The 57,671-nt window shown below is 59.7% G+C and carries 45 protein-coding genes and 3 pseudogenes (1 of these 48 only partly in view); 17 read left to right on the top strand and 31 right to left on the bottom strand.

All coding sequences use genetic code 11. The features are described 5' to 3' along the window. The 7 genes from BMY45_RS08065 to BMY45_RS08035 all read right to left on the bottom strand — a co-directional run. Positions 1–1,033, bottom strand: partial view of a bifunctional 3-(3-hydroxy-phenyl)propionate/3-hydroxycinnamic acid hydroxylase gene (locus BMY45_RS08065; RefSeq protein WP_092396407.1) — the 5' portion only. It extends 575 nt beyond the left edge of the window; only the first 1,033 of its 1,608 coding nucleotides appear in the window; it begins with the start codon at positions 1,031–1,033; its stop codon lies off the left edge, out of view. An 86-nt stretch (positions 1,034–1,119) separates the two neighbouring features. Beyond that, positions 1,120–1,722: an amino acid synthesis family protein gene (locus tag BMY45_RS08060; RefSeq protein ID WP_092396405.1), complete on the bottom strand. Its 603-nt coding sequence runs from the start codon at positions 1,720–1,722 to the stop codon at positions 1,120–1,122. 16 nt (positions 1,723–1,738) lie between these two features. Next, entirely contained in the window at positions 1,739–2,188 is a 450-nt protein-coding gene (locus BMY45_RS08055; protein ID WP_092396403.1) for a VOC family protein, read from the bottom strand. An 11-nt stretch (positions 2,189–2,199) separates the two neighbouring features. Next, positions 2,200–3,240 carry a VPS10 domain-containing protein gene (locus tag BMY45_RS08050; RefSeq protein ID WP_092396401.1) on the bottom strand — a complete coding sequence of 347 codons (1,041 nt, stop codon included), beginning with the start codon at positions 3,238–3,240 and terminating at the stop codon, positions 2,200–2,202. A 12-nt stretch (positions 3,241–3,252) separates the two neighbouring features. Further along, positions 3,253–4,047 (bottom strand): SDR family NAD(P)-dependent oxidoreductase, encoded by a 795-nt coding sequence (locus BMY45_RS08045; protein ID WP_092396399.1) that lies wholly within the window; start codon positions 4,045–4,047, stop codon positions 3,253–3,255. Positions 4,048–4,073: 26 nt separating this feature from the next. Then, entirely contained in the window at positions 4,074–5,564 is a 1,491-nt protein-coding gene (locus tag BMY45_RS08040) for an aldehyde dehydrogenase family protein (RefSeq protein WP_092396397.1), read from the bottom strand. 10 nt (positions 5,565–5,574) lie between these two features. Continuing rightward, positions 5,575–7,116, bottom strand: a complete 1,542-nt coding sequence (locus BMY45_RS08035; protein ID WP_092396395.1) for an acetolactate synthase large subunit — start codon at positions 7,114–7,116, stop codon at positions 5,575–5,577. A gap of 273 nt (positions 7,117–7,389) precedes the next feature. Here BMY45_RS08035 and BMY45_RS08030 point away from each other — a divergent pair, with 273 nt between their 5' ends. After that, positions 7,390–8,148 (top strand): IclR family transcriptional regulator, encoded by a 759-nt coding sequence (locus tag BMY45_RS08030; protein WP_092396393.1) that lies wholly within the window; start codon positions 7,390–7,392, stop codon positions 8,146–8,148. Between the two features lie 30 nt (positions 8,149–8,178). On the opposite strand, the gene BMY45_RS08025 is transcribed toward BMY45_RS08030, so the two are convergent. From BMY45_RS08025 to BMY45_RS08015, 3 genes are all read right to left on the bottom strand, one after another. Further along, positions 8,179–9,501 (bottom strand): alginate export family protein, encoded by a 1,323-nt coding sequence (locus BMY45_RS08025; RefSeq protein ID WP_092396391.1) that lies wholly within the window; start codon positions 9,499–9,501, stop codon positions 8,179–8,181. Positions 9,502–9,596: 95 nt separating this feature from the next. Next, a complete protein-coding gene (locus BMY45_RS08020; RefSeq protein WP_092396389.1) occupies positions 9,597–11,018 on the bottom strand; it encodes an aldehyde dehydrogenase family protein in 1,422 nt (473 codons plus the stop codon). 89 nt (positions 11,019–11,107) lie between these two features. Then, the gene (locus tag BMY45_RS08015) at positions 11,108–12,556 is read right to left on the bottom strand and encodes an APC family permease (protein WP_092396387.1); all 1,449 of its coding nucleotides are present in this window, start codon (positions 12,554–12,556) and stop codon (positions 11,108–11,110) included. A 324-nt stretch (positions 12,557–12,880) separates the two neighbouring features. Here BMY45_RS08015 and BMY45_RS28620 point away from each other — a divergent pair. Together BMY45_RS28620 and BMY45_RS28615 are read left to right on the top strand one after the other, a co-directional pair. After that, positions 12,881–14,092 (top strand): annotated as a pseudogene (locus tag BMY45_RS28620) (HAMP domain-containing protein); the annotation flags it as partial. Between the two features lie 102 nt (positions 14,093–14,194). Further along, on the top strand, positions 14,195–14,950 hold the full coding sequence (locus BMY45_RS28615) for a methyl-accepting chemotaxis protein (protein WP_371913920.1): 756 nt from the start codon (positions 14,195–14,197) through the stop codon (positions 14,948–14,950). Positions 14,951–15,076: 126 nt separating this feature from the next. Here the strand turns inward: BMY45_RS28615 and catA are convergent, their stop codons facing one another. Genes catA through BMY45_RS07995 form a run of 3 tightly spaced genes read right to left on the bottom strand, consistent with a single transcriptional unit; the run spans position 15,077 to position 17,510 of the window. After that, positions 15,077–16,006 (bottom strand): catechol 1,2-dioxygenase, encoded by a 930-nt coding sequence (gene catA / locus BMY45_RS08005; protein WP_092396383.1) that lies wholly within the window; start codon positions 16,004–16,006, stop codon positions 15,077–15,079. A 54-nt stretch (positions 16,007–16,060) separates the two neighbouring features. After that, entirely contained in the window at positions 16,061–16,351 is a 291-nt protein-coding gene (gene catC / locus BMY45_RS08000) for a muconolactone Delta-isomerase (protein WP_092396381.1), read from the bottom strand. Between the two features lie 10 nt (positions 16,352–16,361). Beyond that, entirely contained in the window at positions 16,362–17,510 is a 1,149-nt protein-coding gene (locus BMY45_RS07995) for a muconate cycloisomerase family protein (protein ID WP_092396379.1), read from the bottom strand. A 125-nt stretch (positions 17,511–17,635) separates the two neighbouring features. On the opposite strand from BMY45_RS07995, the gene BMY45_RS07990 reads away from it, so the two are divergent. Next, positions 17,636–18,541, top strand: a complete 906-nt coding sequence (locus BMY45_RS07990) for a LysR family transcriptional regulator (RefSeq protein ID WP_092396377.1) — start codon at positions 17,636–17,638, stop codon at positions 18,539–18,541. 54 nt (positions 18,542–18,595) lie between these two features. Here BMY45_RS07990 and BMY45_RS07985 read toward each other — a convergent pair whose 3' ends face one another. Next, complete coding sequence (locus BMY45_RS07985) at positions 18,596–20,044, bottom strand: APC family permease (RefSeq protein ID WP_092396375.1); 1,449 nt, start codon at positions 20,042–20,044, stop codon at positions 18,596–18,598. 294 nt (positions 20,045–20,338) lie between these two features. After that, complete coding sequence (locus tag BMY45_RS07980; RefSeq protein ID WP_092396373.1) at positions 20,339–21,301, bottom strand: helix-turn-helix domain-containing protein; 963 nt, start codon at positions 21,299–21,301, stop codon at positions 20,339–20,341. A gap of 214 nt (positions 21,302–21,515) precedes the next feature. Between BMY45_RS07980 and BMY45_RS07975 the strand changes: the two genes are divergently transcribed. The 3 genes from BMY45_RS07975 to BMY45_RS07965 all read left to right on the top strand — a co-directional run bounded on the left by BMY45_RS07975 (position 21,516) and on the right by BMY45_RS07965 (position 25,050). Next, complete coding sequence (locus tag BMY45_RS07975; RefSeq protein ID WP_092396371.1) at positions 21,516–22,892, top strand: aspartate aminotransferase family protein; 1,377 nt, start codon at positions 21,516–21,518, stop codon at positions 22,890–22,892. A 40-nt stretch (positions 22,893–22,932) separates the two neighbouring features. After that, the gene (locus tag BMY45_RS07970) at positions 22,933–24,387 is read left to right on the top strand and encodes an aldehyde dehydrogenase family protein (RefSeq protein WP_092396369.1); all 1,455 of its coding nucleotides are present in this window, start codon (positions 22,933–22,935) and stop codon (positions 24,385–24,387) included. Positions 24,388–24,486: 99 nt separating this feature from the next. After that, entirely contained in the window at positions 24,487–25,050 is a 564-nt protein-coding gene (locus BMY45_RS07965) for a cytochrome b (RefSeq protein ID WP_092396367.1), read from the top strand. Between the two features lie 264 nt (positions 25,051–25,314). On the opposite strand, the gene BMY45_RS07960 is transcribed toward BMY45_RS07965, so the two are convergent. The 4 genes from BMY45_RS07960 to BMY45_RS07945 all read right to left on the bottom strand — a co-directional run bounded on the left by BMY45_RS07960 (position 25,315) and on the right by BMY45_RS07945 (position 30,363). After that, positions 25,315–26,571 carry an MFS transporter gene (locus tag BMY45_RS07960; protein ID WP_092396365.1) on the bottom strand — a complete coding sequence of 419 codons (1,257 nt, stop codon included), beginning with the start codon at positions 26,569–26,571 and terminating at the stop codon, positions 25,315–25,317. 30 nt (positions 26,572–26,601) lie between these two features. Continuing rightward, positions 26,602–27,654 (bottom strand): M28 family peptidase, encoded by a 1,053-nt coding sequence (locus BMY45_RS07955; RefSeq protein ID WP_177193330.1) that lies wholly within the window; start codon positions 27,652–27,654, stop codon positions 26,602–26,604. 252 nt (positions 27,655–27,906) lie between these two features. Continuing rightward, the gene (locus BMY45_RS07950; protein WP_092396361.1) at positions 27,907–29,289 is read right to left on the bottom strand and encodes an MFS transporter; all 1,383 of its coding nucleotides are present in this window, start codon (positions 29,287–29,289) and stop codon (positions 27,907–27,909) included. 114 nt (positions 29,290–29,403) lie between these two features. Continuing rightward, positions 29,404–30,363 (bottom strand): LysR family transcriptional regulator, encoded by a 960-nt coding sequence (locus BMY45_RS07945; protein ID WP_092396359.1) that lies wholly within the window; start codon positions 30,361–30,363, stop codon positions 29,404–29,406. 118 nt (positions 30,364–30,481) lie between these two features. Between BMY45_RS07945 and BMY45_RS07940 the strand changes: the two genes are divergently transcribed. Both BMY45_RS07940 and BMY45_RS07935 read left to right on the top strand, forming a co-directional pair. Next, complete coding sequence (locus BMY45_RS07940) at positions 30,482–31,663, top strand: fumarylacetoacetate hydrolase family protein (RefSeq protein ID WP_092396357.1); 1,182 nt, start codon at positions 30,482–30,484, stop codon at positions 31,661–31,663. A 47-nt stretch (positions 31,664–31,710) separates the two neighbouring features. Next, the gene (locus BMY45_RS07935; RefSeq protein ID WP_092396355.1) at positions 31,711–33,495 is read left to right on the top strand and encodes an IlvD/Edd family dehydratase; all 1,785 of its coding nucleotides are present in this window, start codon (positions 31,711–31,713) and stop codon (positions 33,493–33,495) included. Positions 33,496–33,539: 44 nt separating this feature from the next. Here BMY45_RS07935 and BMY45_RS07930 read toward each other — a convergent pair whose 3' ends face one another. The 5 genes from BMY45_RS07930 to BMY45_RS07910 all read right to left on the bottom strand — a co-directional run bounded on the left by BMY45_RS07930 (position 33,540) and on the right by BMY45_RS07910 (position 39,649). Next, positions 33,540–34,886, bottom strand: a complete 1,347-nt coding sequence (locus BMY45_RS07930; protein WP_092396353.1) for an MmgE/PrpD family protein — start codon at positions 34,884–34,886, stop codon at positions 33,540–33,542. A gap of 17 nt (positions 34,887–34,903) precedes the next feature. Beyond that, on the bottom strand, positions 34,904–36,097 hold the full coding sequence (locus BMY45_RS07925; RefSeq protein ID WP_092396351.1) for a CaiB/BaiF CoA transferase family protein: 1,194 nt from the start codon (positions 36,095–36,097) through the stop codon (positions 34,904–34,906). A 51-nt stretch (positions 36,098–36,148) separates the two neighbouring features. Then, positions 36,149–37,147 (bottom strand): tripartite tricarboxylate transporter substrate binding protein, encoded by a 999-nt coding sequence (locus tag BMY45_RS07920; protein WP_092396349.1) that lies wholly within the window; start codon positions 37,145–37,147, stop codon positions 36,149–36,151. Positions 37,148–37,357: 210 nt separating this feature from the next. Next, positions 37,358–38,245, bottom strand: a complete 888-nt coding sequence (locus tag BMY45_RS07915; protein WP_092396347.1) for a LysR substrate-binding domain-containing protein — start codon at positions 38,243–38,245, stop codon at positions 37,358–37,360. Between the two features lie 153 nt (positions 38,246–38,398). Beyond that, positions 38,399–39,649 carry an OprD family porin gene (locus tag BMY45_RS07910; protein WP_092396345.1) on the bottom strand — a complete coding sequence of 417 codons (1,251 nt, stop codon included), beginning with the start codon at positions 39,647–39,649 and terminating at the stop codon, positions 38,399–38,401. Between the two features lie 757 nt (positions 39,650–40,406). Here BMY45_RS07910 and BMY45_RS07905 point away from each other — a divergent pair. Next, complete coding sequence (locus BMY45_RS07905) at positions 40,407–41,249, top strand: IclR family transcriptional regulator (protein ID WP_367616229.1); 843 nt, start codon at positions 40,407–40,409, stop codon at positions 41,247–41,249. 43 nt (positions 41,250–41,292) lie between these two features. On the opposite strand, the gene BMY45_RS07900 is transcribed toward BMY45_RS07905, so the two are convergent. The 3 genes from BMY45_RS07900 to BMY45_RS07890 form a co-directional block, all read right to left on the bottom strand. Then, complete coding sequence (locus BMY45_RS07900) at positions 41,293–42,459, bottom strand: AbrB family transcriptional regulator (protein ID WP_371913917.1); 1,167 nt, start codon at positions 42,457–42,459, stop codon at positions 41,293–41,295. Positions 42,460–42,627: 168 nt separating this feature from the next. After that, positions 42,628–44,121, bottom strand: a complete 1,494-nt coding sequence (locus BMY45_RS07895; RefSeq protein WP_092396343.1) for a tripartite tricarboxylate transporter permease — start codon at positions 44,119–44,121, stop codon at positions 42,628–42,630. Positions 44,122–44,130: 9 nt separating this feature from the next. Beyond that, positions 44,131–44,661: a tripartite tricarboxylate transporter TctB family protein gene (locus BMY45_RS07890; protein WP_177193318.1), complete on the bottom strand. Its 531-nt coding sequence runs from the start codon at positions 44,659–44,661 to the stop codon at positions 44,131–44,133. A gap of 557 nt (positions 44,662–45,218) precedes the next feature. Here BMY45_RS07890 and BMY45_RS07885 point away from each other — a divergent pair. From BMY45_RS07885 to BMY45_RS07875, 3 genes are read left to right on the top strand one after another with little or no spacing between them, the layout of a single operon-like run. After that, on the top strand, positions 45,219–46,016 hold the full coding sequence (locus tag BMY45_RS07885; RefSeq protein WP_092396339.1) for an enoyl-CoA hydratase/isomerase family protein: 798 nt from the start codon (positions 45,219–45,221) through the stop codon (positions 46,014–46,016). Then, a complete protein-coding gene (locus BMY45_RS07880; RefSeq protein WP_092396337.1) occupies positions 46,013–48,142 on the top strand; it encodes an acetate--CoA ligase family protein in 2,130 nt (709 codons plus the stop codon). Before BMY45_RS07885 ends, BMY45_RS07880 begins: the two co-directional genes overlap by 4 nt. Further along, a complete protein-coding gene (locus BMY45_RS07875; RefSeq protein ID WP_092396335.1) occupies positions 48,135–50,216 on the top strand; it encodes a 3-hydroxyacyl-CoA dehydrogenase NAD-binding domain-containing protein in 2,082 nt (693 codons plus the stop codon). Before BMY45_RS07880 ends, BMY45_RS07875 begins: the two co-directional genes overlap by 8 nt. Positions 50,217–50,522: 306 nt before the next feature. Here BMY45_RS07875 and BMY45_RS07865 read toward each other — a convergent pair whose 3' ends face one another. The 3 genes from BMY45_RS07865 to BMY45_RS07855 form a co-directional block, all read right to left on the bottom strand. Further along, complete coding sequence (locus BMY45_RS07865) at positions 50,523–50,930, bottom strand: VOC family protein (protein ID WP_092396333.1); 408 nt, start codon at positions 50,928–50,930, stop codon at positions 50,523–50,525. A 23-nt stretch (positions 50,931–50,953) separates the two neighbouring features. After that, positions 50,954–51,379, bottom strand: coding sequence for a YciI family protein (locus tag BMY45_RS07860; RefSeq protein WP_092396331.1), 426 nt, complete (start codon positions 51,377–51,379; stop codon positions 50,954–50,956). A 167-nt stretch (positions 51,380–51,546) separates the two neighbouring features. Beyond that, positions 51,547–52,491, bottom strand: a complete 945-nt coding sequence (locus BMY45_RS07855; protein ID WP_092396329.1) for a helix-turn-helix domain-containing protein — start codon at positions 52,489–52,491, stop codon at positions 51,547–51,549. A gap of 266 nt (positions 52,492–52,757) precedes the next feature. Between BMY45_RS07855 and BMY45_RS07850 the strand changes: the two genes are divergently transcribed. Both BMY45_RS07850 and BMY45_RS07845 read left to right on the top strand, forming a co-directional pair. Continuing rightward, positions 52,758–53,522: an SDR family NAD(P)-dependent oxidoreductase gene (locus BMY45_RS07850; protein ID WP_092396327.1), complete on the top strand. Its 765-nt coding sequence runs from the start codon at positions 52,758–52,760 to the stop codon at positions 53,520–53,522. A gap of 326 nt (positions 53,523–53,848) precedes the next feature. Next, positions 53,849–54,106 (top strand): Atu4866 domain-containing protein, encoded by a 258-nt coding sequence (locus tag BMY45_RS07845; protein ID WP_218189641.1) that lies wholly within the window; start codon positions 53,849–53,851, stop codon positions 54,104–54,106. Between the two features lie 117 nt (positions 54,107–54,223). Here BMY45_RS07845 and BMY45_RS07840 read toward each other — a convergent pair. After that, positions 54,224–55,267 (bottom strand): annotated as a pseudogene (locus tag BMY45_RS07840) (sigma 54-interacting transcriptional regulator); the annotation flags it as partial. Between the two features lie 309 nt (positions 55,268–55,576). Between BMY45_RS07840 and BMY45_RS28610 the strand changes: the two are divergent. Further along, a pseudogene (locus tag BMY45_RS28610) lies at positions 55,577–56,731 on the top strand (FIST signal transduction protein); the annotation flags it as partial. Between the two features lie 195 nt (positions 56,732–56,926). Next, positions 56,927–57,604 carry a methyl-accepting chemotaxis protein gene (locus tag BMY45_RS28605; RefSeq protein ID WP_371913919.1) on the top strand — a complete coding sequence of 226 codons (678 nt, stop codon included), beginning with the start codon at positions 56,927–56,929 and terminating at the stop codon, positions 57,602–57,604. Positions 57,605–57,671: the final 67 nt, after the last annotated feature.

The raw sequence follows: 57,671 nt of genomic DNA, 5'->3' as shown, positions 1-57,671 counted from the left end.
CGGCCAGGGCCACCAGTTCGGTGGCGTGACCGCGCCGCTCCTGGTCGTAGCTTTCAAGAATCGAGGCTGACGCACGGTCCTGAATGATCGCTGCCAGCTTCCAGGCCACGTTGGCCACGTCGCGCAAGCCGGAGTTGAGACCCTGCCCGGCCCAGGGCGGGGAAATATGCGCCGCATCGCCCACCAACACCACGCGCCCTTCGACGAAACGCGCCGCGACCCGGGAATGATGGGTGTAGGCGCGGATACGGATGATGTTCAACTGATCGACCGCATCGCCGATGTGCCCACGGATCAGCTTGCGAATAGTGCCCTCCTCGCACATCTTCGCCTCATCCTCTCCCTCCAGGAGCATAAACTCCCAGCGGCGCTGCTGGTAAGGCAGATAGATACACACGAAAGGCCGTTGCGGATCGGCATGCAGTGCGGTGTAGGGTGCGTCCAGGGTGTCATTGGCCGTATCGACCACCACCCATTTGCGCGGATGGGTCAGCCCCAGCAACTCGATGCCGAGTTTTTTGCGCACGGTCGAGCGCCCGCCATCGGCGCCGATCACATACTCGGCCTGCAACTGGTAGAGGGTGCCCTGGGCATCGCGCACCTGCAACGTCACCCCTTGGGCGTCCTGCTCCAGCTCGAGCATTTCATGGCCTTGACGCAGTTGTACGCTGGGGTGCTGCCCCAGTTGCTCGCGCAACGTGCCTTCGAGCAGTTGCTGCATGAAGATATTGCGCATCGGCCAGCCGTAATGCGCAGTGCTCGGCTTGACCTCGGCGAAGCACACGCCACGCGAGTTGTAGTAGCGCAGCGGCACGTCGCAAATCATGTCCCTGGCCGCCAGCTCGGCGATGCCAATGCCCTGCAACACTCGCAGCGCCTCGTCATCCATGCCCACCGCGCGCGGGTAAGGCAGTATGCAGTCGGCAAGCTCGAGGACCACACAGTCGATACCGTACATGCCCATATAGTGCGCGGCGGTGATCCCGTTGGGGCCGCCGCCGACGATGACAACCTGGGTCTTCTCCTGCTTCATCACTGTTCACCGCTTTCTTGTTTTGGTTTAGCGTGGGCTGAGTCAGTCATGCCCTGTGGGCTTTGCCTGCAGCCTAACCCTTGGAGTCAATGCAAGCCATCGACGCCCTTGACGTCCGCCGCCTGCAGGCCACCCAGTCGTGCATGCAGGCGACCACGCGTGGCGAAGGCCCAGATCACCACGACTTCATCGGGTGACGGGCCGTCCCCCAGCGTCAGGGAAATACTGTCGTAGTGAGAACGCACATAGAGCGCATCCTTGTGTGCCAGCGGCACGTCTATGGTCGTGCCAGGACCGCCGCGCTTACCGGTGGAAGGCACCCAGGACTTGCCGCCGCCCAGCGCCACGCGAACCGGATCGGCAGCCGGGTTGGTCAGAAACGCATTGCCGTGCTCGTACTCACCCAGGCTGCCCACCAGGCATGCCTTGCCGTAACTGACAATCTCCCGCGAGCCGGCCAGTGCCTGGATACGCCGACCGAACTCCTCGCCCAGCAGCGGTGATGGCTCGATCAGTTCCGACAGCGTCTCGCTATAGCGGCTTGCATAAGGGTTGGCGATCACGGCCGCGATCGCATACTTGAACAACGGCTCGCCATCGGCCAATTGGCCGCTTTCGTTGGCCAGTGTCTCTTCGATGAAGCTGTACCATTTACGGATGTGATAAGTAGCGAAATTCGCGGTTTTCATCAGACTTGCCTCATGTTCAAAGTGGGTCCAGATCGAAATTCCTGCTCGGGGCGCCAGCGGCCCTGAACCGTGCCTTGCCCCGGGCATCGTCATGTTCGGTCTCGAGGAAGAACTCCATGCGATTGCCATCGGGATCGTGGAAATAAACGCCGTTGCCGATTTCGTGGTCGGTGATCTTCACCACCTCCACGCCCTTGCGCAGCAACATGCCGTAGAGCTGGCGCAGGGTGGTCATGTCACCGGCGATCTCCAGCCCGTAATGCTGCAAGCCCAGCCCGCCCTGATGGGCACCCGGCTCTGCACGGATCAATGCGATGTCGTGATGCTTGGCACCAAACGCCATCATGATCCAACTGTCGCCTCGTGCACTTTCATGCATGCCGAGGATGTCGGCGTACCAGCGTGCCGACACTTCGGGGTCACTGACCCATAGCGATAAATGAGTACGAAGGACTTCGACTTTCATCGCGCCATACCTCAGTTCTTCTTGACGATGGATTGGTGTCCGGCCTTGATCTGCGCCACTGCGGGGGTCCAGAGCACATCCGCGATCTCGCTGAACTCGCGCCACTGTTTTTGCCACCCGTCCCCGCCGTTTTCCGAGGTGAACAGATGGCCGTACTTGGTGCCGGCGACGATTTGCCGAGGATTGGCCGGGTTGAAGGCGATGGCCCAGATACAGGAGTTGGGCTGTTGCGCAAGAGGCAACACTTCCCAACTGAGCGCGGCATCATGGGAAACGAGGACCTTGCTGGTGGTACCGGGCGTGCCGTCGGAAATGCTCAAGTACAGGCTGCTTTGCGTATCCAGCGGCGCGTTCATGGCTCTCACGTAGTAAAGGCCGAACGCTTCGCGGGCAATGATGCCGGTCCATGTCAGCCCTTCATCCAGGCTGCGGTAGACGGCGTTGACGCAGACCACCACGATGACCTTCTGGCCATGGTTGGGCAGCACCAGGATGTTGTGGATGTCGGAGTTGTAATCCCACAGCAGCCGGTCATCGACCCGTGTCCAACTGTCGCCGCCGTCGCGCGAATGAAACAACCCGCCCTCCTCCAGGCCAAACCATAACTGGTTGCGGTCCGTTGGATCGTAGGCGAAGGCCAGTAGACGGGGACGGCTGACGCCGTCACAGAATTCCGGGATCTCCACCGGCGCACGGTCCCAGTGCTGGCCACCGTCCAGGGTCCGCCACAACACAGCGCGCGAAGGTGCCCCGGTGCCGACAAAAATACGCTGGGCGTCCTGCGGGTCGACCGCGACTTTCCACACGGTCTGGCCATTGAACGGAGAATCGACCCGCTCCCAACGACCGCCGGTGTCGTGGCTGACGCACAAGCCCACGTCGGTACCGGCATAAATCACTTCGGGGGTGCCCGGGTGGACACTCAAAGACCGCGTGATCGCATCGAACTCCAGGTCCTGGCCCAAGCCAAGGCGATGCCAGGTCCGGCCATCGTCGGCGCTGCGGATGACGGCCTGACCCACCGTGGCGACCAAAAGGGTTCCGTTACTCATCACTGATGCTCCTCAAATGAAGATGCCACGGGTCAAACCACCGTCGATGCCGATGGATTCACCTGTCACGGCTCCGGCCTTGGGTGACGCCAGGAAGCCGATCAACCAGCCCATCTCGATGGGTGCCAAGGTGCGGCGGATCGGCGTGACATCGATGTAGCCTTGCTCGACCTGTTCCGGGGTCTTGCCCTGCTTGATCCCTTCACGCTCGTACAACTCCTGGATATGGGGGGTGTCCACCACGCCGGGGTGGATCAGGTTGACGGTGATGCCGGCAGGGCCCAACTGGTCGGAAAGGGTCTTGGTCATGTGGGCGATGGCCAGGTTGCGCATCCCCGACAGAACCTTGCTGCCGCGGCCGGTGAGACCTCCGATGTTGATGATGCGACCAAAGCCGCCAGCCTTCATGTGCGGGGTCACGGCCTTGGCGCAACGGAAATAGCCAATGACCTTGGTGTTGAGGTCCGACAGCAGTTCATCGTCGCCGGCATGCTCGATGTCGTTGCGCACGACGCCCGATGGCGCCGCCGCACCGTTGACCAGGATGTCGATGCGACCGAAGTGCTTGTGTGCCGCTTCCACCATGTCCGATACGGCCGACATCTGGTTGGTGTCGCAAAACAAGGGCAGCACTTCGTTGCCGGTCTGGGCCGTGATCTCCTCGGCGGCCTGCTGGAGATACTCCATGCGGCGCGCGCAGATCACCACCTTGCAACCCTCTTCGGAGAGAAAGCGTGCGACCTCCTTACCGATACCCATGCCGCCGCCGGTGACGATGGCCACACGACCTTTCAATTCCAGATCCATAGCGATTCCTCTTGTAATGATTCGGTTCAGGCGAGATCGACGAAGACACTCTTGGTCTCGGTGTAGGCATCGATCACGTTCTTACCCATTTCCCGGCCCCAGCCGGATTGCTTGTAGCCACCGAACGGCGAAGCCGGATCGACGACATTCCAACAGTTGATCCAGACCGAGCCGGCCTTGAGTTGCGCCGCCACCCGGTGGGCCGAGCTGAGGTCGCGGGTCCACAGGCCCGCCGCGAGGCCATAGGGCGAATCGTTGGCGCGCAGCACCAGGTCGTCGATCTCGGTCCAGCTCATGACGGTCAGCACTGGACCGAAAATTTCTTCGCGGGCGACGCAGGCCCCTTCGAAGCGGTCGAGGAATACGCTGGGCTCAATGAAGTGACCGCGCTCCAGGTGCTCGGGTCGCCCTCCGCCGCAGACCAGTTCGGCGCCCTCTTGCTGCCCGCGTTGCAGGTAGCCTTTGACCGTGCTCAGTTGGCGCGCGGAGACCAGCGGGCCCATGCTGCTGGCCGGATCCAACCCGGGCCCGAGGACATGGGCGGCGGCGTGACGCTGGAGCTCTTCGAGCACCTGGTCGAGTACGCTGGCATGCACGTATAACCTCGATGCGGCGGTGCAGACCTGCCCCTGGTTGTAGAAAATGCCATCGGCGGCCCCTTTGGCAGCCCGCACGATGTCAGCGTCCGGCAAGATGATGTTCGGTGACTTGCCGCCCAATTCCAGCGACACCTTCTTCATGTTGCTGGTGGCGGCCTGGGCGATCAGTCGACCGACCTGAGTCGAGCCGGTAAAGGCGATCTTGTCCACGCCAGGGTGCTTCGCCAGCGGTGCACCGGTCTCGGCACCGAGCCCGGTGATCAGGTTGACCACCCCCGGCTCGAAGCCCGCCGCTTCGATCAACTGCACCAGCCGGATCGCCACCAACGGCGTCTGCTCGGCCGGTTTGAGCACCGCCACACAACCGGTTGCCAGCGCCGGACCGAGCTTCCAGACGCACATGTTGAGCGGAAAATTCCACGGCACGATCAACGCACAGACCCCCACCGGCTCGCGCAGGGTGTAGTTGAGCATCGGCGCCCCGCTGGCGGGCGAAACCGGCAGCGTGCTGCCTTCGATCTTGGTCGGCCAACCGGCGAAGTAGCGCACGATATTCGCGGCGCTGGCCGCTTCACCGCGGGCGGCGGCGATGGGCTTGCCGTTCTCCAGGGTGATCAGTTGAGCCAGTTCCTCGCGGTGTTGGTCCAACAGGTCAGCCAGGCGGAACAGCAGCAGGCCTCGCTGGGCCGGTGACTGCCGCGCCCAGGCCCCGCTGAACGCGGCACGGGCGGCAGCGACCGCCGCATCGACGTCACGCTCATCGGCTTGGGCGACTTCTGTCAGCGTTTCTTCGGTGGCTGGATTCTCCACGGCAAACCGGCGACCTCCAGCAGCGTCCTGCCATGAGCCGCCAATGAACAGGCGACCGGGTTGGGACAGGAACGCCTGGACGGCGGGCAATACTTCGAACGGGTTCATATCGACTCCTTCACAGCGCCATTTCGATCAGGCAAGGACCACTGTCGGCACTGGCATTGGTCAGGGCCCGTTGTAGTTCGCCATTGGTGTGCACCGTGCAGGCGGGTACGCCGTAACCTTTGGCCAGGGCCTTCCAGTCGATCCGCGGGCGGTCCAGCACGGTCAGGTTCAGGGCTTGCGGCCCGAGTTCGGTCATGCCAAAACGGCGCAGCTCGTTTTGCAGGATTGCGTAGCGATGGTTGGCGGCGATCAGAATCACCACCGGTAATTGCTCACGCGCAATGCTCCACAGGGTCTGGATGGTGTACTGGGCGCTGCCGTCTGACTGCAGGCAGAACACCCGGTTGCCACGCTCCGCCAGGGCGGCGCCAAAACCCACTGGAATGCCCTGGCCAATTGCACCGCCGGTATTGGTCAGCACGCGGTGCCGCGCGGCATGGGCGGAGGCGGTGAAAAACGGATAGCCGCAAGTCCCGCCTTCCACGGAGACAATGCAGTCGTCCGGCAGCGCGGCGGCCAGCAGTTGGCCGATGGATTGAGGCGTCAGCTCCGCCTGGGCGGGCGGCAACTCGATGCCCTGCGGCGTGGGCCGGTAGGCGGGCGCATCGAGGGCATCGGCCAGCGCCGTCAAAGCACCGGCCACGTCGTCGCCGACTTCGGCCAACAGCAGCAGGCGGTCACGCTCGGCCAGCCGCGAAGGTATGCCTTCATAGCCGAAGTAACTGATGGGTTCCGGGACACCGGCGCAGACGACCTTGTCAAACTGGTCGAGAATCTCGATCGCCACTTCCGGGAAGTACGGCAAGCGATCCAGGTCCGGCAAACCACCGCCGCGGTAGCTCAACCGCGGAAAGGTCTCGGCGAACATCCGCACGCCGGGAAGTTGCGCCAGGCGCCCCGCCGCTTCCAGTCCCGCGACGGACAAGCCCTGGTCGCCGACTATGAAGACCAGGCGCTGACCGTCACGCAGCGCCTGCGCCAGCGCCTCGACCCGATCACCGGCAAACCGGCGAACCGGCGGCTGCACAGGCGCAAATACTCCCGGGTGCTCCGCCGGGTTGCCTTGCAGGTCCATGGGCAGGATCAAGCTGGCGATCTGGCCTTTGGCTTGCCAGGCTGCACGCATGGCGTCCTGCAGATCGTCGCCGATGCCCGATGCCGTACGCGAGGTACGGACCCAACCGGAAACGGCCCCGGCCAAGGCCTGGATGTCGCTGGCCAGTGGCGGATCGTAGTTGACGTGCCATGACGCGTGGTCGCCGATGACATTGACGATGGGGGTATTGGCGCGGCGCGCGTTGTGCAGGTTGGCAATGCCATTGGCGAACCCAGGCCCGAGGTGGGTCAGGGTCATGGCCGGCTTCTCGGCGATGCGCCCATAACCGTCCGCAGCGCCAGTGCACACCCCTTCGAACAAGGACAGCACCGGCTTGAGGCCCGGGGCACTGGCCATGGCTGCCACCAGAGGGATTTCAGTCGTTCCGGGATTGGCGAAGCAGTACTCGATACCGCTTGCCACCGCCGCCTTCACTATCAGTTGCGCACCATTCATTTCCAGCCCTCTCGGTCGTGCGTTTGCAATGATTGAGATTTATCACACACAAAAGCCCGCACAACAAGCTATTTTTATACATAAAACTCTTATTATGAGATTTTATGTAGTTTTTGAGGCTAAAAATACCGACAGGCAACTTGTATTTCTCAAGCAGCGGAGTAAGGTGACGGCACGTTTCTCATCCGGCAGGCAGGCTTTCCATCGCCGCTGCGCCTACCTATAGTGCTCACCAAACGGCCACCCGCATGCCTTCCCCCCTTTAGGAACCCAATGAGCAGCCTGAGTAAAATGCTGAGCGTCCTGGACCTGTTCGGCCCAGAGACGTTGAAGATCGATCCCGACACCACTGCCGAGCGCATGGGACTGTCACGCGCGACCGTGTACCGCTATGTCAAGGACCTGTGCGATGCCGGCCTGCTGACGCGAGTGGACGCCGGCAGCTACGGCCTGGGACCGCGCGTCATCGAGCTGGACTGGATGATGCGTCAGTACGATCCCATCCTGCTCGCCGGGCGCGAGCTGATGCACGAGCTGTCCGCGCAAACCGGCCTGGCGGTGTTTGCGAGCGTTTTTTATGACGGGCGCATCATCAACACCTACATCGCTGAACCCACGGATACCTACCAATTCGCGTTCGGACGTGGCCAGCCGCTGCCGTTTTTTCGCGGTGCGCAATCGAAGGTACTGATCGCCTTCCAGAAGGGCCGTCGACTGCAGCGCCTGTTCGAAGAGCACATGGCCAATGACCCCGACAGTCCGTATGACTGGGCAGGGTTTGCCAAGGCCACGAAGAAGATCCGCAAGGACGGCTACTGCCTGACCCACGATGAACTCAACCTGGGCCTGACCGGCATCGCGGCGCCCATCATCCAACCGGATATCGATGAGGTGGTGGGCAGCCTGTCCGCCGTGGGCAGCACGCAAAGCTTCAAGCTGCTGCGCCAGGAAACCGTGGTCGAGATGGTCATGGACACCACCCGGCGCATCGCTGAGAACATGCGGACCCAGCCAGGCGCCGATGGGCCATAGGCCTCAGCCCTGGACGCAGTGGCTGAACGGTCAGAACGGAACGGCCACCGTCAGCTGGCTGTACAGGTTGGTGCCGTTTCCGCCGACCTGATTGCCACCCGAGTTTGAGTCCTGCTTGGGTTTGTAGAGGCCGACCAAGGGGCTGATGATCAAGTGCGGGTTGACGGCCCATTCTGCATAAAGATCCAGTTCCTGGGCATCGAGATTCAGCGAGTCGCGCTTGCGCAACGTGTCGAAATCGAAGTACAGCGCGCCCACCGTCAGGTTCTCCAAGGGCGTCGCTTTCAGGCCGACGTGATGAATGCTGGTGTTACTGTTGAATGGCCCGGCGTAGTTGCTGGCGACTTCGCCCTGCAACCAGGTGCCATAGCCCGTGCTCACACCAGTGAACAGCGAGTCCCATTTCTGCGAATAGCGGGTGTAGCGATACGTCACCTTCGGCGCCCAGGCGACGTCAGCGAAGGTATACCCCGCCTCCCCGTACCAGGCTTTCTCAGGACCGCTGTCCTTGTCCTGCCAGGCATACTCGAACGCCAGGCTGACGTTCTCGATACCGGCATCGCCTTCACCCCGCACGCTGTAGACATTCATGCCTTTGCGCTGGCGCTGAAAATCACTGGCCCATTGCTCATCGACGTCGATGCCATGCACCCAGGTCAGCCCCAACGTACCGGGTTTGGTGGTGTAGTCCAGGGTGCCGGCGGCCAGTTCGGTCTCAGCCTGGGCGCGGTTGTCGGACTTGAGCCAGAGCAGGCTGCCATGCAGGCCATCCTGCCCGCCCAGGCGCAAGTAGGCGGTCTGGTCGAAAGCGTGCCGTGCGGCCAGGTAATAGGCTCCGCCGCGGTTCAGGGCGCCGTCGGCAGGGCCCTTGCCCAGGTTCGGCCCGTCATCGTTGAGCAGGAAGCCACGGCCCAGCTTGACCACCTGGCGCCCACCGGAAATATCGACGCCATCCTTGCCCAACGCCGGAAACAAATCACCGGAACGCCAGCCCAGATAGGCATCCTCGATCTTCGTCGTGCGCTCGCTGCCCAGGGTATTGCCCGACGGGTCGCCGTCTCCCCAGGTGGCGGAACTGACCAGGGAGAAGGCGCCGTACGCCGTGCCGTTGCCTGCCAAGGCCTGATCACCGCTCAAGCCGTACTTGATGAAACCTTCCCGCCAGGTAGAGCCACCGGAAGTGCCGTCATAGTTCTTGCGACTGTTGAACAGGCCGAAGACCGCCGTCATGTCTGCGTTGAGATGACGGCTCTCATCGCTGTAGAGCTCATAGGCCTGGGCCTGACTGATGGCGCAAAGCGCCAATGAGCACGCAAGCGTGCTGCCGAGCAATGGACTGAATGGATACCGCATGGGTGATGCTCCTCTGGTGCGCCTTCATAGGCTGTCTTAGGTATTGGCATGACGTCGGCACGGCGGGCCGCACCGACTTCGCAAGGCGAATGGGCTTATTCAGGGTCACGCTTGCGGACAAACAACAGCTGCTGGCCGGTGAATTCCAGCAGGCCTTCAAGGCCGAACTCGACACCAAAACCGGACATCTTGCTGCCGCCAAACGGCGTGTTCGGCTGGATCTGGGCATGGCAGTTGACCCACGCCACCCCGCTTTCGAGACGGCAGGCCAACGCCTGCGCCTGTTCGATGTCCACTCCCCAGACCGAGCCGCCCAAGCCCATGTCGCCCGCATTGGCGCGACGCAGGACATCCTCGACATCCCGGTACGCGATCAGCGGCAACACCGGACCGAACTGCTCCTCGTCGACCAGGCGCTGGCCATCCGTCACATCCGCGACCAGGGTGGGCGGATAGAAGAAGCCCGGGCGATCCAGGCGCGCACCGCCACACAAGACACGTCCACCCTGGGCCCGCGCATCGGCGACCAGCGCATCGACCAACTGCAGTTGTTCAAGGTTCTGCACCGGACCGAAGGTGACCAAAGGCTCCAGGCCATCGCCGACGACCTGGCGGGCGGCAATCCCGGTCAGGGCATCGGCGAATGCCTGGTACTGGGACTCGTGGATGTACAGGCGCTTGAGCGCAGCACAGGTCTGACCCATGTTGAGAAAGGCCGCCTGGAAAATTTCCTCGGCCACCGCCTCCACCGGCGTACCCGGCAGGACGATGGCGGCGTCGTTGCCGCCCAATTCCAGGGTCAGGCGCTTGAGGTTGCTGGCGGCACCGCGCATCACGCTTTGCCCGGTGGCCGTCGAGCCGGTGAAGACAATCTTCTGGATGCCGGTGTGCGTAGTGATCGCACTGCCAAAACCTTGTTCACCGGTCACGCAGTTGATCACGCCATGGGGCACATGACGGGCGATGATCTCCGCCAGGCGCAAGGTGCTCAGGGGAGTCAGGCTCGACGGTTTGCTGATCACACAGTTACCGGCCCGCAGCGCCGGCATGATGTGCCATACAGCGATCATGAACGGCCAGTTCCACGGGGTGATCGAAGCCACCACGCCAAGAGGCTTGCGGTGCAGTTCGATGCGCTGGGTGGGGGTTTCTTCCACCAGTTCCACGGTAATCTGTTGTTGCGCCGCATAACGCGTCCAGGCCGCCGCCCCCATGACTTCGGAAAAGGCCAGCGCCAACGGTTTGCCTTGCTCCTGGACGATCAGCCGGGCCAGGGACTCGGCTTCTTGTTCGATGTCCGCAGCGACTTTCATCAGGCGATCGCAACGGTCAGGATGAGTGCTGTGCCGCCACTTGCCGAATGCCGCCTGCGCGGCATCCACGGCCAGGTCCAGTTGCGCCAGCGACCCGGCTGGACATTGGGCGAATGCGGCTCCCGTGGCGGGGTTGATGACGTCAAACTGTCCGTTTTCACCGGCAACCCGAACGCCGTTGATGAGCATCTTGTATGTGTGCATTTGAAACCTTCCTTTCACGCGCTGACGAGCCGTACCGAACGGCGGCCGGCAGATGTATTCGTAGTGGAGTGGTACCGCGGGGGGGGGCCCTAGAGCTTGTGGCTGCCCAGGGCCATGAACCGTTGCGGCGAGGTCCTTCGCAGCCGCACGGCCAGAAACAGACCGCCGATCAGTGCGGCGGGTATCACGGCGCAGAGACCATAGGAGATCAATTGGCTGGCACCGGTGAGCACATCGAAATGAACGACGGCCAGGACCAGTACCGTCAGCAGTGCCAGGCAAGAAAAGCCCGGCAGAATTTTCCCGCGCCAGACCCCGACCTTAAGCTGCGGGTGACGCTGGAAATACACGTAGATCGCGACCGAGGTCAGCGCCATCAACAGAATCACGCAGAGGGTAGCCAGGTTGGAGAACCAGGCGAACAACTGCAGGATAGGATCGCCATCCATAGCTGCGAAGATCAGCACCACCACCGCAGCGATCAGGCTTTGCAACGCCGACCCCATGTGCGGACTCTGGTGAATGCGATGGGTGGTGCCCAACTGGCTGGGCAGCAGGCCATCTCGACCAATGGCGAAAAAGTAGCGCGCCGCGGCGTTATGGAACGCCAGTAGCCCGGCGTAGATACTGACCATGAACAACACGCGGATAATCTGCGTCAGGTATGGCCCGACAAAATGATCGGACATGCCGTAGATAAAGGTCGTCGGGTCCTCTAAGGCCTGAAGCATCGGGACGATCTTGTCCGCGCCCACCCCCACCACCATGGACCAGACTGACAAAGCGTAGAAACCGCCGATCAGCAACACGGAACTGTAGGTGGCGATCGGGATAGTGCGTTGCGGGTTCTTGGCCTCTTCGCCGTAGATGGTCGTGGCCTCGAAACCGATGAACGCTGCGAAGCAGAACAGCAGCCCGATTGACGGCGTGCCGCTGAACACATGGCTGCGATCGAATGCGTCGAGGTTGATGCCACTGTCACCGCCGGTTTTCAGGATGGCAAAATCCAAGGTCAGGATCGCCAGGTACTCGGCAATCACGACAATCGACAGCACCCGGGCGGACAGATCGATCTTGCGACACCCCAGAATCGCGATGCTGGCCATCGCCATCAACGAGTAGGACCACCAGGGCAACACCAGGCCAAACACACTCTCCATGGTGCCGCTGACCACGCCGCCGAACATGCCGTACAGCCCGATCTGGAGGATGTTGTAGGCAAACATCGCCAACACCGCCGCCGCGCCGCCGGCCAGGCCACCCAGCCCGCGAGAGGTGAACGCATAGAAACCACCAGCGTTGGTGAGATGCCGGGACATCGTGGTGTAGCCCACCGAGAACGCCAGCAGTACCAACAAGGCCAGGATCAGCAACGCCGGGGTGCCGGCGCCGTTACCCAGCATGATGCCAATGGGAAAGCCGCCGGCGATGACACTCAACGGGCTCGCTGCCGATATCACGAAGAAGATGATGAAGCCCACACCCAGGGCGCCACGCTTGAGCTCCGTCGAGCTGTTGACCGGGATAAATACACTCATTTTCTTGACCTTATTGTATGAGGCAGTCGCTATAGGGTTGGTCCGATCAAGGCACGATCGGTACCGGTTAGCGTTTTTGTTTTAGACGCGCGCTGGAATCGATCCTATGCCCCCCGTCGAACCGCTCGCTATCCCAAATCGGTAGCATCATCGGCACCGCCCCAAAACGGGTCGCAACGGCGCTGCCAATCCGCCAGCTCTTGCCGATTTGGGATAGCCCCCTGCACGGCCTCCCCTCATGCTCTGCCCAGCCGCTCCAGACTCGGCGCGCTCATAAGAAAAAAACGAGGGCGTCTTGCCCCTCGCCTCCAAAGCCCCTCCCAAATGCAGGAAACGTCAGCCATGCCTTTCGCTCACCTCACGATCCAGTGGCGAATTACGCTACTGAGCGGTCTATGTCTGCTGGCCGTTGTCGGCGCGTTGATCGGCGCCTCGCTCTATCAGAATCAACAAAGCGCCAGACTGCTGAAGGAACAGAGCAGCGAGTTGCTGGGCCAGGCGGCCTCGCAACGCCTGCACGCCCAGGCCGTTGCCCACGGCCAGCATGTCGAACGCTTTTTCAACGAAACGGCACTCTACGGTGAAGGATTCGCGCAACAGGTCCTGCAACTGCGCGAGCAAACCCTCGAGGGACGACTCACGCCGACGCAATTACGCGAGGATCTGATCAGCATCACGCGACAGACCCTGCAAAAACGCTCGAAAGTGCTGGGCCTGTATGTGGTGCTGTTGCCCGATGCGTTGGTCGGTAAAGACGCCGACTTTGTCGGGCAACGCGCCTTGGCAGGCAACGAGAAAGGCCGCTTCGCCCTGTATTGGTCACAGAGCCAACCGGGGCGGCTGGTCCAGGAGGTGCTGACCGAACCACAAATCACCGCCAACAATGCACCGGTCGGCAGCGAGCCGGAAAACGCCTGGTACGTCTGCCCTCAAGAACAACGTCGCACCTGCGTGATCGAACCCTACGCCAGTGAGGTCGAGGGTCAGAAAGTGCTGATGAGCAGCATCTCCATTCCCCTGCTCGTCAATGGCAAGCCGATCGGTGTAGTCGGCATGGACATCAGCCTCGACACACTGCAAAAACTGGCTGCCGATCTCAGTCAAAACCTGTATCAGGGTGACAGCGAGGTCAGCATCCTCTCGGCTTCCGGCCAAGTGGCTGGACGCAGTGGCACGGTGACCGGCGCCGCCATCGACATCCGTCAGCCCCTGCAAACCACGCCCGACAACCCCACCTGGCAGTTGCAGATAAAGGTTCCGCAAGCCTTGGTACAGGCGCCCGCCCGACAAATGCAGGCCCAACTCGACGACAAGAGCCGCCAGGCCAACTGGCTCAACCTCGGCCTGGGTCTGCTGGCCAGTCTCCTGGGCATGCTGCTGATCTGGCTCGCCGCCTATGGCGTGACACGGCCACTGCTGAAAGTGGCCAGCCTGCTCGACGCCATTGTCGAGGGTGACGGCGACCTGACCCAACGGCTGCCGACCGGACGAGGCGACGAACTGGGTCGCCTGGCCAGTGGTTTCAATCGCTTTCTGGATAAGCTGCAACCCATTATCCGCAATATTCAGTCGGCCTCCCTGGACACCCGCAACAGCGCCGACACCTCTCTGGGCATCGCCCGCGAAGTCAGCGCGGGCATGCAGCGCCAGTACCGCGAAGTGGAGTTGGCCGCCACTGCCCTGCATGAAATGAGTGCCAGCGCCCAGGAAGTCGCCCGCAACTCGCACCGCGCCGCCGATGCTGCCTCCGCTGCCGAAAACGCCAGCCGCTCAGGTCAGGCCGTGTTCGCTACCGCCGTGCACAACATCGAAAACCTGGACCAACGCCTGGACGCAACCCTCAAGCAAGTGCGTGCCCTGGCCGAAAACAGTGCCCAGATCGGCCAGGTGCTGGACGTCATCTGCGCCATCGCACAACAGACCAATCTCTTGGCCTTGAATGCGGCTATCGAAGCGGCTCGGGCGGGCGAACAGGGCCGGGGTTTTGCCGTGGTGGCTGATGAGGTCAGGCACCTGGCCAGTAACACCCAAAGTTCGGTGGAACAGGTGCGCATGGTCATCGAATCGCTACAGCAACTGAGCCAGGACGTGGTGCATAGCACCCAGCTCAGTCGCGAACAAGCCGGCAGCAGCGTGCTGCAAGTCCAGCAGACGCGCACGGCCCTGGAGAACATCTCTCAGGCCGTGGACGTGATCGAACAGATGAACCAACAGATTGCCAGCGCGGCCCTGGAACAAAGCACCGTGGTGGATGACATCAGCCACCGTGTCAGCGACATTCGCGGCATCAGTGAAACGCTGACCACGCGCATGGGCGACGCCTCGAAGGCCAGCGACTCACTTTATGAAATGGCGGACCATCAGCAGCGCCTGGTGGGGCATTTCCGGGTCTGACGAGCCGGGAGAGCCCTGCTCCTGGCCCCTGTGGCGCTCGGTTCGATGAGCCGGCGTCGCGCACAATGCAAAAGGCCGCGGGATAACTGTTCGCTATCCCACGGCCCTGGCTACAGCGGGAAACCGTCAATCTTCCAAGGCACGAACCCGCTCGCAGCGCTGCTGCTCTTCAAGCTGGGCGGACAGCTGCAGGGTGAAATCGAACTCGATCTCAGCAAAACGACCGTTGACGCCGTGCGCCGCCGCACGTTGTTGATCCTCGCTGAAGGTGATTTTTGCGATCAGTTCATCACGAGTCGCGTAGGCGAAATCGTCGTGCAGGTACTTGTCGCCGTCGAGATTGATCTGGGTCGTCAGGTGGCGATGATCCGGCGCCGAGATGAAAAAGTGCACGTGTGCTGGACGCTGACCGTGACGTCCCAACTGATCCAGCAATTGCTGGGTCGGACCGTCCGGAGGGCAGCCGTAGCCTGACGGTACGATACTGCGAAAGCGATAGCGTCCCTCGGTATCGGTGACGATGCGCCGACGCAAATTGAACGCCGACTGCTGGGTATCGAAGTAGGAGTAAGTGCCGCCCGTGTTGGCGTGCCAGACGTCGACAACCGCACCAGCCAATGGCTCGCCAGCGGTGTTGAACACCCGGCCCTGCATGAACAGCGGCACGCCCGGATCGCTGCCATCGTCCAGCCGAGCCTCACCTTGGCACAACGGCGCGCCTGCCACGTACAACGGTCCTTCGATCGTCCGCGGCGTGCCGCCAGCCTTGCCGGCCTGCTCGTCTTCGGCATCCATCAGCAGGTCGAGGTAATGTTCCAGACCGATCCCGGCCACCAGCAATCCCGCTTCCTGGCGAGCCCCCAGCACGTTGAGATAATTGACCGCTTTCCAGAACTCTTCCGGCGTCACGGCAAGGTCCTCGATGATGTTCACCGAATCACGCAAGATCCGGTAGAGCAGATCCTTGACCCGTGGGTTACCCCCATCGTTGAGCAGACCGCTGGCCTCTTCGAGAAATTTCTGGACACCGGCAGTGTGGGAAATCTTGACGTTCATTGCGTGGTTTCCTCATCTTTTAATTATTAGCGTAACGAACTGAACCGACTGGGATCAGCGGTCATCCTCATGGATGGAAGACGGATGGCGACACATCGCGGCAACTTCAATCGCCATGTAGGGGTACAGCGGCAACTGCATGAGCAAGTCATGCAGCTCCTGGACACTGTCGACATCGAACACACTGTAATTGGCATAGAGCCCGGCAATGCGCCACAAATGGCGCCATTTGCCTTGTTGCAGCAACCGTTGGGCCAAGGCCTTTTCATCGGCCTTGAGCCTGGCGGCCGTTTCTGGATCCATATCGAGCGGCAACTGCACGGTCATCTTTACGTGAAACAGCATGGCGTTCTCCTCAGACTTGATGAACGACGGTGGAGGTTTTGTCGCGACGGAAGTACGCCAGGCGCTCTTCGTCCAGCGTCACGCCCAGGCCAGGGGTATTGGGCACATGCAGCTCGAAATCACGGTAAACCAACGGTTCACTGAGAATATCCTCGGTCAGCAACAGTGGCCCGAACAGCTCGGTGTCCCAGGTCAGTTTATTGAGCGTGATGAAGGCGTGGGCAGAAGCGAGTGTGCCTACGCCGCCTTCGAGCATGGTGCCGCCATAGAGGCCGATGCCGGCTGCGTCGGCAATCGCAGCGGTGCGTAGCACTGCACGAGGCCCGCCGTTCTTGGCGATTTTCAACGCGAATACCGAGGCGCCCCCTTCCCGGGCCAGGTTGAATGCATCCTCGACGCATTCGATCGACTCGTCGGCCATGATCGGTGCGGGGCTCATGGCGTTCAGGCGCGCCATACCGGCGCGGTTATGACGGGAAATCGGCTGCTCGATCAAGTCGATGCCGTTCGAGCCGAGAATCCGGCACGCACGTAACGCCACCGCTTCGTCCCAGGCCTGATTGACGTCGACCCTTACGCTGGCGCGGTCGCCCAAGGCTTTCTTGATCGCCAGGACATGGGCTAGGTCGCGATTGACCTCACCGGCACCGATTTTCAGTTTGAAGAGGCGATGGCGGCGCAGGTCGAGCATCTGCTGGGCTTCGGCAATGTCTTTTTCGGTGTCACCACTGGCCAGGGTCCACGCCACCGGCAAGGCATCACGCACGCGGCCGCCCAACAGCTCGCTTACCGCCAGGCCAAGACGCTTGCCTTGGGCATCGAGCAATGCGGTTTCGATCCCCGACTTGGCAAAGGTGTTGCCACGAATGCAGCGCTCCAGGCGCAACATGGCAGCGTTCACATTACTGGCATCCTGGCCCATCAGCAGCGGCGCAAAGTGCCGGTCGATATTGGTCTTGATGCTTTCCGGGCTCTCGTTGCCGTAGGCAAGGCCACCGATGGTCGTGGACTCACCGATACCTTCGATGCCGTCGGCGCAGCGCACGCGAATGATCACCAGGGTCTGGTTCTGCATCGTGTGCATCGCCAGTTTGTGCGGGCGGATGGTGGGCAGATCGACGATGATCGTCTCGATCGCCTCAATGGCTGTTGCAAGCATGGCAATACCCGTCAGGTTCTTGGAGTTCTGGAACCGATTCTCGTACGGGTTTTTCTGGGGGGCCAATATAGAATTAGTCTGGCATGATACCTTTAAGGTATACATCGAACCTCCGGAGACTGCCCATGGAGTTGCGTCACCTGCGTTATTTCCAGGTCTTGGCCCAGACCCTCAACTTCACTCGCGCCGCCGAGCTTTTGCACATCGCCCAACCGCCGCTGAGCCGCCAGATTCAACAATTGGAGGAGGAACTGGGCGTGTCTCTGCTGGAACGCGGGCGGCCGCTGAAGCTGACCGAAGCCGGGCGTTTTTTCCACGAGCACTGCGCAACCCTGCTCGAACAGCTGGGCAAGGTCTGTGACAACACCCGTCGGATTGGGCTGGGCGAGAAAACCTGGCTGGGCATCGGTTTTGCGCCGTCGACCCTGTACGGCGTGCTGCCAGAACTGATCCGTCGATTGCGCAGCGGCGAGACCTTGGCACTGGAGTTGGGCCTCTCGGAGATGACCACCTTGCAGCAGGTGCAGGCACTCAAAGCCGGACGCATCGATATCGGTTTCGGTCGAATACGGATCGATGATCCGGCGATTGTCCAGACGGTGTTGACTGAAGACCGGCTGGTGGCGGCCCTGCCGGCTGGCCATCCCTTGCTCGCCGGGCCCATCAGCCTGCAGCAACTGGCCGTGGAACCTTTCGTGCTGTACCCCGGCAACCCGCGTCCCAGTTATGCCGATCATGTGATCGCCTTGTTCGAATCCCACGGCCTTGGCATTGAGGTGGCGCAGTGGACCAACGAATTGCAAACCGCGATCGGGCTGGTAGGTGCGGGAATAGGCGTGACGCTGGTACCGGCCTCGGTGCAACTGCTGCACCGCGACGACATTGGCTTCACGCCGTTGCTGGAAGACAACGCGACGTCACCGATTATCCTTAGCCGGCGCGTCGGCGATGTGTCAGCAGGCTTGAGTCACTGCCTGCACATGATTGATGAGCTGCTCGGCCAGGTCGGCGTCAGTCGGCTCGCACCGTGACCGGCCCCCACTGCAAGCGCTCTCATGTCGTGGCCAAAAGTTCGGCGTGGGGCCTTAAAGCTTGTGGCTACCTAACGCCAGGTATCGCTGCGGCGACGTCTTGCGCAGTCGAGCCGCCAGTAGCACGCCACCCAGCAGGGCCGCGGGAATGACGGCGCAGAGGCCATAGGACAAGGCTTGGCTGGCGCCGGTCAGTACATCGAAATGCACCACCGCCAATACCAGGACCACCAATAGGGCAAGGCAAGAGAAGCCGGGGAAAATCCGCCCACGCCAGATTCCCAGCTTCAGCTCGGGGTGACGTCGAAAGAACATGAGTACGGCTGCCGAAGTGATCGCCATCAGTAAAATCACGCAAAGCGTGGCCAAGTTGGAGAGCCAGGCGAACAGCTGCAGGATCGGATCGGCATCCATGGCAGCAAAGATCAACACGACCACGGCAGAAATCAGACTCTGCAACACCGACCCCATATGGGGACTCTGGTGGACGCGATGGGTAGTGCCCAACCGGCGCGGCAGCAAGCCGTCACGCCCGATGGCAAAGAAGTAACGTGCCGCTGCGTTATGAAAGGCCAGCAGGCCGGCGTAGATACTGACCATGAACAGCACGCGGATAATCTGAGTCAGATACGGGCCGACAAAGTGATCGGACATGCCATAGATAAACGTCGTCGGGTCCTGCAACGCTTGCAGCGTGGGCACGATTTTGTCCGCCCCGACGCCCACCACCATCGACCAGACCGATAGCGCGTAGAAACCACCGATCAGCAATACCGAGCAGTAGGTAGCGATCGGGATGGTACGTTGCGGGTCCTTTGCCTCCTCGCCGTAAATGGTCGTGGCCTCGAAACCGATAAACGCCGCGAAACAGAACAGCAAGCCGATTGACGGTGTGCCGCTGAACACATGGCTGCGATCGAAGGCGTCAAGGTTGATGCCGCTGTCACCGCCGGTCTTGAGAATGGCGAAATCCAGGGTCAGGATAGCCAGGTACTCGGCGATGACCACCGCCGACAGCAACCGGGCCGAGAGATCGATCTTGCGATACCCCAGAATCGCGATGCTGGCCATCGCCATCAACGAGTAGGACCACCAGGGCAACTCCAGGCCAAAGACGCTGGCCATGGTGCCACTGACCACGCCCCCGAACATGCCATAGAGGCCAATCTGGAGGATGTTATAGGCGAACATCGCCAGGACCCCTGCCGCCCCGCCGGCCAGGCCACCCAGGCCGCGAGAGGTGAAGGCGTAGAAGCCCCCGGCGTTGGTGACGTGTCGGGACATGGTGGTGTAGCCCACTGAGAACATCAGCAAGACCGTCAAGGCCAGGATCAGTAACGCCGGTGTACCGGCGCCATTACCCAGCATGATGCCAATGGGAAAGCCGCCGGCGATGACACTCAACGGGCTGGCTGCCGAAATCACGAAGAAGATGATAAAGCCGACACCCAGGGCACCACGTTTCAAATCCGTCGAACTGTTAATCGGGATAGATACACTCATTTTCTTGACCTTATTGTATGAGGCAGTCGCTGTAGGATCGGCGCAGTCAATCGCTCACCGCCACCGAACAGCTCATTGTTCTTGTCGCACGCTGGATTCGATCCTATGCCTGCCCATGAATGCCTCGTTATCCCAAATCGGTAACGTCTCAGGCGCCATCCCAAAACAGGTCAAGGCAGCCTGCAGGCCCTGCTGATTCGGGATACCCGTCAACGCCGTGGGTGGCAGTCGCTCACTGCAAGGCGATACGCGCCGTCAGTGCCGCCGCTGCAGCTAAGTGCGACGGGCAAATATTCAGGCATGGGCGCAACCGGGGATGGCTGCGCGCGCGGTGTGGGATGGCAACTCGGCGAACAGCTCCTGGTACTCTGCGGCAAAATGGCTGAGGTGATAGAAGCCCCATTGGGCGGCGGCATCGCCGATCGAGAGATGCGAGGCGGGGGTGGACATCAAGGTCCGGCGCACACCGTTGAGCCTCACGGAGCGCAAGTAGTTCAGCGGCGTCGTCTCGGCAACCGAGCGGAAGCTGTTCTGCACGGTACGCCGGCTCACGTGGAGTCGCTGGCACAACTCGTCCACGCTGGGTACGTTGAGCACCTGCGCAGTCGTCAGACGATGGCATTTCTCGACGATGAAACTGCGCGTGGAGCTGGCGATGCGCTGGTGCTTGTCGCAGGCCGGGTCGGTCATGAGTTGCAGCAACTCGCCCAGCATGGCCTGCTCCAGCGCCGGATCGCCCGCACTGTCGAGTTCTTCGTGCGCCAGGGCCTGGGAGAACACCGCCAGCAACTGGCGGCGAGCATGGGCGAAGCGCTGGCTGGAACCCCTGATCACCGGTTGACGCAATAGCTGGCTGATTTCCTTGGCCGACGGCGTTTGCGCCAACGCCTGCTCGAACCATTCACGTTCGAACGTGATGGACAGCAGCTCCATCCCCATCGGCATATGGAACATGAACTCCTCGCCACCCTGGAGAAAGAACAGGCTGCTGTCGTCCACTTCCCGCCCCTGCATCCGTGTCGAACCCGGGACAGTGATCGGCACTGCGAAGCACATCTTGTCCCGGGGAGCCACACCGTGCTGCACGACACGCTGGTTGATCTGCTCGCGAAAGACGTGGCATCGCGCAGTGGTCAACTGCATGAGCGAACTCTCGGCCAAACCGGCGGTTAACTGGTTGTAGTCCTGGTTCCACTCCTGAATGTTGGCCGCATGGACATGGATGTCTCGGAAATGGCTTACGTTGCTTTTTTTCATAATTCGCGAAAGCCTCGGTCGATATTCTTCTTATTAGATCACCTAAACATACAATATTCGCGCAATAAGAGATTATTGCAAATTTCCTCAACGTAGCGCCCTTCACTGGAACTGGCGTTCGGCGCGGCGCATCCATGTGCCGATTCGGGCTACCGGCCTGGGATGTGCCACGGGGATGATCGGCACACTGAATCCGACATCCTGAGAGGCCGTCATGAGCGAAACCAAATTTGAATCCCTCCACTTCGCGGATGCCCCGCGGATGACCTCCGGCACCGTGCCCGGCCCCAAGACCCGCGAGGCCCTGGCGTTGTCGGAGCGCACCGAGTCGATGGCACGCGGCGGCGCACGCATGCCCGTGGCCATGGACCGCGCTTTCGGCGCGACCTTCAAGGACCCGGACGGCAACACCTACATCGACTTGTCCGCAGGCGTGGGCGTCAGCAGCGTAGGCCGCTGCCACCCCAAGGTGGTGCAGGCCATCCGCGAACAGTCCGAGGTGTTGATGCATGCCCTGGAAGTCAACAGCACTCGGCGCACCGAACTGGCAGCCAAACTCTCCGAGATCGCACCGGACGGCTTGCGTGGCGACTGCATCACCTTCTTCACGCAAGGCGGCAGCGATGCGCTGGAGGCTGCCATCAAGTTTGCCAAGCGCATCACCGGGCGGCACCAGATCATCGCTTTCCACGGTGGCTACCACGGCGTGTGGAACGCTTCGGGCTCGCTGACCACAGGCACCGCCTACCGCAAGGGTTACGGCGCCCAAATGGGTGGCGTCATTCACGCCCCCTACCCTTATGCCTACCGCTTCCCTTTCGACACCACTCACAAAAGCGCCGAGCAGATCGCCGGCGAGTACGTGGACTATCTGCTGAACACCCCCTACACCGCCGCCGATGACGTGGCCGCCGTGATCGTGGAGCCGGTGCAGGGCGAAGGCGGCTACGTGCCGCCCTCGGCAGAGTTCCTGCAACTGTTGCGCAAGGCCTGCGACCGCAGCGGCACGCTGTTGATCGTCGATGAAGTGCAATCCGGCGCAGGGCGCACCGGCAAGATGTGGGCGGTCGAGCACTCCGGCGTCAAGCCCGACATGCTCACGTTCGGCAAGGGTATCGGCAGCGACCTGCCGATGGCCGGCCTGATCATGCGTTCGGACCTGGCGGCCAAGATTCCAGACGGATCGATGCCCAATACCTTCGCCGCCAACTCGTTGTCCGCGGCAGTGGCGCTGACCAACATCAGCATCCTGCAAGACCCGGAGCTCGATCTGCTCAACCGCGCTCACACCCTGGGACTGGAAGCGCAGGAACGCATCCGAGGATTTAACAGCCCGTTCGTCGGTGAAGTACGCGGCCGCGGCCTGATGATCGGTATCGAGCTGGTGGAAGACCTGGTCACCCAGTCCCCCCTGGAACCTCAGAAGATCGGCCAGCTCATGGGCTACCTGTTGGACCACGGCGTGCTGATGATTCCCTGCGGTCGCTACAGCAACGTGATGCGCGTCATGCCTTCGCTGACCATTTCCCGCTCATTGTTCTTCAAAGCCCTGGACATCTTCGGCGACGCCCTGGCCTCTCTCAAGGCATGAGCTGTGTAACCCGACCTTTTCATATCACGCAGGCCCCCAAATGACTCAGCACCTGAATCACTTTATCCAAGGCGCGTCCTTCGAAGCCTCCGACGGTCGTCGCATACCTCTCATCAACCCCGTGACAGAACAGCCGTACGGCAGCTCCGCGCGAGGCACGGCCGCGGACGTGGACCGCGCCGTGAGCGCGGCGCGCACCCAGCTTGAGCATGGCGCCTGGAGCCAGCTTGACGGCGCCCAGCGCGCTCGATTGCTGTCGAAACTGGCTGACCTGGTCGAGCGCGACAGCGAATTGCTGGCCGATCTGGACGCTGATGCCATCGGTCGCTCCCCCCTCGAACCACGCCGGATGGACCTGCCCAACGCAATCGCCAACTTGCGCGCTGCCGCCGGCTGGGCCAATCAGCTGGAGGGGCGCACCATTCCCACGGGCGGATATTTCGGCGCCAAGACCCTCTCGTACACGGTCCGTGAGCCAGTGGGCGTGGTCGGCGCCATCGTGCCCTGGAACTCACCGCTGATGATCACAGTGTGGAAGCTCGCCGCGTTGCTGGCGGCGGGCTGCAGCGTGGTCATCAAGCCATCGGAAGAAACCCCGCAGTCGGCCCTGCACCTGGCGGCGCTGGCTCAGGAAGCGGGCTTCCCTGACGGCGTGATCAACGTGGTCACCGGCTACGGCGATGAGGTGGGCCGCGCGTTGTGCGAACACCCGCACGTCGCCAAGATAAGCTTCACCGGCAGCCCCGAGGCCGGCCGCGAGATCCAGCGCACCGCCGGCGTGCTGTTCAAGCGCGTGGCACTGGAGCTGGGCGGCAAGAGCCCACAGATTGTCTTTGACGACGCCTCCTTCGAGGACGCGCTACGCGGCTGCGCGCTCGGCCTGTTCGTCAACCAGGGCCAGATCTGCGCAGCGGGCTCGCGCATCCTGGTCCACCGCAGCCTCGCCGATCGCTTCGCCGCGGCGCTTGCCGATGCTGCGCGCGAGGTCAAGGTAGGTGATCCCCGGCAGCCCGACATACAGATGGGGCCGGTGGCCAAGAAAGCGCAATTGGATCGCGTCAACCGCTACATCCAGCTGGGCATCGACCAAGGCGCCTCGCTACTGGCCGGCGGTGTATCGACCCCTGAGCGGGGCTGGTTTGTCCAGCCGACGATCTTCGCCAATGCCCGTAATGACATGGCGATCGCCCAGGACGAGATCTTCGGGCCCGTCGGCACGGTGATCACCTTCGACAGCGAAGATGAAGCGGTCGCCCTGGCCAACGATTCCACCTACGGCCTGGCGGCCACGGTCTGGACCGCCGATCTGACGCGAGCACACCGCGTAGCCGCTGCGGTAAAGGCTGGCGCCGTGGGTATCAACTGCTGGAGCCCGCTGGATGCCAACCTGCCCTGGGGTGGCGTCAAGGCCAGCGGCATTGGGCGTGAGGGCGGGTTTGGCGGTGCGTTGGCCTACACCGAGGAGAAGGTCATCACCGTACTGCTGCCGACCTGAAAACAATCACTGCACCGACTACCTTCGAGGCCTCGGGGCGCCGAGGGTGGTATTCAACCGTGCATTTTCGATGTCTTGTTGATCAATGAAGAGGCTGCGATGAACGCCATAAAACAAGCGACAGTTGATCGATATCCAGCATCCCTGCGAGTGTTGCACTGGGTACGCGCCGTGCTTATCGCTGGCCTCCTCTGGGCCGGCTGGTATATGACCGGCATGGACGATGAAGTGGCGAGCAAGTACGAGCTCTATTACCCATGGCACAAATCCTTTGGCGTGCTGGCGTTTCTGCTGGTCCTGGTTCAGATCGCCCTGCGCCTGCGCACCCCCAGGCTCCCGTTGCCGCCGGAAACATTGGCCGCCCATGAGCGTTTTTTGTCACGCTTGGTGCAACGTGCCATGTACGTACTGATCGTCGCCGTACCGTTGATGGGATACTCAATGTCCAGCACCTACACAATGAGCGACGGCGTGTTCTTTTTTGGCGTCAACCTTCCCGAACTCCTGCCGAAAAATGACGACTGGTTCGCCGTCTTTCAATGGTTGCACAAGGTCCTCGCCTATACCCTGCTCGGGCTGATCGTGTTGCATGTCGCGGGCGCCCTCAAGCACCGGGTCTTCGACCGCGATCCTCGCAACGACGTCCTGCGCCGCATGCTTTGATTGGATGAGGCGTTGGCGCAAGACGCGGTGCCGTGGGTGCAGACCAGAGACATGAAATGACAGAGGTTGCCGATTCCGGATAACGGGCCCTGGCCCGCGCAACTTGAAGCCCAAGCGCAGGAACATCAGCATGCTTTTCGCTCGCCTCACGATCCAATGGCGAACCATCAGCAGCGGTTGGTGGGACATTTTCGAACGTGAGGGCAAGTAACGTCTCAAGCTGAGGCGTGAGTTCAGCCCGAGACGTACTCTACATGCCCATGTTCAGACGACCTCACCCTCAGGCACGGGCGAGGCATTGGGCGGTGAAACGCGGCTTGGCGTGGAGGTCTCTGGCATGACCAGCAGCAGTCCAAATGCCAATGTCGCAATCGCCGCCAGCGTCAGGAACGCAGCGCTGTAGCCCGCACCTTGCACCACGAACCCGGCCAGGCTGTTGCTCAACGCGGCACCGAGCCCGAACACGGTCGACAGCACACCGAGGCTGACATTGAAGTGCCCAGTGCCCTGGGTCAGGTCCTTGACCACCAAGGGGAACAGCGCGCCAAACAGCCCGGCGCCGATACCGTCCAGCAATTGCACGGCCACCAGCCAGTAAGGGTCGTCCGAGAGCACGTATAGCACCCCTCGAATCGGCAGGATCAAAAAGCCCGCCAGAAGCAGCGGTTTGCGTCCCCAGGCATCGGCCTTGATACCGACCAGCCAGGCCATGGGCACCATCACTAATTGAGCCGCGACGATACAGGCCGAGGTCAGCGGCGTGGCCAAGTGCGCATTGGCCAGGGCGAGTTTCTGGCTGACCAAGGGCAGCATTGCCGCGTTCGCCAGGTGGAACAACCCGCAGCACATGGCGAACAGCAATAGCGTGCGGTTGTCCAGCAACACGCGCAACGTCGAGGGCATCGGCCCCTGGGTCGACTGACCGGCCTCGAGCCCCCTTGCCACGTCATGGTCGATGGCCTCGGCCGACACGCAACTGACCGCCACGATGCTGGCCAAGGCCATCGCCGCCATCAGATAGAACACCGCGATAGGGCCGAACAACCAGGCGAACCCGCCGGCCAGCAACGCGGCACAGGCGTTACCTGCATGATTGAAGGTCTCGTTGCGCCCGGTGCGTCGAGTAAAAGCCCTTGCACCGGTGATACCCAGGGAGATCGCGGCAATGGCCGGGGCGAATACCGAAGCCGCCACGGCGCTGACCGCCTGGGTCAATGCCACCAGGCCGAACGAAGAGGTGAATGGCAGCACCAGGCAAGCCAGCGTTACCAGCAATGCCGCAGCGGCCACCACGGTGCGTTTGCTGCGAACCCGGTCGATCAATGCACCTGCGGGCGCCTGGGCAACGAGCCCGACGATCGCCGCCACCGTCATTACCACACCAATGCTGGCCGGCTCCCAACGGTGTACCGCCAACAAATAGATCGCCAGGTAGGGACCCAAGCCGTCGCGTACATCAGCGAGGAAAAAATTCAGGCTATCCAGGGAAAGGTTGTTACGCCGATCAAGATTTCGATCCACATAGGCCTCGGCAAGGGCATTGGCCCCATCTCATTGCGTCGGATACAACAGGTATTCAGTGAGTGTCGCGGCACACGCGACAATACCTTCATTGAGCACCATCTCAAACCCATGGGTGTTTTCCGTCGGTATCGCGATGCAACCTGCCCTCGCGGCAACCCCGGAGCTCATGACCGCGCTCGCATCGGAGGCAAAATCCACCAGCAAGGCCACCTGAGGGTGATACCCCGAACGCTGTGCGGCTTTTATGAGCGCATCCACGACAGAACGGGTGTAGTACCCCTTCTGGTCACCGGTGTTGATAATCGGGTCGGCGGACAACACCGTCCCGTATTCGTCCAGGACCGGCCCCACCTCCACTGCGACAGTGGTGTCTCCCGGCACGCGTGAGGCCGCATACAGCGCACCGGCATTGGATTCCTCCTCAAGCGTCGTACAGACAAACCAGACGTCTTGTTGAAGTTCCTGCCGACGGTTCCTGATCTGCTTCGCGGCTGCAATCACGGCTGCCAGTGGCGCCCTGTCATCCAGGAAATGGGCGGCGACGGCATCATTGACCAGGAACGGCTGGCGCCAGTGTTGGCTTAGGACCACACGGACCCCGGGCCGGACGCCCGCCTCGGCCAACGCTTGCGGCGACCGTCGGGTGACGACGTGCACGTCGCTCCACTTCACCGCGCCGGAAAGAACATCGCGGCCCTGCGTAGAGCCGCCACTGTTGTGCATGGAACCGTAGGACAGCACACCCGGCAGACAGTCGCTATCGCCCATGATTTCCACAGGACAAACGCCGAAGCAAATGGGCTGGGCGCCGCCCAGCGCGACCACTTCAAGATTTCCGTCGTCCCTGACTTTTTTCACGATCATGGCAATTTCATCGAGGTGGGCCATGACCCGGATGGGCTGTGCTTGCGAAGAACCGCCCCGAGCCTTGATCAATCCCCTGACATTACCGGCTTCATCAACACTGGCCTCATCGCAATATTGGCTCAGCTCCCTCAGACAAATCTCGCGCACTTCGTCTTCTTGCCCGCCGGGACCGCGGGCGAGAAGCAATTGCTCGAGCAGGGGCTGAATTTCCATTGAGGGCATGAGGTACTTTCCTTTCACGACACGTCAAGTCGTAGACCGTATTCCCTTGCCGCCTGTTCAGTTTCCTTCAGCAGCTTGTGTACGCTGCATCGGCAACCGATGCAGGTAGCGCCCCTCATGAGCAACGAGTCCAGCCGGATCAATCCGCCTGCACCGTCACCTGGCACTGTCCTCCCAGCCCCGCGGTCCCCAGACGCATGGTCTGCCCCGCCGCCGTGACCAATACCCGTTTGTGCTGCATGCTCATGCGGTTTCCAGCTTCGCCGCCATGGATGCGTCTTTCGGCGTCCTGCCGAGCATCGACGCGGGGATGGCCAGGATCAGCCCACCACTGACCAGCAGACACAAGGCCAGCACATAGGTGCCATTGTTGATGTTGCCCGTGAGGGTTTCCGCCACGGCGGTGATCATCGACCCGGTGAACCCTGACAAGTTGCCGATGGCATTGATCATGCCGATACCGGCCGCCGCGGCGACCCCCGACAGCACCGTGCCAGGCAGGGTCCAGAAAATCGGCATCAGGCTGAGAATCCCCGAAGCGGATACGCTCAGGAAGAGCACGGACAACACCAGGTTGTCAGCGAAGAAGGCGCTGAGGATCAGACCGACGCCACCGATGAAGGCCGGAATGGCCGCGTGCAGGCGCCGCTCCCCGGTGCGATTGGAGTGGCGGGCGTTGAGCAGCATCGCCACGACTGCCACCGAGTACGGGATGGCGGTCAGTAAACCGATGTGCAAGCTGTTGGTGATACCGGTGCTCTTGATGATCGAGGGCATCCAGAACGCCAGGCCGTAGAAGCCGGTATTGAAGGTCAGCAGAATCATCACCAGCAACCACACCCGAGGGTTGAAAAACACTTCACTCAGCCGAGTGGCCTTGCCCTGGTTGTCGGTTTGCAGATTGGCCTTGAGCAGGGTTTTTTCCGCTGCGGACAGCCATTTGGCTTTGTCGATGTTATCGGCCAGACAGACGATCACCACAAACGCCATGATGATCGAAGGGATGCCTTCAATGAGCAGCATCCATTGCCAGCCGGACAGGCCTTGCACCCCTTGCATGCTGTTCATCAGCCAGCCGGAGAGGATGCCACCCAAGGTCAGACTGACCGGCAGTGCCAGCAGGAAGCCGGACATCACGCGGCTCTGCCGATGGGTCGGAAACCAGTAATTGAGGTAGAGAATCACGCCAGGGAAAAAGCCCGCTTCGCAGATGCCCAACAGGAAACGCAGCACGTAGAACATCGTGCTCGATTCGAGATGGAAGAAGGCCGCCAGCGGCACGGTGTAGGCCACGGCCATGGAGATCACCGCCCAACTGAGCATGATCCGGGCGATCCAGAACCGTGCGCCAAAGCGATGCAGCAACAGGTTGCTGGGGACTTCGAAGAGGAAGTAGCCCCAGAAGAACATACTGGCGCCCAAGGCATACACGGTGTTGCTGAATTGCAGCTCGTTGAGCATATCGAGCTTGGCGAAACCGATGTTCACCCGATCCAGGTACGCCGCCATGTAACACAGGAGCAGGACTGGCAGGATGCGCCAGATGACTTTGCGATAGGTTCGGTCTTCAAAATCAAGTTCACTGGCTTGCGATTGCGCGGGTAAATGCTCGGAGACGGTTTGCATGAGGTCACCCCTGGGCATGTGGGCATGCCTGATTGTTTTTATTGAGTGGGTCACTCTACTGGCGTGATCTGATTCTTTCCCAATGGCATTTTTGGATTAACTGATAACTTCGGGTTATCGAGTAGCTGGATTGGATGACTCATTGTGGCGGGCGTTTTCCTTGAGGATTTCCGCAAACTCCAGGGCCGCCCCCGTCAGTTGCTCATCCTTGCGCGTGAGGATGCCGTAGTCCTGCGGCACCAGGTGCAACGGGGTGTCGAGGGTTTTCAACTGGCCGCTTTCGAGCAGCGGATGAACCATGGCGTCGGGCAGCATCCCGATCATCGGCCCACGTTGCAGGACCTGGAGAAAAGTCTGCATGGAAATGGTATCGATGGTATTGCGCGGCATCCCAACCCCGGCCTCGGCGAAGGCCAGTTCCATGCGAGCGCGAATGGGCGTACCGACCGGATAGAGAATCCACGGCAAGTCCACCAGTTGCTGCAAGGAGGTGGGCCCGGCGTTCGCCAGCGGATGACGGCTATTGACCACAATACAGAACGGTTCCGGCGCCAGGGGCTGGAAGTCATAGCGCTGCTGCTGGCTTTGATCGGTAAAACGGGCCACTGCCAGATCGAGCTTCTTCTCCTCGAGCATCTCCATCAGGTGATTACTGGTCTGCTCCACCACTTCAATCGACAGCAACGGCCAACGCTGTTTGATTTGCAGGATCGCCTCGGGCAAGGCCACCGCCGTCGCGGCAAAAATCCCACCGACCTTGAGGAAGCCGTGACCGCCCTCGCGCAGGCTGCTGATTTGCTCGACGAACGAACGCGCGTCATTCAAGGCGATTTGCGCATAACGCAACACATGCTCGCCCAACGCCGTGGGCGGCATGCTTCGGGGCAGTCGTTCGAACAACGTAAAGCCGAGCAGGCTTTCGATTTCCTTGAGCATCTTGCTGACGGCCGGCTGGCTGAGGTTCATCTGCTGCGCCGCCAAATGCATATTGCGGGTGCGCCCCAAGGTATCGATCAGCAGCAGATGCCGAAATTTGAGCCAGCCGCAGAAGCTGGAAAACGACAGATCCGACATGGGCATTCCTCTCTGATCAGCAATAACCTAGCGTTATCGAATACTGAATATATCTCATTGGAGTTTATCGACCGCCCACCCTAGCGTGAAAGCACTACAAAAATCAGGAAGCCTCTCCATGTCGCCATTGCTTACTCCCGAGAACACCCTGCCGGTCGATGGGGTGACCGGTACCCTGATTGGCCGCGCCTGGGTGCCTGGCCGGATCGCCGGGCCTTCGCCAATCGTGCTGCGCAGCGACGGCGTGTTCGACCTGTCGGATCGTTTTGCGACGTTGAGTGACTTACTGGAAACCGAATCGCCACTGGCCGCCGTGAGGCAGACACCTGGCATCTTCATCGCCAGTGTCGAAGCCCTGCTGGCCAACACAGGCCCTGACGCCAACCCGTCCAAACCGTCGTTGTTGCCGCCCGTGGATTTGCAAGTCATCAAGGCCGCCGGCGTGACCTTCGCCGCCAGCATGATCGAGCGGGTGATCGAGGAACAGGCTGGCGGCGACTCAGCGAAAGCCCAAGCCGTACGCGCCACCGTGCAAAGCGTTATAGGCGACAACTTGCGTTCGATCGTGCCCGGCTCGGAGCAGGCCATGCGCCTGAAAGCCTTGCTCATCGAACAGGGCATGTGGTCGCAGTATCTGGAAGTCGGCATCGGCCCGGATGCGGAGATCTTCACCAAGGCACCGGTTCTCGCCGCCGTCGGCAGCGGCAGCCGCATCGGCATTCATCCCGGCTCCCAATGGAACAATCCGGAGCCGGAAGTGGTGCTGGCGGTGAACAGCCGCGGCCAGATCCACGGCGCCACTTTGGGCAACGATGTCAATCTGCGGGACTTCGAAGGCCGCAGCGCGCTGTTGCTGAGCAAGGCCAAGGACAACAATGCGTCCTGCGCCATTGGGCCGTTCATTCGCCTGTTCGACGAGCACTTCAGCCTGGATGATCTACGGGCCTGCGTGGTCGATCTGCAGGTACAAGGCGAAGACGGTTACCGCATGCAGGGATCGAGCTCCATGAGCCAGATCAGCCGCGACCCGCAGGACCTGGCGGGCCAGACGCTCAACGCCAACCACCAATACCCGGACGGTTTTCTGCTGTTTCTCGGTACCCTGTTCGCCCCCACAGAAGACCGAGATCAGGCCGGCGGCGGGTTTACCCACAAACTGGGTGACCGGGTCAGTATCAGCAGCCCGTTGCTTGGCAGCCTGCATAACCAGGTGACCCACAGCTCTGACGCCGCACCCTGGACCTTTGGCGTGAGCGCTCTGCTGCGCAATCTCGCCTCCCGGGGGTTGCTCGCCCGCTGACGCAGAACCGTTTGCCGATTCGCCTAATGACAAGAGAGAAATGAATCATGACCGACACGCCAAAACGCCGACTGCGCAGCGAACAATGGTTCAATGACCCTGCCCACGCCGACATGACCGCCCTGTATGTCGAACGCTACATGAACTACGGGATGACGCGCCAAGAGCTGCAATCGGGACGCCCGATCATCGGCATCGCCCAGACCGGCAGCGACCTGACGCCCTGCAACCGTCATCACCTGGAGCTGGCGCAACGGGTCAAAGCCGGTATCCGTGATGCCGGCGGCATTCCCATGGGGTTCCCGGTGCATCCGATCGCCGAACAGTCGCGCCGCCCCACCGCGGCGCTGGACCGGAACCTGGCCTACCTGGGGCTGGTGGAGATCCTCCACGGCTACCCATTGGACGGCGTGGTGCTCACCACTGGTTGCGACAAGACCACCCCGGCCTGTCTGATGGCCGCGGCAACAACCGACCTGCCGGCCATTGTCCTGTCCGGCGGTCCGATGCTCGACGGTCACCACAAAGGCGAGTTGATCGGCTCCGGCACCGTGCTCTGGCATGCGCGCAACCTGATGGCCGCCGGGGAGATCGATTATGAAGGTTTCATGGAAATGACCACCGCCGCATCGCCGTCGGTGGGTCACTGCAACACCATGGGCACTGCCCTGTCGATGAATGCCTTGGCCGAAGCCCTGGGTATGTCGCTGCCCGGTTGTGCGAGCATCCCAGCGCCCTATCGCGAGCGCGGGCAAATGGCCTATGCCACCGGCAAACGCATCTGCGAGCTGGTACTGCAGGACGTACGTCCCTCACAGATCATGACCCGAGAGGCCTTCGAGAACGCCATCGCTGTCGCCTCGGCACTGGGAGCTTCGAGCAACTGTCCGCCGCATCTCATCGCCATCGCGCGGCACATGGGCGTCGAACTGAGCCTGGATGATTGGCAACGGATCGGCGAGGACGTGCCATTGCTGGTCAATTGCATGCCGGCGGGCAAGTACCTGGGTGAAGGCTTCCACCGGGCCGGCGGCGTCCCGGCGGTCATGCATGAACTGCAAAAAGCCGGGCGTCTGCACGAAGACTGCGCCACGGTCAGCGGCAAGACCATCGGCGACATCGTGCGCAGCAGCCTGACCAGCAACGCCGATGTAATTTATCCCTTCGACACCCCACTCAAACACCGTGCCGGGTTCATCGTGCTCAGCGGCAATTTCTTCGACAGTGCGATCATGAAGATGTCGGTGGTGGGTGAAGCGTTCCGCAAGACCTACCTGTCCGAACCCGGTGCCGAGGATAGTTTCGAAGCCCGCGCCATTGTGTTTGAGGGACCGGAGGACTATCACGCCCGGATCGACGACCCGGCGCTGGACATCGACGAGCGCTGCATCCTGGTCATCCGCGGCGTGGGCACCGTGGGTTACCCCGGCAGTGCCGAAGTGGTGAATATGGCCCCGCCGGCCGCGCTGATCAAACAGGGCATCGACTCCCTGCCCTGCCTCGGCGACGGTCGCCAGAGCGGCACATCGGCGAGCCCGTCAATCCTCAACATGTCCCCTGAGGCAGCGGTGGGAGGCGGCCTGGCCTTGTTGAAAACCAACGACCGCCTGAAAGTGGATCTGAACACACGAACCGTGAACCTGCTGATCGACGAGGCCGAGATGGCCCAGCGTCGGCTTGAATGGACCCCCAACATTCCGCCGTCGCAAACGCCTTGGCAGGAGCTTTATCGGCAGTTGGTGGGCCAGCTATCCACGGGGGGTTGCCTTGAGCCTGCCACGTTGCATCTCAGAGTGATTGCCCGCAGCGGTGAGCCGCGCCACTCTCACTGACGAAGGCAAGCCGGTTCGTTGACCCACTACACGATTCCCGGCCATTAGGTGCCCAGCCTGATAGTGCCTGGTGGGACGTCCCCGTAGAGTATTGTCTGGCGTAAGGCACTGAGCTGCGCAGGTGAGAGAACGGATCCGGCCAGCTCATCGAACTTGGCAACCAGCTCCTCATCCGACAGCGGATCCTCTGGATCTCCTTTTCGGGTTTCCTGGAAGTGGTTGATTTGGCGCCCATCCTTTAGCCGCACGTGAAGCCGTGCCATGCGTTTTTTTGGATAAGCGGCTGCCAGTTCTGCATCCTCGGTGACGGCCACTTTCTGCATCAGTGAGTGAATGTCGGAACGCGCTAAAACGTCAGGCGAAAACGCAGCCAGACGGACACCGCCAAGCAATAACTGCGCAGCGATGCAGTACTGGATGCTGAAGCGCGCCTCTTGGGCGGATTGGGGATCCGCACGGTTGCACATCTGATAGGTGGCGGTGTACCCGTCTACACGGATTGAGTCGATATCGTCGGCATCAAAACCTTCTGTTCCCTGCAAGAGCTTCAGGCCGTCGAGTGCTGGGAAGATATGCCCGCAACAACCATGATTCTTGACCGTCATGCGCGTAATAGGCGTCCACTCCCCCACTCCCTCGAGGGCCGTTAGCCAGTCTCCACTGGAGACGCTGGTCGCAGCCGCGAAGCCCTGGTCACCATGAAGGCTGTCCAGAGAAGCCGTCACGCCATTAGCGGCGGCGATACCCGCGAGGATACCGGCATCTGCTGCATGGCCGGGGTGTAGCGCCTTCGCCATACCGCCGTCCTGGAGATTCTGCTGGTGTCCACCGGCAAAGCTGCTCGAAAGGGCAATAGCATGCGCGATTCGATCCGCATCAGCCCCCAGGATCATGGCGGTCGCCACTGCGGCACCTATCGTGCCCACGGTCGAGGTGGTATGCCAGTAACGATAGTGGCTGGGTTGAATAGCCAGGGAGATCCGGCATCCGACCTCATAGCCAGCGATGATCGCGCGATGGAGTTGCGCAAGTGACACGCCTTTATCCTGAGCGACGGCCAGCGCGGCGGAAACGGTCGGACTGCCCGGGTGATACCCGCCATCCTTAAAGATGTCGTCAAATTCGACCGTGTGGCTAGCAGTGGCATTGAGCAGCGCAGCATTTCGCGCAGAACCGAACTGACCGTTCACATAGCAGATGGCATTGCCCTGCCCAAGTTGGGGGGAAAGGGCGTCAGCCAACAGCGTTGCTGGTGGCAATACACAGCCAGGTAACGTTGTGGCAAACCAATCGAGGATGACGCGGCGTGTCGCCCACGTCACGTTTTCGGTCAGGTTGCAGCTTTGCCAACTCGCCGCCGCATTGGCCAGCACCTTAATTGGATTGGTCATCGAGGTCCCCTTGACAGTCAATTGACGACCCCCGCTTCTCGCAACGCTTCAATCTCCTCGTGCCCGTAGCCGAGTTCTGCAAGAATTTCGGCGCTCTGAGCACCTACGGGTTGCGGTGTAAGGGTGATCTGCGCAGGGCTGTCGGACAGACTGAATGCCGCCACTGGAACCGTCAGTCCATCGACTGCACCGGTCCCGATTGCGTGTCTATGCAGCACATGTCGACTGGCAACCTGGCTGTCCGAAAGAGCTTCCTCCAGGCGGCGAATGCGAGCAGCTGGGATGCGCCTTGCCTGTAAAAACGTCTCCCAATAATCCGCTGACATCGTACCGATGATTTTTTTCAGCACCTGCGCCTCTTCCGCATGCGCATCCAGGCGTTGATTGTTATCGGTCTTGATCATGTCCTCACGACCGAGTGCCGTCCATAGACGACGCTGTTGATTGAGGTTAGAGGCACCGATCATCAGCGGGGCATCGCTTGCCTGATAGCAGCCGATCGTTGCAAATGGGAAAGTATTGCCCTTCTGCTCCGGATGCTTACTATTCCAGAGGAATCCGGTGAGGTGAGAGCTGGTCAATATCAGTGCCACATCGAGCATGGAAACATCGATAAACTGGCCCTTTCCTCCATTTCGTTCCCGCTGAAAAAGAGCGGTCGCGATTGCATACGCAGCGGTCGTGCCCGTCGCATAGTCCACAACAGGCGCCCCTGATTTCAAGGGTCTGCCATCGCCGTGGCCGGTCATCGACATCATGCCGGAAAAAGCCTGGATCACATTGTCATAGGCTGTCTGCTCCCGGCGGGGTCCGGTCGAACCAAAAGCCGAGATAGAGCAATAGATCAGCTTAGGGTTAAGCGTTGACAACGCCTCGTAACCCAACCCCAGCTCATCAAAAGCACCCGGGCGATAATTTTCCACAAACACATCGGCAGTAGAAATGAGCCGTTTCATCGCCTCGCGTCCCTCAGCAGTTTTGAGGTCTAGGGCCAATGTCTTTTTGTTGGACGCCTGGGCCATGAAGGCAGTACCCATGCCCATATCGTTCAGCGCGCGATCAGAGCCCTGCATGCGCGCTTGGTCAGGGTCATTAGGTGACTCGACCTTGATCACTTCAGCACCCAAGACTGCCATCTGATAGCTGGCAAAGGGACCTGCAAGTACATGCGTCGTATCCACGACACGAATTCCATCAAATGCTTTAGCCATGAATCCTCACCCACTTATCACTCTCTGGCGACCCGTTAAAACCCTGCAACATCACTGAATATAACCGGCGGCTTTAAGCTGGGTTTGTGCGATATCCGTTACGCGTTTGACAAAATCCGTGTACTCCTTTGGGCCCATCCAAGAGTCCACGACACCGGCATTGCGGGCATAATTCTGGTACTCCTCTGAGCGCATCGCCTTGTGAATAGCATCCGCAATCTTCTGCTGTGTCTGCTTTGGAATATCCGCAGGTCCAAACACTCCACGAACCTGCAACCAACTGGTATCGACTTGATATCCTTGCTCACCAAAGGTCGGCACATCAGGTAGCCCAGTGAGACGTTCTTCGCCCAGCACGCCCAGGCCGACCAAGCGACTTGCATCAAAGAAGGAACTTACGGCGCCTAGATTGGAGACGCCGACATCAATGTGCCCCCCCAACAGCGCAGCAACAATATCCGGGGTGGAGTTAAATGCAATCCAATTAAACTTTACACCCGCGGCCTTCTCCAACATCGTGATGCCAATGCTCTGCATGGAACCCGCTGGCCCAAAACCACCCACATTGACCTGCCCATTGTTGGCCTTGGCCAGCGCCACGAGGTCATTCAAGTTCTTCATGTCGGAACCCGACTTGACGAACAGTAAAATCGCGTCTTCCTGTGTCGAAGCTATCCAGGAAAAATCATCAATGGCGTATGTCCCCTTGAGATTCGTAAGCATGCTTGTAAAGTGCGACAACGTGTTGACACCGAGCGTCAAACCATCTGGCTTGGCGGAGAGAACTCGCGTCATCTGTGCTGCACCCCCACCACCCGGTGCATTGATGACAATCACTTTCTGACCAATCTCCGGTTCTAAAGTCTTTGCCAGTGTTCTGATGAAGACATCTGCACTGCCACCCGCCGCCGTGTGCATGACCATGTTCACAGGGCCACTGGGCCAGTTGCTTTCGGCCCGTGCGACGTCAACGCCACAGAACATTGTCACGGCAGCAAGCGTGGTTGCACCCAGGCAGCGGCGAGCGCTCTTTAGAGTTTTACTTAGCATCTTCTGACACTCCGACGATTTTATTTTTTTAGTACTCGATATGGGGCCGATCCCTGAACTAAGGCTCCCAAAAAACAACCCAAAACGGTACTGACGATTTGTCAGCCAAAGGCGGCGTTTATATTGGGCAGGCTTGCCAGCCACGAGAGAACATCAACGAATCGTCGCGGCACTACGAATCGGCGATCAGTCATTCCACAGCATTGATTATTAATCCGTCATCGCCAACAGCTCTCGCATCCACGAAAGGAACTTCAGCAATGGCTCAGATGGGCGCATTTTTCGCGGCCATGTCAGATAATAACTCTCCCCGGTTTTATAAGTATGTTCGAAAGGCGCGATAAAACTTCCATTTTTAATCTGACGCTCGACAAAGGCTTTGACGGCGATGGCCATCCCAATATTCATCGATGCCGCCTCGTAAGCCAGCGCCGAATTATCAAAGCGAATACCTGTATCGGCATCGACGCCCGCATTGATCGATGAAAGCCAACTTGCCCAATCGTTTGGACGCGCCATGGAGTGAAGCAGACGTATGTGGGAAAGATCCTGCGGCGCTTCGAGCTTCGCGGACTCCATCAACATCGGCGAGCAAATGGGGATCAGCTCAATATCGACGAGCTTTTCCGCGTGCAGGTCAGGCCAATCCCCATGGCCCGAACGAATCGAGGCATCAATGTTTTGCGTTTCGAAATCCACCGGAGCCAACGAAGATGAGAGCCTGACTTCAATCAATTCGTTGGCATCATGAAAGTTAGCCAGCCGGGGAATCAGCCATCGCTGCGAGAAGGTGGTATAGGACTGGATGGAAAGAATATTCCTTCTTCCTCTGCGTGAAACTTTACGCGCCGCGTTACTGATGTCCTGGAAAGCGTGAGTAATTCCCTCGTAAAGTTCCTTGCCTTCCCGCGTCAGCTCGATCCCCCTGTGCAAGCGTCGAAACAGGGCGACCCCAAAATACTCCTCAAGTACCCGCACCTGACGACTGACGGCCACCTGCGATACATTCATCTCTTCTGCAGCAGTTGTCAGGCTACACAGCCGGGCAGCGGCCTCAAAAGCTCTCAAAGGGTTCAGCGGGGGAAGTGGATATTTCATTCAATCACCAGAAAACGCTGTCAGTATTCCAAATAGGAAAAACTTCTTCATAGCCCTAAGAGCAACACTCATCGTTAAAGATATCAGCCGCGTTAAATCAACCACCTCTACAGCACTTAAATGCATCGAACCGGCTCCATGAGCAGGTCCGATTCAGAGGAGGTTGAGCGGGTAACTAACGATCACTCGAGCATCGTTGGCGTCACGGGAGAAGTCAGACCGATAGGTAGCACTGCGCAAGCGCATGCCCAGCCCCTTTAGCGCCCCACTCTGGATCACGTACTGCAACTCGATATCGAGTTCGCGCTCACCAGCTGAGTCGGCGCCCCGGACATCCGCACCACTGCCTCGCAGGTAACGAGTCATAAAGGTCAGGCCGGGAATACCGACGTTAGCGAGGTCAAAGTCGTAGCGTAGCTGCCAGGATTGCTCATCCTTTTCAGCGAAATCACCGATCTGAACAAAGTTGACCAGGAAGGGGTTGGAACCCGCCACATAGGGAAAAGCCGAGTCGCCCGACATCAACTGGTAACCAACACCCAGCGAATGTCCGCTCAATTTGTATGTACCCATTGCGCTGAATGCCCGGTTGTCGATGGCTCCCCCCTGTGCCGACCCTTCATCGTCACTCAGGAAAAGGCGGATATCACTGTTGAACGCCCCCCAATCTCCCTTGCGCCGGTCGGTAATACCAAAGAACTGTTGCCGATAGATATCCTCGAAGCGAGCGTATTGGTAACTGAGGTTAGTGGTCTTCAGAAACTGATAGGTGAGCCCCATCACATCGAAGTCCCCTCCATCCAGAGACCCGCTAAACCGACGGTTTTTGTTATTGAGCGCCAAGCCTTCGTCGCCAGTCTGATCGCGTTGAACGGTGCGCTGGATTTGCGCCCCCGTGAACTCAAGCCCTTTCAACTCTCGCACCTGGAGTTGCATCCCTTCGAAGATTTGCGGTAGCAGGCGACCATCGTTAGCCTGCAGCGTGGGCCACTTGGGCAACAGGGTCCCAACCTTGAACTCGCTATTGGAGGCACGCAGCTTGAAGGTACCACCAGCCTTTGAGTAGGTATCAGGCACCTCGCCGTCATCCTGCACCGGCAGAAGCCCAGTGCCAGCCCGACCGGGGCTCGAATCAAGCTTTACACCGAGCATACCAATAGCGTCAAAGCCAACACCGATCACTCCAGGGGTATAGCCAGACTCGTACCGCAGAATAAAACCTTGGGCCCACTCTTCTCGCTGTGACTGACCGCTCCCCTCTCTGAAGTCACGATTCATGTAGAAATTTCGAAGTTCCAGCGAGGCTTTGCTGTCATTTAAAATGCCTTCTGCGAAGACCGATGGAACACTAGCAGCAAGTCCCGCTCCTACTACACACAAGGGCATATTTTTTATTAGCGTCATTGCAAGTACCTAAAAAGGACCGGACACCACAGCCAACCGCAGAACCGGTCAAGGGTGGGCGGAGGAGAACTAAGGGAATTACTCAGCAAGCCGATACCCGACGCGCCCACTCGCACGCGCATGGTGGCTGGCTAGAAATTACCCATTTAGGATCAATTCAAATAGGCGACTGCGTTATTTGAAGTGATTATTAATTATTATGGAGCACAGGCTTATCCGGAGACAAAGAGCCCATTAAATTGATTATTGGATACTTGACATAACGCCAGATAATATTTATTACGACTCGATCATCACAGGCGAGCGCCAAGCAATATGTAATTGCCGAGGAGCGCCGCAACGGCGCCTTAAGATAGGGAACTTTCATAGAGACCTATTTGTTGTTATGAGTCTGAAATGAACGTTCATCGATTATGCAATCGAAATTCGAATGGTCAACCAAGCTGTTCCACTCCTTGGAACAGCAAGGCTGTGCGGGCATCAGCTCATTTGGGGATTCAGGCCCCACCCCGCCTGGGTGCAGCATGGGGTTTGATCCAGTCAGCCGGTGCCCGGTTCCCACTTGGGGGCGCTGTTCAAGCGAGCTGCTCCTTGACGCAATTGAGCGACCATGCGTTGATGCGGCGTTGCAAAAAAGGGGGTAGAAACGAGTCACGGCCGCAATAAGCCAGCCCAAGGTTGCGCCGTGCCGGTGTCGATGATTTGCCGCCGTGCGCCTTCCGGCAGTACCGCTCTCATCCGAAACCCAAAGAGCGCCATGACGATGACCACCAAACAACTTTACGCATTGGCAGAGGCCAGCAACGGAGCAACGCTCGCGGGAATTCCCGGTCAAGGCAAGTCAACGCCAAATCGGTCCCTGGAGCGCGGCCTGGATTTGTTAAGGGCTTTCCGTCCGGGTAGTGAATACCTGACCAACGGAGATCTAAGCGAAAGGACTGGCCTCTCCAAGTCGACCGTTAGCCGCCTGACACAAACGCTGGTTCGTGCAGGTTTCCTGGACTACGACCCGGTCAGTGGTGCCTACCGGCTAGCATCTTCCTTGCTAAGTCTGGCGCACACCCTGTATCACGGAAGCTCTCTGGTGCGGGTAGCGGAACCGCTGATGCGTCAAGTCGCCAGGCAACTGCAAGTGAACGTCGGATTAGCAGCCGCCGACGGCGACGAAATGGTTTATATAGAGTCGATCAGGTTAGGCGCGCGTAAGTCTCCGCGCACCGTGGGAACAGGGCAGCGTCTGCCCATAGACCTCACCGCACTGGGACGGGCTTACCTATCAGTCCAGGATGAGGTTCGACGCGGGGCGCTGCTGGAACATTTCAGAGCACGGCGATGCGCTTCCCGCTGGGCAGAGTTGAGCAGAGAAATCGACGATGCCATTCAAAGCGTTATGTGCCATGGCTATTGCGCAGCCTCCTGGCAGCCTCAAGTGGTATCAATAGCCGCCCCGCTTAATCTACCCACTTATCGCACCCATGCACTCAATATCAGCCTGTCAACCAACGAAAGTATCGACAAGGTGATCGCGCGCTATTCGGGGCCTCTACTTGAGTTGACCGAGACGATCAGGAGCCAGTTGAGCGACCAGAATGATGTATGAAGCTCAACAGCGTGCCACCTCTCTCCAGCGTTTTCGCCACTCGTCAGGACGAACGCCCTAACTCAAACCTTCGAGCCACTGCGATGAACCAATGAACGCCCGGCATGAATATGCAGATCCGCACAATCTGAAATGAAACAATTACAGCAACATTGTAGCCAAGGAACTGCGCAGTCAATGCCATTTCAGTAACCCCTCCAGGCGCAGCGCTGAGCAACATGACCTCCCATGGAAAGCCCGACAGAACAGCAAACGCAACTGCCATCAAGCTTGTCAATAACAGGAAAAACAGCATGGAAATGACAATGGAGAGTGTCAGCCTGACTTCCAGAAATAGATCCTTGGTAAACACGGAGCCCAACCAAGTACCAAGAACAACTTGAGCTGCAGCCATGATCAACGACGGGTAAGGAGCGACATGAAGACCACTACTGGATACGGCGGCAGAAACCAGTAAAGCGCCGAAAAAATAAGGGTTTGGTAACCTGAGAAGTCGAAACAGCATAGCACCGGTCAAAGCAGAAATGGCTAACAACAGAACGCCACCCGGATCAAACTGACCCACCCCTCCACTACTTCGCTCAGCATTTCCTGGCCAACCATCCATCACATACAAAGCGATCGGGACTATTACCACAACGCTCGCTATTCTAATGGTTTGCGACAGTACCACCACTGCCTTATTCAACCCGAACCTTTCCGCGATCACAGCAGCCTCTACCGGACTGGTGGGAATCGTGCACAGCAATGCTGTTGAATAATCAAGGCGTGTAAAGCGTTTAAGCAATAGTGAAACAAGCAGGGCACTCAGACCTGTAAGGACAGCCAATCCAATAATAGCGAGCCCCATCTCAAAAATAACGGCCAACGCTTCACTGGTAAATGCCAACCCCACGGTAGAAGCAATTATCATTTGGCCACAGGGCCGGATTTTAGCCGGAACAGCCGCTTTCATCAAACCGCTAATATAAAGAAACGCCGTTAGCATCAGTGGGCCAATCATGAACGGCAGAGGCATCCCAACCTCAAGAAACACCCACCCCACACCAAAGCAGAGAACATACAGCAACAGCAACCGGGAAACACCAAAAATATTAACCCCCATCACAACACCCTCAACTTTAGCCCGCGTCATTACCCATCGACCCAGAATAAAACATGTACAAAAGCTTCCCAGAAAAATAATCGTGATGTATACAGCAACCGCCACCCGTCATCGGTAGAAATCGAAAGCAGCCTTCACGCGCAAAACAGCCCGACACAGCAAACCTTGATCGGCTTGAGGTATCGGGCCGTAAAGCCTCACTCTGTCCAAACTTCCATAAAAGTTTAAACTTCACGATCACCTGACAACGCTGTTATTTTTACTTAACATCCATTACACAAGGCGTCCGCGACTGAACTTATCACGCAGGAACCGTACGGCAGGCGTCGCAAAAGAAAGCACTGCAACCGCCAACAAGACCAGGGTCAGCGGGCTACTATAGAAAACATCATACTCACCATTGGAAATAACCAGCGCTCGACGGAAATTGGTTTCGAGCATCTCCCCAAGTACCAGAGCCAGAATGATAGGAGCCAGCGGAATATCAAGCTTGCGCAGGACATAGCCGACGATACCGAAGGCCAGTGTGACGTAAACAGGGAACATTGAGTTTTCGGAAGCGTAGGCTCCCATCAGGCAGATCACCGAGACCGCAGCCGCAATTGCCGGACGAGGGATATCAGCCACTTTCGCCCAATACCTCGCCCCTGCCAAGCCGATGAAAATCATCACCGGCACACTCATCCAAAGCGCCGCTATAACGGTGTAGGGAATCTCTGGATTAGTCGTGAACAGCAAAGGACCCGGCTGAATACCGTGAATCATCAGGGCACCGATCATGATGGCGGTTGTCGGAGAGCCCGGAATTCCCAGCGCAAAGAGCGGCGCAAGCGCACCCGATACCGCGGAATTATTAGCAGACTCCGCTGCGGCGATCCCTTCTAGACTACCTTTACCGAACTCATTGGGCGTTTTTGATACTTTCTTGGCTACGGCGTACGAAACGAATGACGCAATAGAGGCTCCAGCGCCTGGCACAACGCCGATGACATAACCAATAATAGAGCTTCTCAGCAAGTTAAACTTCAGCTTCCCAAACGTTTTCAAAGGCACTGCAAGGATGCTGTTCACCGGATGGCTCTTGGTCTTGGCAGAAGGCCCTGCCTCTACCATAAAGATAACTTCCGAAAGTGCAAAAAGACCTAACAACACCGGCACCAGTGGAAAGCCTTCGAAAAACTCAGGGTTTGGGCTGAAACGGGGAGTTCCCGTCTGCGAATCAAGACCAACCGTCGCAAGCGCCAGACCAATGGCCATCGCAATAGCGCCTTTGACAGGCGCACCATTCGACAGGGTAGATACAAGGCTCAACCCCACCAGGGCCAACGCAAAATAGGCTGTAGGCCCAAAGTTCAGCGCGAATTCCGAGAGTGGAACGGCTGTCAGGAACAACAGCACCGCACTGATGAATATGCCAATACCCGATGAAACTATTGATATCGTCAGCGCAACCCCAGCCTTGCCTTGTTGGGTTAGCGGAAAGCCATCCCAAGAGGTGGCGACTGCAGCCGCAGTCCCCGGCGAGTTGATCAGTATCGCAGAAATAGCTCCACCGTATTCAGCAGCAGCGTAGAGAGAGACCAGGGTTACGATGGATACAAGAGGATCAAGGCTATACGTAAATGGAATCAACAAAGCAACACCGAGACTCGGACCCAGCCCCGGGAGCGCACCAATCATATAACCCAGTAGTGCCCCCACAATTAAACCGACCAGCACCAGCGGGTCGGCAAAAGCCAAAAACCCGATCAATAGATTATCAAACATGGTGATACCTCAAGAAAAGCTGACACCAAGAGCCAGAACGAAGATCGCATACAACCCAAAACTCAAGCCCAATGAAACAGCAAGGATCTGGACGGGTCGACGTTCACCCACCACCAGCATGATGAGAGAAGAAAGTCCTGCGACGCCAATGATTGGCCCCAGGCTATCCAAGTAGGTACCGATACTGAGCAGCACCAAAACGGCGAGCACCACCGACACAGGTCGAAAAATCGCGACCTGTTCTTGATTGCTCCCGCGAAAACATTTGATCACGCCGAGACAGAGCATCAGAGCCACAGCAAGAAGAGCTGAAACGGCGATGATCAGGGGAAATTCACCCACGCCTATTCCATTCGGGTTTACCGGCCCAGGCAGCGTCAGGGCATCCCAGCAATACCCCCCAAACACGCACAAAAGGGCAACACCTGCAAAAACATCCAATACGCCACAGGGCGCTTTGACTACACGACCCGTACTACACTGATCTCTTACCGATTCCTTCGGCCTATCCGGAGTCGTCGATGCACTCGATGTGTTCATTTGCATAACCTCTCACCGCGACAAAAGTCTCGGATTTTCCACGCCTGCCAGTGGCGCGATTGTTTTTATATTTATGGGCTGCCGACTTCCTGATGTCGCCAGGCAAACGTTCGCCCAGCGCCAGCTGTAGATTTAACAACCAGCAGAACTCAACCCGGCTTTTTTACCGCGCCCCCACTATGACTGAACGCACAGCAGCCCTGAACTGAGAATTTATTTGGTCTAGAGCAGCCGGTTGTTTGGCATCGGCCAACAGAACCTCAATGGGGCCGATGCTCAGTCGCCCAAAAACCGTGCACCTGACAGATCGGCGTCCTTAGTTTGGCGCTCTCAGTCCACTCGTTGCTGCAAAACCCGAACGACATCCCAACGTTTTGTTAGACCAATCGGCATGTTTAGTCATTTGAACACCTGACTCGTTAACTCAAGAATGCTCAATAGGATGACTGAAGGACTGACTGTCCCAAGCGTCAGATAAGTTGGCACTCACACAGTCAGCCTGCCATTCCGCCAGGCATAACTCGAATCGGTTTAATTAAATTACAAGAGACCAAACAATGAGTCAGAACAATCTCATCACCTACCACCAAGAGAACGGGGTTGCCATCCTGACCCTGAACCGGCCAGAAAAACGTAATGCAATGAGTGATGCCATGCGCGCTGAGTTGGTAGAGCTGTTGGAGGGCTTGCGTGGCGACCGTAAAGTTCGCGCTCTGATCATTACAGGCACCGGTAAAGGCTTTTGTGCTGGAGGAGATATCTCCGGAATGCAAGCACGCATGGAAGCGGATCCAGCGGTCGTTGGGTTCAACGGCTGGGAGCGCCAGCAAGGCGTTCACTATGCCGCCAGCCTGCTGCTCAACCTACCCATCCCGACTATCGCTGCCGTCAATGGAGCTGCCGCAGGTCTGGGCGCAGACCTCGCACTGTCTTGCGATTTTGTCGTCGCCGCGCGTCCAGCGACCTTCACCTGGGCTTATATCGCTCGTGGCCTCATCCCTGATGGCGGCGGCCTGTACTTTCTACCGCGGCGAGTAGGTCTTGCACGTGCCAAGGCTCTGATCTTTAGCGGCCGTCGTGTTGAAGCCGAGGAAGCGCTCCAACTGGGTATCGCAGACCGGATGTGTGAGGCAGACAACCTGCTGAGTACCGCTATCGCCATAGCCGATGAAATGAGCAGCGGTTCGCGCACTGCGATTGCACTGACCAAGTCCATCATCAACCACAGCTACGAGATGTCCGAACACCAGGTGTTCGCCGAAGGCAGCAAAGCCCAAGGTATTTGTTATACGTCCAGGGAGCACCGCGCTTCGGTGCAGGCCTTCCTCAATGCCGCCAAGGAGGCGGGCAAATGAAACAACAACTTCATGCACTGCTTAACCCGAAAAGCATCGCCGTCATAGGCGCCTCGGCAGATACCCATAAAACCTCTGGACGCCCGGTTTCCTACCTTCTGAAACACGGCTTTGGGGGCGATATTTACCCGGTCAATCCCAAAGCTACCGAAATCCAGGGCTTACCCTGCTACCCCAATATCGAGTCGTTACCGCAAGCCCCTGATGTGGGTCTAGTGCTGCTCAGCGCAAAACGCAGCATTGAGGCCGTCCGCTCTCTAGCCAAGCTTGGCTGCAAAGCTGCCGTCATCCTGGCCAGCGGTTTTGCCGAGGCGGGTGAAGACGGACATGATCTGCAGCAGGAGCTCAAAGCAGCCGCAGGCTCGATGCGCCTTCTGGGTCCGAATACCATCGGCCTGGTCAACCTGTCCGCACGCATCCCACTCTCGGCCAGCGGCGCCCTTGAGATCACCGACCTGCCGGCAGGTCATGTGGCGGTGGTCTCCCAGAGTGGTGGGATTCTCGGTGCCCTGCTCTCCCGCGCAGCAGGCCGCGGCATCGGCCTCTCTTCGCTCATCTCCACCAGCAACGAGGTGGATCTTGAGGTCAGCGACTTCATTGACTACTTGGTCGATGATGAGAATACCAAGGTAATCGCGCTCTATCTGGAGAGCATCCGCAACCCTCAGCGCTTCCGAGAAGTCGCGCTGCGTGCCCGGGAAGCGGGTAAACCGCTGGTAGTGTTCAAGATTGGTCGTTCCGAAGCCGGTGCCACCGCCGCCAGCTCACATACCGGCGCACTGGCCGGTGAGGACCGAGTCTACGATGCGTTCTTCCGGGAACTGGGCGTGATTCGTGCCAACACCTTTGACGAATTCCTCGACATTCCGGCGGTGCTGGTGACCGGTCGCCCGTTGGCTGGCCGCCGTGTAGCCATTCTGACCTCCACCGGAGGCGCAGGAACGCTGATCGCTGACAGCCTGGGGATGAACCATTTCGACACCCCCAAACCGGATGCCGACACCGCCGAGAAGCTGCGTGCACTGCAGGGTGATACCCCCACCGCTCTGGACCGCAACCCGATCGACGTGACGCTGGCCGGACTTCAACCTGACCTGCTGCGCCAAGCGATCCGCACGCTGTTGAAAAGCGACAGCTACGATGCGCTCGTGGTGATCATCGGATCATCAGGTCTGGCCATGCCCGATCTGGTCGTCTGCGCCATCCAAGATTGCCTGGACACCAACAATAAACCAGTGCTTGCGTATGTCAGCCCCTATGCACCGGATACGCTCAAGCGCCTCAACAGCGCCGGGATTCCGGGATTCTGCTCCCCGGAAAGCTGCAGTGCCGTGCTCGAAGCCTTGTACTTCAGGGCTCAACCTCTACCCTCCACACATGCGGCACCCACTGCCCAGCTTCCCGACATGACCGCGCTGGCCGAGGGCTCTATCGATGAAGCGGCCGCCAAGGCCTTGTTTAGCCAAGTGGGTATCAGCGTGCCGGAAAGCCGTGTGGTCACCAGCCGTGAACAAGCCGTCCATGCCGCTCGCGAACTGAGTCAACCGGTAGTCCTCAAGGTGTTGGACGCCAACCTGCTGCACAAGAGCGATATTGGTGGTGTAGCCCTGCATCAGACTGCCGACACCATCGGCGCGCGCTTCGACCAGATGATCACGGATGTGGGCAGTCACGTCGGTTATCGCCCAGATCGGTTCCTGATCGAAGCCATGGTAGCGGGCGGCCACGAACTCATTCTCGGTGCCAACCGCGATGCCCTTGGTACGGCGATCCTGCTAGGTGCCGGCGGTGTCACAGCCGAACTGTTCAAGGACACCACTCTGTGCATGTTGCCGGACCATGGGGGGCTGACGCTTGAGCAAGCCAGGGCGATGATGGAGAAACTGACCACCTGGCCGTTACTCAATGGCTATCGCGGCTCCGTGCGTCGGGATATCGAAGCACTTGCCCAGGCGATCGTTAACTTCTCAGCCCTGGTCGCCGCACTAGGCGAGCGTCTGGTGACATCCGAAATCAACCCACTCTTCATCCTGCCCGAAGGCCAGGGTGTTGTGGCGGCCGATGCCGTACTGGTCCTGAATCAGGCAAGCGCCCACGCAGTCACCGGAGAAAGGCGCTATGGCTGAAGCAAAAAATGGCAGCCGGGTTCACCTTGCCTATGAAGGTGACATCGCGGTCATAACCATCGATAACCCTCCCGTCAACAGCAGCACTGAAGCAGTAAGAAGAGGAATCCTGTCCGCGTTGGCGGACATCGATGTCGAGCAGACGCGGGCGGTCGTTCTGACCGGCGCCGGGCGCAATCTGATGGCCGGCGCCGATTTGCGCGAGCTTGAAGACGAACCCACGGAACCCACCTTGCCCCAGGTTACATCGGCCCTGGAAGCCTGCCCTCTGCCGGTGATTGCAGTCGTCAAGGGATACGCGCTCGGCGGCGGTTTGGAGCTGGCCCTGGCCTGTGATGTAAGGCTGGCCACGGCAAATGCCACCGTGGGCCTACCGGAAGTAACGGTGGGTATCATCCCTGGTGCCGGTGGCTCGCAACGCTTACCTCGAGCGGTCGGTGTTTCAACAGCGCTCAACATGATCGTAACCGGAAAACCGGTCAACGCAGCCAAGGCCTTGGAGCTTGGTCTGGTAGATCATCTGTTGAGGGAAACCGATGCTCAAGCTCAGCACGCTGAAGTTCTGTCCTTTGCATGCGGCTATAAAGGGGGCAAAAGGCCATTGAGCTCGCGCGCTGTCCCCCGGGAGGAAAAGGCAGCACTGAAAGCGCTGGCCCACAAGCTGATAGCCAGTTGTCGTGGCCTCCCTGCGGCAGCCGTTGCGGCAGAGGTGGTCCTGGCAGCCGATGAGCTGAGCTTCGCAGATGCCATCGTCAGGGAGCGCTCACACTTTCTTGCCCTACGCGGCAGCGAATCGGCCAAGGCCCTGCGCTATCTGTTCTTTGCAGAGCGTACCGAGCCACATACTCCAGAGCAGCAAGTGGCCGGACGCACGCTCGAGCGAATAGCAGTCATGGGTGCCGGCACCATGGGCAGCGGCATCGCACTTTGCGCGTTGAATGCCGGATACACCGTCGACCTGATTGACCTGAACCCGGACGCTCTCGAAGCCGGTGTAAGCCGCATCAAGAGCGAACTGGAACGAGAAGTTGAGCGGCAGCGTTTGAGTGCCCACAACCGCGATGCCACCCTTACCCGCCTTAGGGCAACTCAGGATATTCAAGTCGTTTCAAATGCCGACCTGGTGATCGAAGCCATCATCGAAGAGCTGGGGGCGAAACAGTCGCTGATCAACAAGCTGGCCGCACTGGTGCGCGAAGATACTCTGCTGGCGACCAACACTTCCTATCTCGATATCGACAAGATCGCTGTGGGCATCTCCCACCCGGAGCGCGTGCTGGGTCTGCACTTCTTCAGTCCTGCGCATCGCATGTCGCTACTGGAAGTCGTGCGCGGCAGCTCGACCCGCGATGAAACGCTTTGTACAGCGCTGAAGTTTGCCGACCGCCTGAAGAAAAAGGCGATCGTCGTCAACAACTCCTGGGGCTTTGTCGGGAACCGGCTATACGCCGCCTATCGTCGCCAGTGCGAGTTCATGCTCGAAGAAGGCGCAAGCCCCGAACAGATCGACGCTGCCCTCGAGAGTTACGGCTTCGCCATGGGACCGTTCAAGGTGGCCGACATGTCGGGACTGGATATCGCCTGGAGGATGCGCCAGCAGACCGCCCATACGCGTCACCAGCGTCGCTACGTTGGTATTGCGGACCTCATCTGCGAAGCCGGTCGCCTGGGGCGCAAGACTGCCAAGGGCTACTACCTGTATAGCGATGACAACCAACCGCGAACCGACGCCGCCGTCGCCGAGATCATCGCCCATTACCGTCTTGAAAAAGGCATCGAGCCAAAACCATTCAGTCGTGAAGAAATACAGCAACGCGCCGTGCTGGCGTTGATCAACGAAGCCTTGCTGCTGCTCGGAGAAGGCGTCTGTCAGCGCCCGGAGGATATTGATATCGCCTTAGTCCACGGTTACGGATTTCCCCGCTGGCGGGGTGGGCCGATCTTCATCGCCCGCCAGATGGGATTGACCGAACTGAATGCCGCTCTGGACCGCTTCGTCGACGCTTCTGGCAAAGGTCAGGAACGTGGTGATGCGGTCCTGATAAAACTTGATGCCAATAGCGCGAAGGAGTGACAACAAGACCGCGCTGAATCAACTGGACCACCGGCAAGGTCGCTACGGGCTTTGCAGCATGTGCGTGGGTGTAGGCCAAGGCGTAGTCCTCATCATAGAGCGCCTCTGACCTGATACGCATGCCGTCAAATACACGCAGGCGCGCCGCAAGGACGCCCGCTTCAGCCCGGCTGACCAGAGTCTGCAGCCGGGTTCATCGACCCAGCTGTGTTGACCCCATACCTGATAAGCGCCGAGAAATAGGTTGATCCGGATATTCTCCTTCTACCCTGCTCCTACTGCGCCGACGATCAAGACCCATTCGGCTTATTTCCCTCCCTCACAATTGACCATCCAGGCGATCCCGAAACGGTCTTCGAACATGGCAAAGCGTTCCGCCCAAAAGGTCTTCGCCAAGGGCATCTGCACGTTGCCCCCCGCACTCAAGCCATTAAACAGCCGCTCGGCCTCCTCCACGCTGTCGACGTTGAGGGAAACCGACACACCTTGCGGCTTATGAAACGGCTGGCCTGGCGGGCAATCGGAAGCCATCAGACTGAAACCGTCGACCGTCAGGCAGGCGTGCATGATCAGGTCAGCGTCCTTGGGCATGCCGACGTCCTCGGGCGCCTCGGCAAACGACATGGAAAACAGCTCGCCACCCAGTACGTCCTTGTACAACGCAAAGGCTTCCTTGCAGCGGCCGTTGAAGGTCAGGTAAGGGATGATTCTCATGCTCGGATCTCCTGTAGTCGGCGTCACGATTGATTGGACAACTGCGCCCGCACGCGCTCTTCCTGCTCGCGCAACTCGGGGGTCAGGGTTTCGCCAAAATCCTCGGCTTCGAAGATCTGGCGGATCTCGATTTCACTGTCGCTGACCATCGGGTTCGGGCAGCGCTTGACCCAGTCGATGGCTTCCTGCAGCGACTGGACTTGGAAGATCCAGAAGCCGGCAATCAATTCCTTGGTTTGCGCAAACGGCCCTGCGACGACGGTTCGGCTCTTGCCGGAAAACTGCACGCGCACACCCCTGGCGCTCGGGTGCAGGCCCTCGCCGGCCAGCATCACCCCGGCCTTGAGCAATTCTTCATTGTAGGCGCCCATGGCAGCCAGCAATTCTTCGCTAGGCATCTGTCCGGCTTCCGATTCCGGACTGGCTTTGACGATCACCATAAATCGCATGCGCTTATCTCCTGAGAGTGGATGGCTTGAGCCGCCCTTGTGGTGGCTCTGCGGACTAATCGAATGGCAATGGTGGAAATCGACAGCCTGACGCAATTATTTTTTTCGACCGGTCGTGTGCGCGATCCGAACGAACATGGCAAACCGCAGAAACGCTCAAACAGCCGTCACGCCCGGCGATAGGCGCTGGGCGTGACACCCACTTCGCGGCGAAACACCTGGGAAAAATGGCTGGGGCTCGAGTAGCCGACCTCCAATCCGACATCGATGATACTTCGGTCCGTCTCCAACAGCAGATGCCGGGCGCGGCTCATGCGCAGGCGGATGAAATACTGCGAGGGTGACAGCCCGGTGGCGCGCTTGAACATGCGGCTGAAGTGGTACTCGCTCAGTTGCGCAACCCGCGCAAGATTGGCGAGGCCGAAATCGGCGGCAAGCCCCTCGGTCATTGCCTCGATGACACGGCGCAGTTTGTAGGCCTGCAATGCGTTGCTGCGCCGGGCACTGCGGTTTGGGTCAAGGTAGCGCCGCACCAAATGCACGGCCAGCGCCTGAGCCAGGCTGTGGGCAAACAAGGGGCTCGGCTGGCGCTCGTCGATGAGCTCCTGGCGCAGTTGCTCCAACAGGAAACTGATTCGTTCATCCCGGGCACCGGAAACATCGAGGAAGGTGACCGGGTCGGCATGCTCGCCCAGTACCTCGCGCGCAGCTTGATCAATCAACGGCAGGCCAAGATACAGGTGCATCACCTCGAAAGCGTCGCAGCCGTGCGTCTGCCAGCGCATCTCGTAGGGCTCGCCAGTGTTGGTGAGAAAAAAGTCGCCGGTCTTGACCTCGGACGCTACCCATTGCCCACCCAGGGCGCGCTCCTCAACCCGCGCCGCGCCCGCCAGCACCCACACCAGAAGAGGCTCGACCACGGCGGGCACCAGGATAGGCTCGACGATGCTCTGATGGCTGAATCGCAACATCACCACGTCCTGCATCTGCGGACGCGGCGGCAACGTCTGCGGCGTTCCCGGCAAATAGTGCAGCATTGATTCGCCCGTAATGCGTTGAGCATCGCTGGCTGCGAGGGTTTGCGGATCGGGTTGGCGCACAGGATGCTCCATCGACAACGCTCTCTGACGAGGGCTGGTGTCAATAGGATAACGCCACGGCGACCATGAGCAAGGTCGCGGGACAGGTCGTGGCAGCTTCGGCCAGCCCCATACGATGCGCCGGCCCCCGTATGCTGGAGCAAAACCCCAACAGTCCAGGCAAGCCTGCGAAAGCCCGAACAGGCACGTTGAGAGACAGTGAAGCCGTCGATAACGACAGCGCCTCACGGGCGCGGAGCCGGCGAATGTCTCCTCGGCTCGCAACGCAGGAGAGCATCATGACTGATATCACCTACAGCATTCCCCACGAAGTCGCAGGCAAAGTCGCGCTGGTCACCGGCGCGGCCAGTGGCATCGGCAAAGCCATCGCACTGTTGCTGCACGCTCGTGGCGCCAAGATCATTGCTGAAGATCTGAACCCCGCCGTCGAAGCGCTCGCCCGCCCCGGGCTGGTGCCGTTGGTGGCGGACATCAGCGAAGACGGCGCCGCCGAACGCGCGGTCGGCCTGGCCGTCGAGCAATTCGGCCGGCTGGACATCCTGGTGAACAACGCCGGGATCATCATCAACAAGCTTGTCATCGACATGACCCGCGAAGACTGGGAGCGCATTCAGGCAGTCAACGCCACTGCGGCCTTCATGCATTGCCGCGAAGCGGTAAAGGCGATGATGCCCAACGGATCCGGGGCAATCGTCAACATCGCCTCCTACGCATCCTACTTCGCCTTTCCCACCATCGCTGCCTACACCGCGTCCAAGGGCGCGCTGGCCCAGTTGACCCGCACGCTGGCGCTCGAAGTGATCGGGCATGGCATCCGCGTCAATGCCATCGGCGTCGGCGATGTGGTGACCAACATCCTCAATGACGTGGTCGACGACGGCCCTGGCTTTCTAGCCAAGCACGGCGAAGCGGCCCCCATCGGCCGCGCTGCGCAGCCAGAGGAAATTGCCGAAATCGTCGCCTTCCTCGCCTCGGACCGTGCGAGCTTCATGGTCGGCTCGGTGGTTATGGCCGATGGCGGCATGACCGTCACCGCGGGCTAATGCGGCGTTGTCGCTGCACGCACCGGGCAAGGATGCCCTCGGCCGGCGTCTGTTGACTTTGGTCTGGATCGATAAGCCGGTTCGGTGTCGGTTACGCCATACAGGATCAGGCAAACCCGCGACATTTTTGACATAACGGCCAAGCGGATCCACTCCCTACTCTGGACTCACGAAACAGATGACACCGGACGGCCCGGACAGGGCCATCCGAACTCGCTGTTCAAATGTGAGGGCAGAACATGAAAAGCATCAGCCGATTGTTGATCGGTACCGCTTTGAGCGCCGTTGTCGTCTCGGCTGATCTAACCGCAGAAGGAGAATGGAACATGCAACGTATTCAACCTACTACCGCCAGTCACCCCTACACCGGCCTGTGGATCACCGCTGATGGGAATATTCGCCATGAGCTGTTGCCAAATGGGCGCTACGACGAGGCTCGCGGAAATCGCGAAAGTGCTTATCAGGGGCGTTACGAGGTGGAAGGCGATTACATCCGCTACTGGGACGACACGGGCTTCACTGCCGATGGAACGTTTCGCGACGGCGTCCTCTACCACGCCGGGATGGTGCTCTATCGCAAGTGACAGAGAAGCCCGGCTCTTTTTGGCCGGGCGTTTCTCGTCTCGCCAGCTTAAGGATGCATAAAACCAGCATCGGGCGGCGATTGGTCGTCCGTTTCACCGTCAGCGTTGCGCCACCGGCTAAGAACGGAACGCATCAACCTTGAGCCCATACCGACTCATCTTGTTGTACAACCCACCACGCGACACATTCAGCCGTTGAGCCGCCAGGCGGATGTTTCCGCGCGTGTCTGTGAGGGCGGCAATGATTGCATTCATTTCATGGGTGCCAAGGTCCGGCGCCGTCCGAGGTTCAGGGGCGCTTCCCCACGTCGATGGTCGCCCTCGCTGCCTGATCTCCAGCGCAAGATCACCTGGCTGGATCAGTTCGCTCATCGCCAGGTTGGTCGCCCGTTCAATGACGTTTTCCAGCTCGCGAACATTGCCCGGCCAATCGTAGGCGCCAAGCATATCCAGCGCCCCGGCTGAAAGGTCCCGCGTCGACTTGCGGAGCGACCGGGCACAACGCGCGAGAAAATGCCGTGCCAGTAACGGCACATCGTCGCGGCGCATCCGCAGCGGCGGCACTGTCAGGTTCAGGACGTTGAGCCGGTAATAAAGGTCCTCACGAAAGGCCCCCTCAGCCACCGCCTGGCTCAGGTTGCGGTGAGTGGCGGCAATGATACGAACGTTGACCCGCAGCGATTTTTTTGCCCCCACCCGCGTGACCTCGCCTTCCTGCAGGACGCGCAGCAAGCTGACCTGGGCGTCAAAGGACATGTCACCGATTTCGTCGAGGAAGATCGTCCCGCGGCGGTTTTCGCGCAACGAAACGATCCGCCCGCCTTGCTCCAGCGGGCAGACCGACACCAGACAGGCCAGATGGCTGCGGTCGTGTAGTTCAAAGGTGCAATCCAGATCCCGTACTCCTTCCCCGCCCCCAAGCAAAACTGCATCGCTCAATTCGCTCTGCCCCAGGCTCTTGAACGGACTGCCGAGCAGGTCACGGCCCACGCGGAACAACTGCCGGGCGTAATGGTTGAGCGCCTTGATGCAGCCCTGCTCATCCAAGACCACCAAGCCTTCGTTGAGCACTTCAAGCACTGTTTGTTGCTCTTCCAGCAAGGCTTGCAGCGCCATCTGCCTCGAGACCGCCTCGGTCGCAGCCTGGACGGTGCCCAACGTAGATTACGCGAGCCAACCCCCGTCACCCACCAGGCCATGCACCGGATCTCCCGGACATATACCAAAGTCGCTGGCCAACAGGCGTAGAAAACCCAACCCAAAAGCCCCTGTGGACTCAGGCCGGAAATAGCTACGTTGTAGCTGGGTTCTACGCAGAGGGTCTTAGACTGCTTTCCTGTACTACCTGAACGCCGCCACACCCTCCTGCGTAGTAAATCCTCCCCAGCACAGCCAACCGTGACCAATACAGCGGAAGGACTCTGCACGCATACCTCGTACGCGTCACATCGCACTCAACCGAGTCCAGCCATGAACCTACTGAATCTCTTCGACAAGGCCCGCGCCCATACTCAAGGTACGGTCAGCGTGGTCTGCACCTCTGCCGAACTCGACCAGGCGTTGGCCGGCGTGCGTGTCACCCCGGTGTTGATCACCGGGTTCGTCTCCCCGCACCTGGACATCGACCAGGTCGCCGCCAAGGTCAAGAAGCGCTTCGCCAACAGCGCCATCAGTCTGTGCACGACGTCGGGCGAGCTGTGCAACGGTGCGAACACGCTGTACTGCCAGACCGGCGAAACCTGGGACCGGGTGGTGCTGCAATTGTTTGACGCCAGTGTGATTGTGTCGGCCGAGGTGGTCATGGTGCCGCTGGAGTGCGAGGACATCCGCGGTGGCGGCAAGCGCTTGGCCATGCGCGAGCGAATCGCCAGATTGGTGAATAACATCAAGCAGGCGCGAGTGAACACGCCCATTGATCATCGCGATACCTTGGCCTACGTGGTGTTCGATGGACTTTCGGCTTCCGAGTCGTTCTTTATGGAAGCGCTCTATGAGTCTGGGCGCTTCCCCTGTCTGTTCGTCGGCGGCTCAGCCGGTGGCAAGACGGATTTCAAAAAGACCCTGATCAGTGACGGCCAACGCAGTTATCAGAACCACGCGCAGATTGTCTTCCTGAAAACTGCAGCGGATGTGCGCTTCGGGGTGTTCAAGAGCCAGAACTTCCAACCTGCCGGGCTGACGTTCAACGTGCTGACCGCGTCGGTCGAAGACCGCACCATCGACCAGGTCATCGACAGCCGCGGCAATATCAAGAGCATGGTCCAGGCGCTGTGCGACGCATTCGAGTGCAGTGCCCAGGCGCTGGAAAAGAAGCTGGCCGATTATTCATTTGCCATCCGCGTGGGGGATGAGCTGTTCGTACGCTCCATTGCCCGCATCGATTATCAGCAGCAAATCATCCAGCTGTTCTGCGACGTGGCACCCGGCGAAGAGCTGGTGATGGTCAAGCGCACGCCCCTGCGCGAGGCGACCCGACTCGACTACGAGAAATTCCTCAAGGGCAAAGGCGGCCGTCCGGTGGCCGCCATTCTCAACGACTGCATCCTGCGCCGGCTCAACAACAGCAGCGACCTGGGCAGCATGGCCGGTATTTTCGGGGATGTGCCTCTGGCTGGCTTCTCGACGTTTGGTGAAATCCTCGGCCTGAATCTTAACCAGACACTTACGGCGATTTTCTTCTTCAGAGTCACCAAGGGCGCCAGTTTTGTCGATGAGTACGTCGACAACTTCATCGCCCACTATGGCGAGTTCAAGGCTTTTTTCCTGCGCCGGCAGATCAAAAAGCTGGCGGGCCTGAACCATGTCGTGGTCAAGCAGATCATGGCGTTCAAAACGAATGACTTCAGCAGCGCCTTGGACACTCGCGGTCTGGACAACACCATCTTGCCGGTGTTCGACGGCCTGACCGATCTGGGCCAGGTATTGGCCCAGGCCAGCCAGCAGCAAGCGCAGATGGCGACGCAAATCAAGCACTACTCGGGTGAGCTTCACCTGTCGATGGATGACCTGGCGGGTACGATCGACCGGCAAAACAGCGTCGCCGAGCAGGCCGGTACGACCGTCGAACAGCTTGCCACCCAAGCAAGTGAAGCAGTCGTCGGCGCCCGTGCGCTCGCCAGTTCCAGCTTGCGTATCCAGTCGATCGTACAGGTCATCCAGCAAATCGCCGGACAGACCAACCTGTTGGCCCTCAATGCGGCCATCGAAGCAGCGCGCGCCGGTGAAATGGGCAGAGGGTTTGCGGTGGTGGCTGATGAGGTCCGCAAGCTAGCGGAGATCACTCGCAAGAATGCCGCGGAAATTGGCGTGGACATTGATCTGCTCTCGACGGAGATCCAAGGCGTAGCCCAACAGATCGAAGACCAGTCCGTCGCCGTGAGCGCCCTGCGCGAGATGCTCGATGCCTTGGAAGACTCGAGCCGTACCACCGAAGGCACCGCGCAACGCACGAAGGCCATCGCCGACACCTTGACCGGGTTGACCCATGCCAATGCTTGAGTAACTGCCACAGGGTTTGGTGTCGAGTCCGGATGTTGTATGCCCCCCGCAATCCCTTGTGGGAGCG

Origin of the sequence: Pseudomonas sp. NFACC39-1 (assembly GCF_900110355.1) — a bacterium.
GTDB lineage: Bacteria > Pseudomonadota > Gammaproteobacteria > Pseudomonadales > Pseudomonadaceae > Aquipseudomonas > Aquipseudomonas tehranensis.
This window is presented reverse-complemented; position numbering and strand designations above follow the sequence as displayed.

Bases quoted from the DNA above. Each gene is read 5' to 3' on its own strand.
- BMY45_RS07920 (WP_092396349.1), bottom strand. From the start codon at position 37,147: ATGCTAAGTAAAACTCTAAAGAGCGCTCGCCGCTGCCTGGGTGCAACC.
- BMY45_RS07955 (WP_177193330.1), bottom strand. From the start codon at position 27,654: ATGGAAATTCAGCCCCTGCTCGAGCAATTGCTTCTCGCCCGCGGTCCC.
- BMY45_RS08030 (WP_092396393.1), top strand. From the start codon at position 7,390: ATGAGCAGCCTGAGTAAAATGCTGAGCGTCCTGGACCTGTTCGGCCCA.
- BMY45_RS08025 (WP_092396391.1), bottom strand. From the start codon at position 9,501: ATGCGGTATCCATTCAGTCCATTGCTCGGCAGCACGCTTGCGTGCTCA.
- BMY45_RS07965 (WP_092396367.1), top strand. From the start codon at position 24,487: ATGAACGCCATAAAACAAGCGACAGTTGATCGATATCCAGCATCCCTG.
- BMY45_RS07910 (WP_092396345.1), bottom strand. From the start codon at position 39,649: ATGACGCTAATAAAAAATATGCCCTTGTGTGTAGTAGGAGCGGGACTT.
- BMY45_RS07905 (WP_367616229.1), top strand. From the start codon at position 40,407: ATGACGATGACCACCAAACAACTTTACGCATTGGCAGAGGCCAGCAAC.
- BMY45_RS08035 (WP_092396395.1), bottom strand. From the start codon at position 7,116: ATGAATGGTGCGCAACTGATAGTGAAGGCGGCGGTGGCAAGCGGTATC.
- BMY45_RS08020 (WP_092396389.1), bottom strand. From the start codon at position 11,018: ATGCACACATACAAGATGCTCATCAACGGCGTTCGGGTTGCCGGTGAA.
- BMY45_RS07980 (WP_092396373.1), bottom strand. From the start codon at position 21,301: ATGAAAAAAAGCAACGTAAGCCATTTCCGAGACATCCATGTCCATGCG.
- BMY45_RS07925 (WP_092396351.1), bottom strand. From the start codon at position 36,097: ATGGCTAAAGCATTTGATGGAATTCGTGTCGTGGATACGACGCATGTA.
- BMY45_RS07995 (WP_092396379.1), bottom strand. From the start codon at position 17,510: ATGCTTGCAACAGCCATTGAGGCGATCGAGACGATCATCGTCGATCTG.
- BMY45_RS07895 (WP_092396343.1), bottom strand. From the start codon at position 44,121: ATGTTTGATAATCTATTGATCGGGTTTTTGGCTTTTGCCGACCCGCTG.
- BMY45_RS07860 (WP_092396331.1), bottom strand. From the start codon at position 51,379: ATGCGATTTATGGTGATCGTCAAAGCCAGTCCGGAATCGGAAGCCGGA.
- BMY45_RS07930 (WP_092396353.1), bottom strand. From the start codon at position 34,886: ATGACCAATCCAATTAAGGTGCTGGCCAATGCGGCGGCGAGTTGGCAA.
- BMY45_RS07970 (WP_092396369.1), top strand. From the start codon at position 22,933: ATGACTCAGCACCTGAATCACTTTATCCAAGGCGCGTCCTTCGAAGCC.
- BMY45_RS07950 (WP_092396361.1), bottom strand. From the start codon at position 29,289: ATGCAAACCGTCTCCGAGCATTTACCCGCGCAATCGCAAGCCAGTGAA.
- BMY45_RS08040 (WP_092396397.1), bottom strand. From the start codon at position 5,564: ATGAACCCGTTCGAAGTATTGCCCGCCGTCCAGGCGTTCCTGTCCCAA.
- BMY45_RS07940 (WP_092396357.1), top strand. From the start codon at position 30,482: ATGTCGCCATTGCTTACTCCCGAGAACACCCTGCCGGTCGATGGGGTG.
- BMY45_RS08050 (WP_092396401.1), bottom strand. From the start codon at position 3,240: ATGAGTAACGGAACCCTTTTGGTCGCCACGGTGGGTCAGGCCGTCATC.
- BMY45_RS08060 (WP_092396405.1), bottom strand. From the start codon at position 1,722: ATGAAAACCGCGAATTTCGCTACTTATCACATCCGTAAATGGTACAGC.
- BMY45_RS07865 (WP_092396333.1), bottom strand. From the start codon at position 50,930: ATGAGAATCATCCCTTACCTGACCTTCAACGGCCGCTGCAAGGAAGCC.
- BMY45_RS07985 (WP_092396375.1), bottom strand. From the start codon at position 20,044: ATGAGTGTATCTATCCCGATTAACAGTTCGACGGATTTGAAACGTGGT.
- BMY45_RS07945 (WP_092396359.1), bottom strand. From the start codon at position 30,363: ATGTCGGATCTGTCGTTTTCCAGCTTCTGCGGCTGGCTCAAATTTCGG.
- BMY45_RS08015 (WP_092396387.1), bottom strand. From the start codon at position 12,556: ATGAGTGTATTTATCCCGGTCAACAGCTCGACGGAGCTCAAGCGTGGC.
- BMY45_RS08055 (WP_092396403.1), bottom strand. From the start codon at position 2,188: ATGAAAGTCGAAGTCCTTCGTACTCATTTATCGCTATGGGTCAGTGAC.
- BMY45_RS07880 (WP_092396337.1), top strand. From the start codon at position 46,013: ATGAAACAACAACTTCATGCACTGCTTAACCCGAAAAGCATCGCCGTC.
- BMY45_RS07885 (WP_092396339.1), top strand. From the start codon at position 45,219: ATGAGTCAGAACAATCTCATCACCTACCACCAAGAGAACGGGGTTGCC.
- BMY45_RS07975 (WP_092396371.1), top strand. From the start codon at position 21,516: ATGAGCGAAACCAAATTTGAATCCCTCCACTTCGCGGATGCCCCGCGG.
- BMY45_RS08045 (WP_092396399.1), bottom strand. From the start codon at position 4,047: ATGGATCTGGAATTGAAAGGTCGTGTGGCCATCGTCACCGGCGGCGGC.
- BMY45_RS28615 (WP_371913920.1), top strand. From the start codon at position 14,195: ATGCAGCGCCAGTACCGCGAAGTGGAGTTGGCCGCCACTGCCCTGCAT.
- BMY45_RS07990 (WP_092396377.1), top strand. From the start codon at position 17,636: ATGGAGTTGCGTCACCTGCGTTATTTCCAGGTCTTGGCCCAGACCCTC.
- BMY45_RS07935 (WP_092396355.1), top strand. From the start codon at position 31,711: ATGACCGACACGCCAAAACGCCGACTGCGCAGCGAACAATGGTTCAAT.
- catC (WP_092396381.1), bottom strand. From the start codon at position 16,351: ATGCTGTTTCACGTAAAGATGACCGTGCAGTTGCCGCTCGATATGGAT.
- catA (WP_092396383.1), bottom strand. From the start codon at position 16,006: ATGAACGTCAAGATTTCCCACACTGCCGGTGTCCAGAAATTTCTCGAA.
- BMY45_RS07915 (WP_092396347.1), bottom strand. From the start codon at position 38,245: ATGAAATATCCACTTCCCCCGCTGAACCCTTTGAGAGCTTTTGAGGCC.
- BMY45_RS07875 (WP_092396335.1), top strand. From the start codon at position 48,135: ATGGCTGAAGCAAAAAATGGCAGCCGGGTTCACCTTGCCTATGAAGGT.
- BMY45_RS28605 (WP_371913919.1), top strand. From the start codon at position 56,927: ATGGCGTTCAAAACGAATGACTTCAGCAGCGCCTTGGACACTCGCGGT.
- BMY45_RS07890 (WP_177193318.1), bottom strand. From the start codon at position 44,661: ATGAACACATCGAGTGCATCGACGACTCCGGATAGGCCGAAGGAATCG.
- BMY45_RS07850 (WP_092396327.1), top strand. From the start codon at position 52,758: ATGACTGATATCACCTACAGCATTCCCCACGAAGTCGCAGGCAAAGTC.
- BMY45_RS07855 (WP_092396329.1), bottom strand. From the start codon at position 52,491: ATGGAGCATCCTGTGCGCCAACCCGATCCGCAAACCCTCGCAGCCAGC.
- BMY45_RS07845 (WP_218189641.1), top strand. From the start codon at position 53,849: ATGCAACGTATTCAACCTACTACCGCCAGTCACCCCTACACCGGCCTG.